The organism is Aeromonas sp. 25-248 (assembly GCF_053005425.1).
On sequence record NZ_JBRKTB010000016.1, the window covers coordinates 1 to 56,057 of the forward strand.

The window sequence follows — 56,057 nt, forward strand, 5'->3', positions numbered from 1 at the left end:
GGGTCGTTAGCTCAGTCGGTAGAGCAGTTGACTTTTAATCAATTGGTCGCTGGTTCGAATCCAGCACGACCCACCATCATTTCAGTCATATCCCAGGTCGTTTAGCTCAGCTGGGAGAGCACCTCCCTTACAAGGAGGGGGTCACTGGTTCGAGCCCAGTAACGACCACCATATTGAAAAGCCCGCAGCGATGCGGGCTTTTTCGTTTCCGTCTGCCATCAGGTTCGCAGTCGATCCAGCTCGCTTGCCAGGGTGGTGGCCGCCTGTTCCAGTGCCTCGCTCAGACGCTGGCTGGCATTGGCCTCTTGTCCCAGGGTGGTGGCGGCGTCACCGATGCGCATCAGGTTCTGGTTGATGGTGTCGCTCACGGCACTCTGCTGCTCGGCGGCGGTCGCCACCTGGCTGATGTGATCATGGATCTGCTGGATCTGGGTGACCACCTGATTGAGTGCCTCGAAGGCCTGCTCCGTACCTTCAACCGTGCTCACCGAGCGGGCGATCCCCGTGCTCATCAGCTGCTGGCTGCTGGTGACCTCGGTTTGCAGGCTGCCGATGAGCTGCCCTATCTCGTCGGTGGATGAGCGGGTCTTGTTGGCCAGCGCCCTCACCTCGTCCGCCACGACGGCAAAGCCCCTGCCCATGTCGCCGGCCCGCGCCGCCTCGATGGCTGCGTTGAGGGCCAGCAGGTTGGTCTGTTCGGCAATGGCCCGGATCACATCGAGAATGTGGCTGATATTGGTGCTGCGCTGGGCGACCTGGGCGACCGCCTTGTCGGCCTGATGCATGTCCTCGACCAGGGTATGGATCTCGCTGCGGGCCCTGCTCAATGTCTGCTGGGCCGTGCTGACATGGTGGGTCGCCGCTTCCGACTCCTGCGCCGCCTGTTCCGCATAGCCCGCCACGCTGACTGCCGTGGTGCTCATCTCGTGCATGGCGCTGACCACGCTCTCCAGCTCCAGGCTCTGATCGTCCAGGCTGCTGCGCATGGCATCGGCCGTCTGCTTCATGCCCCTGGCCTGCTGATGCACCTGTTGCCCAATCTGCTTGCTGCCCTGCACCATGGCCCTCAGCTTGCCGAGGAAGGCATTGAGATGCCTGCCCAGCTCGATGAGCTCCTGGTGGGTGTCGATGCGCATCTGCTGGGTCAGGTCGCCTTCATTGCTGGCGAGGTGGGAGACGTGGCGGCTGATGAGGGAGAGGGGCGCCGTGATGGTCTGGATGAACCAGACAAGCAGCCCCAGGGCCACCAGGGTGATGACAACGATGGCAACCAGCTGCTGCTGCTGGGTCGCCTGCAACAGGCTGCCGAGCTGCTGGCTGATGGTGTTGGCCTGGCTGAGGGCGAGGGCCTTGGGCACCTTGATCATCAGCCACCACTGGTTGTCGGCGGAATCGATCCGTATGGGCTGCTGCAGGATGAAATCGCTGTCGGTATCGGCGGGGCGTCCATTCGGGGCAACCAGTCCGGCCTCTGTCAGGGGGCGCCCCAGTTTGTCCGAATGGCGGTTGCTGCCGACGATGAAGCCCGTCTTGCTGACCAGGGTGACCTCGGCCTGGTTGTCATAGAGGCTCTTGCCAAGGTGCTCGGCCAGTTGCTGAAAGATGGGCAGGTTCATGTCGACCCCGGTGATCCCGGCAAACTTGCCATCCTTGAGGACGGGCACCGTCAGGCTGGTCATCAGCATCTTCTGGCCAGGGCTTATCTCGTAGAGGTAGGGTTCCATCAGGCAGGGGCGACGAGTCTCGCGACCGCAGAGATACCACTCGCTGTTGCGAATGCCGAATTCATTGCGCGAGGTGTCGAACTTGGCGTCACTGGTGGCGGCATCTATGGTCTGCTGCGCGATGTTTCCGTTCTGTTCCCGGGTGAAGTAGACCTCGAGACTGCCCTTACCGGCAACCGAATGGCTGGCGCCCGTCTGCCAGTCGGCGTCCTGTCCGTCGTAACCGTTGGGTTCGAACTGGGCGTAGATGGAACTGATCCCGTTTGCCTGGCGCAGGCGGCTGCCAAGCAGCAGCTCCACTTGTGGGCGACTCAGCCGCTGGTCCGGCTGGGCCATGCTTCCTTCAAGCTGCGCCGCCATGCCGAGCGGTATCTGATAGGCCTGCTGCAACTGGTCTTCGATCTGCACGGCATACCGCTCTGCCTGGAATTGCAGGGAACGGGAAACCTCCTGCTCCAGGGCGCCACGGGTCTGCGCCATGATGTCATCGCGCAGGCCGTTCAGCGAGGAGGACTGTATCCATGTCATGGCGACGCCACTGGCGAGAAAAAGTCCCAGCGTGAGCAACAACAACTTGGTCTTGAGCGAACGTTGTTTCATTCGACAACTCCTTTTGGCAAGAATGACAACGATATGGTCGGAGCGGGTCCTGACAGTTGTACTGTACTGGATTTGTTGATGGGTTTGTGCACGGCTTCTGGTTATAATTTTGGCCTTCCCGAGCGTTGATGGAACAGTCGCAATGAGCAATGCACTGAGCAGTATTCCGCCGGTAGTCGAGATGGACTACCCCTTCCCGGCCAAACCACAGCCCCTGACTCCCGAGCAGAAGGCGACCCTGATCGCCGAGATCAAGGTGCTGCTGCAGGCGCGCCAGGCCGTGCTGGTTGCCCATTACTACACGGATCCCGAGATCCAGGCCCTGGCAGAAGCCACCGGTGGCTTCGTGGGTGACTCCCTGGAGATGGCTCGCTTCGGTCGCGACCATGCGGCCCAGACCCTGATCGTGGCCGGTGTGCGCTTCATGGGAGAGACCTCCAAGATCCTGAGCCCCCACAAGCGGGTGCTGATGCCGACGCTGGAGGCCGAGTGCTCTCTTGATCTGGGTTGTCCCATCGACCAGTTCTCCGCCTTCTGCGATGCCCACCCCGATCACATCGTGGTGGTCTATGCCAATACCTCGGCAGCGGTGAAAGCACGGGCCGACTGGGTGGTCACCTCCAGCATTGCGCTGGAGATCGTCGAACATCTGGACAGTCAGGGTCACAAGATCATCTGGGGCCCGGACAGACACCTCGGCGCCTACATCGAGAAGAAGACCGGCGCCGAGATGCTGCGCTGGCAGGGGCACTGCATCGTGCACGACGAGTTCAAGGCCAAGGCGCTGCGCGAGCTCAAGGCCCAGAACCCGGATGCCGCCGTGCTGGTGCACCCGGAGTCTCCGGCCTCCGTCATCGAGCTTGCGGATGCGGTGGGGTCCACCAGCCAGCTCATCAAGGCCGCCAAAGAGCTGCCCCAGCAAAAACTGATCGTGGCGACCGATCGCGGCATCTTCTACAAGATGCAGCAGGCATGTCCGGAGAAAGAGATGGTGGAAGCGCCCACCGGCGGCGATGGTGCCACCTGCCGCAGCTGCGCCCACTGCCCCTGGATGGCGATGAACGGCCTGGTGGCCATCAAGGAAGCCCTGACCGACGGTGCCGAGCGTCACGAGATCCATGTGGATGAGGCACTGCGTCTCAAAGCGCTTGTCCCGCTCGATCGCATGCTGGATTTCGCCGCGGAGCTCAAGCTCAAGACCCAGGGCAACGCCTGACTGACTCTGATGGCAAGATGCAAAGAGGGCTCCCGCGGGAGCCCTCTTTAATTTATCCGTCAGCCGTATCGTCAGATGATGACGGTGGAGAAGCTGTGCTCCTCGTCGGGCGCGACGGTGATCCCGTCCTCGGCGGTGATGGCCGCCTCGACACAGAGCATGGTGCGATAACCGTCGTCACTCATGTCGGCCATGGCGCTGGCCCCTTCCTGCCAGGGGGTCCAGACCACCACGCTGTCGTGGTTGCCGCTGACCACCCGGGTGGTGCGCTCACCATCCTGCACGCTGACCATGGCATCGGGCTGGCGGTAGATGCGATCCATGGCTGCGGTGACGGTCAGCGCTCCCTGTTGCAGTTCGTTTCGGCCGGTCAGCTTGTCCAGATAGGGTTCGCCGAGGCCGGTCACGGTTACCGCTTCCGGCGCACTGATCTGCAGGTAGGTGTGCAGGGCGGCATTGTAGGTGAGCGCTGACTTGCCGGTGTTGCGGGTGGTCAGCACCAGGGAAAGCTCTTTGCCGACCAGTACGTCCAGCTCCAGCTCGAAGGCATGGGGCCAGAGTGTCCTGCTGGCATCGTTGTCACGCAGGGAGAGGTGGACGAGTGTGCCATCCCCGTGATCGGAGACCCCATCCAGCGTCCACAGGCAGTTGCGTGCGAAGCCATGAGCCGGCTTGCCGCTGCCAACGCGAGCGGGGGAGGGGCCGAACCAGGGCCAGCAGAGGGGAATGCCGCCGCGAATGGGCTTGCTGCCATCCAGTATCGCCTTGTCGCTGAGCCAGAGAGAGGCCGGCTCACCATGGCGTTGGTAACGCAGCACATGGGCGCCAAACAGGCTTATCTCGGCCCTGGCGTGCTCATTGTCTATGGTCAGCAGGGGCAGGCCATCCTGGCTCAGGGTGCAGTGGGCAGTCAGCGTACGTGTCGGTGTCATAAAGGCTCCAGTGCTCGGGGACATTCAGAAAGGGTCCGTGATTCAGAATACAAAAAGGCGGCCATTGGCCGCCTTTTTTCAAGCTACGCGATTGCGCATCCCAAATTACTTGGAGATGTGAGCGATCAGGTCCAGAACCTTGCTGGAGTAGCCCATTTCGTTGTCGTACCAGGAGACGACTTTCACGAAGGTCTTGTTCAGCTGGATACCAGCCTTAGCATCGAACACGGAAGTCTGACGCTCACCCAGGAAGTCGGTGGAAACCACTTCGTCTTCGGTGTAGCCCAGCACGCCCTTCATGGCGCCTTCGGAGGCAGCCTTCATGGCCTGGCAGATTTCAGCGTAGGACGCTTCTTTCTTCAGGTTGACGGTCAGGTCAACAACGGACACGTCCGGAGTCGGAACGCGGAAGGCCATGCCGGTCAGCTTGCCGTTCAGTTCCGGGATGACCACGCCAACAGCCTTGGCAGCACCGGTAGAGGACGGGATGATGTTCTGAGCCGCACCGCGGCCACCGCGCCAGTCTTTGGCAGACGGACCATCAACGGTCTTCTGGGTAGCAGTGGTAGCGTGAACGGTGGTCATCAGGCCGGATTCGATACCGAAGGTATCGTTCAGAACCTTGGCGATGGGGGCCAGGCAGTTGGTGGTGCAGGAAGCGTTGGAAACGATGTCCTGGCCAGCGTAGGAATCCTGGTTGACGCCCATGACGAACATCGGGGTAGCGTCTTTGGACGGACCGGTCAGTACGACTTTCTTGGCACCGGCAGCGATGTGCTTGCGAGCGGTTTCGTCGGTCAGGAACAGACCGGTTGCTTCGGCAACAACGTCAACACCGATTTCGCCCCATTTCAGGTTGGCCGGGTCACGTTCAGCGGTAACACGTACGGTTTTGCCGTTGACGATCAGGTTGCCGTCTTTGACTTCAACAGTGCCCTTGAAGCGACCGTGAGTGGAGTCGTACTTCAGCATGTAAGCCATGTAGTCAACGTCGATCAGGTCGTTGATACCAACCACTTCGATGTCAGCACGCTCAGCGGCCAGACGGAAAACGAAACGACCGATACGGCCAAAACCGTTAATACCTACTTTGATAGTCATAATTGGTTACCTAACTGTTCAGTAGTCAAAGAAAATTCCGTTTGTAAATTTACTAGAACTCCCTCGCGAGTCAACCAACAATCTGCGCGAAATTGCGCTATATCATGAAAAACTGTGAAATTTATTTTCGGTTTATGTAACTGGCTACCAACTTTTGTTGAATGCATCATCAGCAAAGTCGGTGGCAGAGAACAACAATAGTGCCTGCCCGGTCACACATCCAGCCGGGGAGATATGTAAAAATGTGCGCGGTTTAGCATGGCCAAAGAGCCACTGTTCAAGTACCAACCATAAAAATTAATCACAAAATAGCGTAGACAGAATCCACAGCGGGAATTCTCAAACTATGACCACCCTGATTGAACAGCTGGCTGCCGCCAAAGGCATTGCCAGTGAGTATGTTGATGCCTGGGGCCAGCCGGCCCTGGTATCGGAAGAGAGCAAGGCCGCCATGCTGGGCGCCATGGGCTACCGCGTCGATGACGAGGCCGCCCTGTCCGAACAGCTTGAGCAGGAGCACCGCCAGCACTGGCTGCGCGCGCTGGATCCCGTGATGGTGGTACGCAGCGGCGACGCCGTTACTCTTGAGGTTCGCCTCCCCATCGAATTCGTCAACGATGCCCTCACCTGGCAGCTCCAGCAGGAGCAGGGTGCAGTGCTGTCCGGTCAACTCACTCCCATCGAGGGTGAGCTGGTCGGGGTGGCCGAGTTCGAGGAGATGGAGTGTCAGGCCTATCGCGTCACCCTGGATGTGCAGCCTGCGCTGGGTTATCACCAGCTCATCCTGCTGGAAGAGGGCAATGACGAGCCGCTGGCCACCATGCGTCTCATCGTTGCCCCCAAGTCCTGCTACAAGCAGGCGCCCATCGCCAATGGTCGCAAGGTGTGGGGCCCGAGCGTCCAGCTCTACTGCCTGCGCAGCCGCCACAACTGGGGCATCGGCGATTTCAGCGATCTCGGCCAGCTGGTTGAGAATGCCGCCGCCTGGGGAGCCCACTTCGTCGGTCTCAACCCCATTCATGCCCTCTATCCGGCGAACCCGGAGAGTGCCAGCCCCTACAGCCCTTCTTCCCGTCGCTGGCTCAACGTCGCCTATATCGATGTGGAAGCGGTGCCCGAATTCCTGGGCAACGATCGCCTGAAAGCGGAGGTGGCGAGCCCGGCCTTCCAGCAGCACCTCACCTCCCTGCGGGTCAAGGATAACGTGGATTACACCGGCGTCATCCAGACCAAGATCGGGATGCTGCGCCAGGTGTTCGACCAGGCCAGCTTCAGCGCCGAGCGTCAGGCTGCGTTCGATGCCTTCGTGGCTGCCGGCGGTGACAGCCTGCAACAGCAGGCAGCGTTTGACGCCCTGCAGGCCCACTTCTATGCCAAGGGCGAGAATGCCTGGGGCTGGCCGGTCTGGCCCGAGGCGCTGCGCGATTACCACAACCCCGAAGTGGCGGCCTGGATGGCCGAGCACCAGCAGGATGTGGCCTTCTACCTCTATCTGCAGTTCCTGGCTGACGAGCAGCTGGCCCGGGCCGATGCTCGCGCCAAGGCCGCCGGCATGGTGATGGGGATCTACCGGGATCTGGCGGTCGGCGTCTCTGAAGGCTCCACCGAGATCTGGGCAAACCGGGATCTCTACTGCCCGAAAGCCTCGGTCGGTGCACCGCCCGACATCCTCGGCCCCCTCGGCCAGAACTGGGGCCTGCCCCCCATGAACCCGAACCAGCTGTTCGAGGCCGCCTACCAGCCCATGGTGGATCTGTTCCGCGCCAACATGCGCTCCTGCGGCGCCCTGCGCATCGACCACGTGATGGCCTTGCTGCGCCTGTGGTGGGTGCCGCCCGGAGAGTCGGCCGCCAAGGGCGCCTACATCTATTACCCGGTGAACGATCTGCTGGGGATCCTGGCCCTCGAGTCCCACCGCAACCAGTGTCTGCTGATCGGGGAGGATCTCGGTACCGTGCCGGAGGGGATCGACGTGACCCTGAAAGAGAACGGCGTCCACTCCTACAAGGTGTTCTTCTTCGAGCGTTCCAAGGACGATGGCGGCTTCATCTCCCCGGCGCACTACGCCGAGCAGGCGATGTCCGCCCTGACCACCCACGACATGCCGACCCTCAAAGGCTTCTGGCACTGCGACGATCTGGCGCTGGGACGCGAACTGGGCCTGTACCCGGATGAAGACGTACTCAAGACCCTGTATGCTGATCGCCACCAGGCCAAGCAGCGGATCCTTGACAGCCTGCATGCTCATGGGGTCATCTCTGGCAATATCAGTCACGACGTGAACTGGGTCGGCATGAATACCGAGCTCAACCACGGTCTGCAACTGCACATGTCCCGCGGCAGCTGTGCCCTGTTCAGCACCCAGCTCGAAGACTGGCTGGAGATGGACAAGCCGGTCAACGTGCCGGGTACCAGCTACGAGTACCCCAACTGGCGTCGCAAGCTCTCCCGGGATCTGGAGGATATCTTCGCCGACGAGGCGCTCAAGAATCTGGCGGGCAAGATGAGCCGGGCCCGTGACGAGGCCAGCCGTTGAGCCTTGAACGCCAACATGTGACTCACTTTCATCCGCTTCGGCTTCGGCCGAAGCGGATGTTCAGCCATCAAAGGAAATGTCGATGCCCGTTGAACGTTTGGTTGCCGCCCGCTGTGCCGATCCCTTCTCCCATCTAGGCCTGCTGGCCAATCCGGATGGGCCAGGCCTGAAACTCACCGCCTGGTTGCCCGATGCACTCGAGGTCCGGGTCAGGGATCTCAAGTCAGGCAAGATAGTTGCCACCCTGACCGCCGCTGACGAAGCGGGCCTCTTTGAAACTGTTTTCACCCGCCGCAAGAATCCCTTCCCCTACCAGCTCATCGCGACCTACGCCGACGTCAGTGCCGACATCATCGACCCCTATCAGTTCCAGGCCGCCGCCTGGGAGGGGCTGGCGGAACTCACCTGGCAACCGGAAAACCTCTACCACACCCTCGGCGCCCAGTTGCGCACCGTGACGCACCTCGGCCAGCAGGTGGAAGGGGTACGCTTTGCCGTCTACGCGCCGAGCGCCACGGCCGTGAGCCTCATCGGCGATTTCAACTTCTGGGATGGCCGCCGTCACCCCATGCAGCGCAGCCAGTGCGGCCACTGGGTGCTATTCGTGCCGGGGCTCAAGGCCGGGGATCGCTACAAGTTCGAACTGAAAGACCCGGCGGGCAATCGCCTGCCCCACAAGAGCGACCCGGTGGGCTTCTACTGCGAGCAGTACCCCTCGTTCGCCTCCGTGGTCTATGACCACGGCCAGTACCAGTGGCAGGACGCCGCCTGGCGCGAGAGTCAGCTCAATGACAAGCGCGAACAGCCCCTCTCCATCTACGAGCTGCACGTGGGCTCCTGGAAGCGTCACCCCAACGGCGACAGCCTGAGCTGGCGCGAGCTGGCGGTGGAACTGGTGGATTACATCAAGGAGATGGAGTACACCCACATCGAGCTGCTGCCGGTCTCCGAGCACCCCTTCAGCGGCTCCTGGGGCTACCAGCCGGTGGGCATGTTCTCCCCCACCAGCCGCTACGGCACGGCCGACGATTTCAAATACTTCGTGGATCAGTGCCACCAGGCGGGGATCGGCGTGATTCTGGATTGGGTGCCCGCCCACTTCCCGTCCGATGCCCACGGCCTGGCCCGCTTCGACGGCACGCCGCTCTACGAGTACGAAGATCCGCGCCGTGGCTGGCACCCGGACTGGAACTCCTACATCTATGACTTCGGTCGCGACACCGTGCGCCAGTTCCTGGTGGCCAGCGCCCTGTTCTGGCTCGACAAGTTCCACGTCGACGGCCTGCGGGTGGATGCGGTCGCCTCCATGCTCTATCTGGATTACTCCCGCAACGCCGGTGAGTGGGTGCCCAACGTCGATGGCGGCAACCACAACTACGAGGCGATCAGCCTCTTGAAGTGGACCAACGAGGAGGTGTACGGCAAGTACCCCCACGCCATGACCATTGCCGAGGAGTCCACCGCCTTTGCCGGGGTCTCCCGTCCCACCTTCCTTGGCGGCCTGGGGTTTGGCTTCAAGTGGAATATGGGCTGGATGCACGACACCCTCAGCTACATGCAAAAAGAGCCCATTCACCGTCGCTACCACCACAACGACATGACCTTCTCCATGGTGTACCACTATGACGAGAACTTCATTCTGTCCCTCTCCCACGACGAGGTGGTCCACGGCAAGCACTCCCTGCTCTACAAGATGCCGGGGGACGAGTGGCAGCAGGCCGCCAACCTGCGCGCCTACATGGGCTTCATGTATGCTCACCCCGGCAAGAAGCTCAACTTCATGGGCACCGAGATCGCCCAGAGCAACGAGTGGAATCACGATGCCCAGCTGCCCTGGCACCTGTTGCAGTACCCCAGGCACGGTGGCCAGCAGCGGCTGATCCGGGATCTCAACCACCTCTATCGTCATGAACCTGCCTTGTATCAGGCGGATTATGAACAGGCCGGTTTCCGCTGGCTGGATCATCAGGACGCGGACAACAGCATCTTCGCCTGGCTGCGGGCCGACAAGCTGGGGGCCCATCCGCTGGTGGTGGCCTGCAACTTCACCCCGGTGCCGCGCATCGGTTACCGTCTCGGGGTGCCGGCTGCCGGTCGCTATCGGGTGGTGCTCAACACCGACAGCGAGCATTACTGGGGCAGCAACTATGATGTGGGTCTGGTCTTCGTCGCCGAGGCGACCCCCTGGCAGGGGATGGCACACAGCCTGGTGCTGGACTTGCCGCCGCTCGCGACCTTGTTCATCAAACAGGAGTCCTGATGTTTGAAATGGAAAACGGGGTAGATCACCCGCTTGGCGCCCGTCTGGACGAGACGGGCTGCCACTTCTGTGTCTGGGCTCCCCAATCGGACAAGGTGGAGCTCTGCCTGTTCGACGACGAGGAGCAGGAGCTGGCGCGTCTCCCCTTGCCCGGTCGGCGCGGCCAGTACTGGTTCGGCCACGTGCGAGGGGTCAAGGCCGGTCAGCGCTATGGCTACCGGGTGCATGGCTCTCCCCAGGAGGGGTTGCTGTTCGACCCGGACAAGCTGCTGATCGACCCCTATGCCCGTGCGCTCAGCCGTGCCACCCACTGGGACGATGCCCTCTACGAGGGGGACAGCGCGGCCATGGTGGGCAAGTCGGTGGTGGTGGACGATGCCTTCGACTGGCAGGGGGTCGGCAAGCCCGGCATCCCGCCGGAGCGGGTCGTGCTCTACGAGACCCACGTCAAGGGGTTCACCCGCCAGCACCCCGGCATCCCCAAGGCGCTGCAGGGCACCTATCTGGGCATCAGCCACCCGCTGATGATCGAGCATCTGCAGGGGCTGGGGGTGACCTCGGTCCAGCTGATGCCGGTGGCGGCCTTCATGTCCGAGCCCAGGCTCGAGCAGCTGGGGCTGACCAACTACTGGGGCTACAACCCCATCGCCTTCTTCGCGCCCGAACCGCGCTACGGGGCGAAGGATGCGGTGACCGAGTTCAAGACCATGGTGCGCGAGCTGCACCGGGCGGGGCTCGAGGTGATCCTGGACGTGGTCTACAACCACACCGCAGAGTCGGGCTTCGACGGCCCCATGCTCTCCCTCAAGGGGTTTGACAACGCGGGCTACTACGCCTTCGAGTCGGGGGCCCACGGTCCGGATTACCATCGCCACGCCAACGTCACCGGCTGCGGCAACAGCGTCAATCTGGATCACCCCAATACCTTGCGACTGGTGCTCGATGCCCTGCGCTACTGGGTTACCGAGATGCAGGTGGACGGTTTCCGCTTCGATCTGGCGGTCACCCTGGCGCGGGAGGCGGGGGAGTTCGATCCCATGAGCGCCTTCTTCAAGGCCATGATGGCGGATCCCGTGCTGGCGCGGGTCAGGCTCATCGCCGAACCCTGGGACATAGGCCCCTTCGGCTATCGTCTCGGCCAGTTTCCGAGCCAATGGCTGGAGATCAACGATCGTTACCGCGACACGGTGCGCGCCTTCTGGCGCGGGGATGCGGGCAAGATGGGGGATTTTGCCACCCGTCTGGTAGGCTCGCGGGATCTCTTCCCGAAGAACTGGCGCTCCCCCCACACCAGCGTCAACTACCTCTGCTATCACGACGGCTTCACCCTCGAGGATCTGGTCTCCTACAACCAGCGCCACAACCAGGCCAACGGCGAGGACAACCGGGACGGTCACGGCAACAACCTCTCCAGCAACCACGGGGTGGAGGGGCCGACCCTGGACCCGCGCATCAACAACCTGCGCCAGCAGCAGAAGCGCAACCTGATCGCCACCCTGCTGCTGTCACAGGGGACGCCCCACTTCCTGGCCGGGGACGAGATGGGCCGCAGCCAGCTCGGCAACAACAACGCCTACTGTCAGGACAACCAGATAAGCTGGGTGAACTGGCAACTTCGCCCGGAGGACGAGCGGCTGCTCGCCTTCACCCGCCAGATGATGGCGCTGCGGGCGGAGTCCGGGGTCTTCTCCAACCTGCAACTGAGCGACGACGGCTGGAACGGCAAGGCGACCAGCTGCCACCAGGTGAACTGGTATCACCCGGACGGCCATCAGCTCACCGATCAGGACTGGCATGCCCCCATGGGGCAGGCGTTTGCCATGGACATCGGCATGATTGGCTGCACCGGGGAGCGCTGGTACGTGCTGTTCAACGCCAGCGACTATGACATCCAGTTCCGCCTGCCGCCGCCGGGGGAGGGCATGGAGTGGATCCAGACCATCGACACCGCCACCAACGACGGCCTGCCCTTCCTGCCGGACGACATCAAGCGGCAGGTGGCGGTGGGGCGTGCCCACTCCCTCAAGCTGCTGGAGCGGGTCGCCCTGCCGGCGGCGGTGCTGGCGAGTGAAGGGGTGGTGGCAGTGGATGTTGTCGCCGTGTTGCCAACGGGATCACAGTTCCCGCTGGCGGGGTAGAGCCAGGCGCCCTGACTGGGTATGCTGGGCACCGTTATCAGTGGTGAGGAGCCGGAATGAGCAGTAACAACCCTGAACAGTGGCGCGACAAGCTGAGTGCAGAGCAGTTCCACGTCTGCTGGGAGAAAGGGACCGAGCGTCCCTACAGCGGTGCCCTGCTGCACAACCGCAAGAGCGGCGATTACCACTGCGTCTGCTGCAAGCAGGTGCTGTTCCACTCAGCAGCCAAGTTCGACGCGGGCTGCGGCTGGCCCTCGTTCGACCGGGCCATCGAGGGGACGGTGACCTACACCGAGGACAACAGCCACGGCATGAAGCGGGTGGAGATCACCTGCAGCCAGTGCGGCTCCCACCTCGGCCACGTCTTCCCCGACGGGCCGACCGAGACCGGCCAGCGCTACTGCGTCAACAGCCTGAGCCTGGATTTCGAGCCCGACGCCTGATCCCCGACACGACCAGCGGCGCCTCCCTTCGGAGGCGCCGCTTTTTTATCTCCCCCTGTCAGGTGCCGGGCTATGCCAGCGGCAGGTAGATGTCGGTGACCAACTCATGGGTGGGCACCTCGTGTACAAAGTTGTGGTAGTGGAAGAAGAGCGGAAAATCCCGCAGCTCTTCGCCGCTGGCGGGCAGCCAGTCGCGGTAGAGCGCCCGGGCGCAGTCGGCCAGGAGGTCGTGGGAGCCGTGGTGGCGTACCACGGCGCAGCGCCCGGCCGGGATGAGGGCATTCTTCACGCCCCACTCATTGTCCTCGGCGACGGGGGACTCGACGCTGCCACAGAGGGTAAAGCGAAACGCCGCACCCTCCGTCGTGGCGGGGTCGTCCGGCGCCAGGCCATAGGTCCGGCTGGTGGCGACCGGGGAGCCGCCCGTGGCCTTGCGCCACTGGATGAAGCGCGCCGCGGTGTCGTTGATGCGCTCGGGCAGGCCCTGATGGGTCAGGGCGGCGACGGCGGTCTGCGGGAACTGGATGATGTCGACTCGCATGGGGTCAATCCTCTTTGTGGGGGGCCGTGGCAGGCAGCGATGCCAGCTGGCCCAGTCCGGGTGCTGCCTGAACTGGCTGGGCGTCAGGCCGAACGTCTGCTTGAAGGCGCGACTGAAAGATTCGCCATGCTGGAAGCCGGCATCGAGGGCGATATCAGTCACCTTGTCCAGAGGCGCGAATGCCAACCGGTAAGAGGCCTGCTTCAGCCGCAGCAGCTGGATGTAACGCCCCAGCGGCACGCCGCAGTAAGCGGCAAATTGCCGATGAAAGTGAAAGGGCGAAAAGTGCGCCACGGCGCTGAGCCGCTCCAGCGACAGGTCGTCGTCGAGATGGCGCTCGATGTGCTCTGTCACCGTTTGAAAGCGTCGGCGGTAGGCCTCTGTCTGGTTGTGATCCATGGTCTCTCCTCTGTGCTGCCCACTATCGGCCAACGGGCCCGAGCTGTCCTGACGGATCTTGCTCTCTTTGCCTCCTCTCGGGGAGAAGAGCCATGACCGACAGCCCGGCGGGCGCTGCCTGACTTGTCGCGGGTTCGTCAGGCCAGCAGCAGGGCAGCCCCCGTCAGCAGGGCGGCGAGGGGCAGAACGGGGAGCCGTGGCACCCGCAGCAGGTAGAAGCCGACGGCGGCCAGCGCCAGATCGGTGGGGGAGAGCACGGCGCTCTGCCACACCGGCTGATAGAGGGCCGCCAGCAGCAGCCCCACCACGGCGGCGTTGATGCCGGCCACGGCCCCCGCCAGACGGGGGCGGGCCAGCCAGTGCTGCCAGCAGGGGCCCAGCGCCCAGAGCAGCAAGAAACCCGGCAGGAAGAGCGCCAGGGTCGCCAGCAGCGCCCCGATGAGGGGAGTGGCGGGCAGCAGTACGGCGCCCAGGTAGGTGGCCAGGGTGAACATGGGGCCGGGTACCAGCTGGGCCAGGCCGTAGCCGGTCAGGAACTGCTGCTCGCTCAGGTGGTGACCCAGGCTCTCCTGCAACAGGGGCAGCACCACGTGACCACCGCCAAACACCAGGCTGCCTGCCCGGTAAAAGTCGGCCAGCAACTGGCTGACGGGGCCGCTCGCCACCAGGGGCAGGCCGACGAACAGCAGGGCGAACAGCAGCAGGGTCGGCCAGTGAGGCTGGCGAGCAGGAGTGGATGCGGGGGGCTGACTCCCCGGGCGGGGCTCGCGCAGGGCACAGAGCAGGGCCGCACCGAGCAGCATGGCGACCTGGGTCAGAAGCCCGGGGGCGCACCAGAGGGCGGCGGCGGTGGCCACCATGACCCCCTGTTGCAGCGCCGTCTTGCAGAACTGGCGGCTCATGGTGAGCACGGCATCCGCCACCACGACGAGCGCCAGCAGCTTGAGGCCGTGCAGGGCGGCGTCCAGCCAGAAGTTGCCCGCAAGCTGACCTAGACCGACGGCGGCCGCCAGCAACAGCAGGAAGGAGGGGAGGGTAAAGCCGACGAAGGCGGCCAGGGCGCCGCCGATGCCGGCGCGGTGGCGGCCGATGGCAAAGCCGAGCTGGCTGGAGGCCGGACCCGGCAGCAGTTGGCACAGGGCCAGCAACTGGGCGAACTCCCCCTGGTTCAGCCAGCCCAGCCGCTGGACAAAGGTGCGCTGAAAATAGCCGATATGGGCGGCCGGCCCGCCAACACTGATGCACCCCAGCCACAAGAACTGCATGAACACCTGTCCCATCTTCCCCTCCTCGTCATCATCCTGGCCCGGATAATATGACAAAAAAGTGACGGTTTGGTGACGGTACGCCCTCCCGCGCTGCCTGCCATCAACAGGGGCTGGCGGGGTGGCGGGTCGCCTCCGCCAACAGACGAGAGGTGCCGGGGTGACGCGCGGCAGCCTGCCGGTGAGGGTCAGGGGGCAGGTTGTGCCTGGGGCAGGTAGCATTGTCCCGCCAGCCAGCAGGCGATGGACTGGCGACTGGCATCGAAGTGAGGCTCGGGCAGAGTGTGCGGGTCGCACCAGATCCAGCCCTCGCATTTTTCCGGCTCCAGCAGTTGCGGCTCCCCGTCCACCTCTGCCAGCAGGGTGACCGAGATGTAGTGCAGGCCGCTCTCGCGCCAGGTCTCCAGGTTGTTGGTGACGGCGATGACGCGAGGCTGGCGGATGACGAAGCCTGTCTCCTCTGCCACCTCCCGGATGGCTGCCGACTCGAAGGTCTCCCCCAATTCCAGATGACCGCCGGCGATGGACCAGTAGGGGGCATGGCTGCCCTTGCGCTTGCCAAGCAGTACCTGGCCCTGGCCATTGGTGAGAATGACGCCGACACCGACGCGAGGATAGGGGGTAGACATAGGGAAGGCTCCTTGCTGAGACGGCGGGGTGCGCCAGGGAAAACGGGCCCACCTTAGGGGGGATGGGCCCGTTGTGCAAGCCGCCTGTTCAAGGGCGATCGGATGCCGATTTTCCATCGCTTAAATGGATGGGTCTGGCGACATTCTATCTGTTAAACAGATGGAAAACGCCCCCGGATCAGGGCAGTCTGACCAGCATCTTGCCGGTATTGCGGCCCTGGAACAGTCCGATAAAGGCTTGCGGCATGCTGGCCAGCCCCTCGCTGATGGTCTCCTCGGCCTGGAGGGTGCCCGCTTCGAAGGCCGGCATGGCCTCGGCCAGGAACTCCCCGTAGTGTTGCCAGTGATCGGAGACCAGCAGCCCCTGCATCAGGATGCGCTTGCGGATCACCTGGGAGAGGTTGCGCGGGCCGCTAGCCTGGCCGTTGCTGTTGTACTGCTCGATGAGGCCGCACAGCACGATGCGCCCGTGCACCACCAGGTGGTTGAGGGCGGCATCCAGCATGGCGCCCCCCACGTTCTCGAAGTAGACGTGGATGCCTTCGGGGGCGAGGCGGGCCAGCTCGGCGTCGAGATCCGGGGTCTCCCGGTAGTTGATCACCGCATCAGCACCCAGGGTCTTGAGGTAGGCGACCTTGTCGGCCGAGCCGGTGGAGCCGATGACCCTGGCTCCCGCCTGCTTGGCGAGCTGGACCGCCATGGTGCCGACCGCCCCGGAGGCCGCCGAGACCAGCAGGGTTTCACCGGCCTTCAGGTGTGCCACCTTGTGCAGGCCCGCCCAGGCGGTCATGCCCGGCATGCCGAGGGCGCCGAGGAAGCGCTGGGGCGGCAGGGTGGTGTCGGGCAGGCGGGTGAGCTGGGCGGCGTTTGCCACGAAGGCATCCCGCCAGCCCAGCATGCTGCTCACCTTGTCCCCCACCTTGAAATCGGGATGGCGCGATGCCTGTACCGTGCCGATGGCGCCGCCGTCGAGGGGACCGTTGAGGGGGAAGGGAGGAACGTAGCTTTTTGCCTCGCTCATGCGGCCGCGCATGTAGGGGTCCACCGACAGCCACTGGTTGGCGACCTGTACCTCTCCCTCCTGCAGGGCGGGCAGGGGCACGTCCCGGAGGGCGAAGTCCTCCAGGGTGGGGAGACCGGTGGGGCGACGCAGCAGTTGGATTTGATGGCTGATGGCATTCATGGGCATTCTCCGGCAGTGGGGCCGCGCGTCGGGCGGCGGCCTGGTATTTTTGTTTGTGTGCAAACTAAAATCAGGGTAGTCCTGAACGCGGGGGCTGGCAACTGTTTTGTGTGCAAACTATTCAGCCCCGAAGTTGATGGGGTATACTGCCCCCTTGTCGTCAGCGAGGTCCTCCATGAGCGAATTGAAAAAGCAGGTCTGTTTTGCCCTCTACAGCGCCTCCAATGCGGTGATGCGTGCCTATCGGCCGCTGCTGGACAAGCTGGATCTCACCTATACCCAGTACCTGGTGATGCTCTCGCTCTGGGCCCGGGACGAGGTCAGCCTCAAGGAGATAGGGCAGGAGACCGGACTGGATGCGGGCACCCTGACCCCCATCGTCAAGCGGCTGGAGAGCAAGGGGTGGCTGACCCGCACCGTCTCCCACGAGGATGAGCGGCAAAAGTGCATCAGCCTGACCGAGGCGGGACGCCAGTTGCAGCAGGAGGTCAGGGAGTGCTGTCTGGCGGACAGCTTGCGCAATCAGGTGGATCTGGCCGATGCTGAGTTGGCCCAGCTCAAGCTGCTTTGCGATCGCGTGGCGGCGCAGCTGGGGCGCTGATCCCTTTTCCCGTCAGGAGTGACCCGATGAAACCCATGCAATCCCTGCTTCCTTTGTTCGCCATCCTGCTGTGCGCCTGCGCCGATACCTCCTATCCCCGTTCCGAGCTGCAGATCGACGATGCCGATGCCTGGCAGGCCATCTGCAAGGACGGGGTCCGGGTGAGGGCGGTCACCGACGAGGGGATCTGTGCGGATCACCGCGGGGTGGCCATGTGGACAAATAAACCAAGGGCTGCACGGATGGCAGAAGAAGCGGCCAAGTAGTGTGACCTGTACGACATAAAATGACATGACCGGCCATGGGGCCGGTTTTTTTCGCGATCTTGCCAGCACTTTGGCACCTTGTTCATGGTGCACTCATTTTTCTCTTCCCATACTGGCCCTCAAGGTAGCAAACCAACAGGAGAGAGAGATGCAATCATCCATCGTCGGGCTCTCCATTCTGTGGGGGCTGGCCAGCTTTGGTGTTCAGGGGGATTTCATCGAGAGCCGTGATACCGCCTCCCCCTCCTGGCAGGCCGAGTCCAGAGTGGAGATGGAAGGGTACTTGATGGAGTCGTTGGGCGCCGATCGCTGGGTGTTCGACAACGGCAGCGAGAGCCTGGAAATCTCTCTGCCCAAAGGGCAGTGGGTGTCGACCGGTGAGCGGCTGCGGCTGCGCGGCGAACCCCTGCAGGAGCAGAACGGCTGGTTGCTGCAGGTGCAGGACGTCAGCCAGGTCGAGGCATGACGAGGCGTTCGCCACCTGGCGGCGCGATGGCGCCCGGGGGCTGTGTTGACCGCGAATGCCCTTGATAGCAGAGACAAGAAGAGGAGGCCCTGGCCTCCTCTTGCTTTTGGTGCTCCCCGGATGCGGGGTGGGTTGTCAGCCCAGGTGGTTGAGGGGCAGGGCGGTCTTGTGTTTGATGCGGCGCAGCACGAAGCTCGAACGCACCCCGGTCACGCCGGAGATGTGGGTCAGCTTGTCCAGCAGGAAGTGCTGGTAGTGCTCCATGTCCCGCACCACCACCTTGAGCTGGTAATCCGCATCGTTGCCGGTGATGAGGTCGCACTCCAGCACCTCGGGCAGATCCTTGACGGCGCGATCGAAGTTCTCGAACCGCTCCGGAGTGTGCCTGTCCATGGAGATGTGAATGTAGGCGGTGAGGGTCAGCCCCAGCTGGCGGGCATTGAGCAGGGTGACATGGGTATCGATGAGACCGGCATCCTCCAGCGCCTTGACCCGGCGCGAGCAGGGGGAGGGAGAGAGCCCGACCAGCTCGGCCAGCTCCAGGTTGCTGATGCGGCCATTTTCCTGCATCAGCTCCAGAATATGCCTGTCTATACGATCAAGTTTCAGCATTCTCCGTACCTCTTCGCAATTACTAATCCACTTTTCCTAGATTAAGGGTGAACTATTGCAAAAACAACTGAAAATACCTGCTACTTCACAACCACTCACCGCATCGCGGGGAGTACCATGGTTACATCTTCCGGTGGCAAGACAGGCGCCCGACCAGGCACCTGTGGTGAAGGACCTTACCGGGTCAAGAGCCCCATCAGCCGTTCGACCTTATCGGGAAACAACGGGCTGGAACGAGAGCACCCCCTCCCCGAAGGCAACAAAGCAGGCATCCCGGCGCCTGCTTTGTTGTTTTTGCGTTCCGCCCGCTCAGGGGCGGGGCGGCCGGATGCGATAGAGACAGCGGCTGTCCCCCTCCAGCAGATACTGCTCCCGCTCCACCTCGGCCGGCGCCAGCAACCGGCGAAACAGTGCCAGCTCGCTGCGGCAAAAGCCCCGACAGGCTCTGGCCGCACTGCAGATGGGGCAGTGACTCTCCCACCACAGCCAGCTGCCGTCCTCCTCCTGCGACATGTCCGCCATATACCCCTCCTGGGTGCGCAGCGCCTTGAGCGTCATCAGCCTGTCTGCCAGCGCCGGCTGGGTCAGCCTGGATTCATAGCGTGCCTGCATCTGCTGCTCCCGCCGCGTGATGAGCTGCTCCATGCCCGCGTCGCCAAACACCTGCCGGATGTCGTCGATCAGCTGCAGGGTCAGATCGCCATGGGTGTCGGGGAAGCGTTGCCAGGCCTGGTCGGTGAGGTGCCACAGACGCACCGGGCGACCGCGGCCGCGGGCCTCGTCGCTAAACCCTACCCAGCCCTCGGACTCCAGGGCCATCAGGTGCTGGCGCGCGCCCATGGACGTCATCTGCAACTGGTCGCCGAGTTCGGCGGCGCTCTGGGGGCCGCGGGTTTTCAGCAGATAGAGGATCTTGTCGGTACTGGCGTTCATGGGGGCTCCGGTGGTGGGTATCGGTGCGGTGACCGCCTGGATGAGGTCATTATGGGTAGCAGGGAGATTTAAATCAACAATCTGCTTTACTTAATGGACGACCCCTCACAATATAAATAAACCGATGACTTTATTTAATGAGGCGAAGATGGAAGGGATCAAGGGACAGGCGACCCTCTGGGTATTGGTGATGACGGTGACGCTGGCGGTGGCGGGGTTCAGCCTGCCTTCCCCCGTCCTGGCGCCGCTGCTGCTGGATCCGGTCCAGGGCATGCTGACGCCACAGGCGTCGGACTGGAGCCGCAAGGTGTGGCTTGGCGTCATCATGGGGCTCTATCCGTTGTTTCAACTGCTGGGGGCCCCCTTGCTTGGCCGCCTCTCCGATCGCCATGGGCGCAAGCCGGTGCTGACACTCTGTCTGGTGGGGGTGCTGGGGGGGTATGTGCTGATGGCCCTCGGCATCGCCTGGCGTTCCCTGCCGCTCTTGCTGCTGAGCCGGGTGGTGGAGGGCTTCTTCAACGGCGACATCGCCATCGTGCAGGCGATGGCGGCGGACATGAGCACGGCCAGGACCAAGGCCCGCAACTTCGCCCGCATCAACATCGGCATGAACCTGGGCTGGGTGGTGGGTCCCATGATCGGAGGCTATGCGGCCGTGGTCTCGGGAGATTACAGTCTGGCAGCCTGGCTGGCGGTGGGGATGACGGTGATCAACCTGCTGCTGGTGCTCTGGCTGCTGCCCAATCGTCCCCCGGTGCCGGCGACCCGGGATGAAGCTCCCCTCTCGACCCGCCAACTGCTGCTGCAACCTCGTCTCCTGCCCTACTTTGCCCTGACCCTGGCAAGCTACGGGGCGGTGCAGCTCTACTTCACCTACTTCAATGTCTGGCTGGTGGAGCGGCTGGCATGGGATCCGGTGCAACTGGCCCAGGCCGCCGTGCTGGTGAGCGTGCCCATGATGCTGGGCTCCTGGATCGGTGAGCAGCTGGCACGGCACTGGCGCGGCAGCTCCCTTGGCATCGTCGGCCACCTGGTGATGGCGGCGGGCATGCTGATGTTCATCCTGCCGACCCAGTGGTGGGGGCTCGCGCTCACCTTCATCCCGGCCGGCATCGGCATGAGTCTGGGGGAGCTGGCCACCTCGGTGGCGGTCTCCAACCGCAGCCATGCCAGCCAGCAGGGGCAGGCGATGGGGCTCTACCGCGGTCTGGCGGTGGGCAGCGAGATCCTGGCGGTGGTGCTGGGCAGCCTGGTGCTGCTGGCGGGGACCGAGTGGCCCTTCTACCTGGCCGGCCTCTGCGGCGTGATCTGTGCCCTCGGTTTCTACGGATTGCGCAGACGGGCGGACAGGCGAAACGCCGTGGCCGGGTGCGCCGAGGCGGGCTGACGAAGGGCGCGGGGATCACAGTTCGGCGACGGGATGGCGGGCCGGACTTGCATCGCGGCGCCGAGTCTGGGACGGTATGGCTCTTTGCTCCGCTGTTCCCGCCCCCCGGCGAGCGCGTCTCCCATCATGGGCCTTGCGATGCCCAGTCCGCATTCCCGGCGGTGAGATGTGTCGTCATGACATTGGCAACGGGAGGGGATGGCGCCGCACCCGTCTCGACATTCCTGGAGGTGATATGAGTCGTTATCAGGCCATTGCATTGGACATGGACGGTACCCTGCTGAACCGGGATCACAAGATCTCGTCCGCTACCCGGGCGGCCCTGGCCCAGGCCCGGGCCCACGACATCAAGGTGCTGCTGGTGACGGGTCGCCACTTCATGACGGCCCGTCCCTTCCACCACGAGCTGGCCCTCGACACCCCCATCATCTGCAGCAACGGCGCCTACCTCTATGATCCGGTACAGGAGAGGATCCTCGCCGGGGATCCCCTGGCCGTGGCGCCCCTCACCGCCCTGCTGGAGGAGGTGCAAGCCCAGCAGATGGGGGCGCTGTTCCACCTGGGGGACGGCATCGGCTACCTGGGCTGCGAGGAGCACGTGGGCCGGATGCGGCGCTGGTCGGCAACCCAGCCGGATCACCTCAAGGTTTCCCTGCTGCCCGCCGAGGATATCGAGTCCTGGTTGCAGTCCCCCATCTGGAAGCTGGAGTTGTTCAACCAGGATCCCGGCCGGTTGCACCGTTTCGTCGGGGAGGTGGTGGAGAGACTGCCCTTCACCCGTGACTGGGCGGCCCCCTATGCGGTGGAGCTGGTGCAGCCAGGTTGCAGCAAGGGCAACCGGCTGGCCCAGTGGGCGGCGAGCGAGGGGATCGCCATGGAGAACCTGGTGGCCTTTGGCGACAACAACAACGACATCAGCATGTTCGAGCAGGTGGGGCTGGCGGTGGCCATGGGCAATGCGGCGCCCCAGATCCAGGCCCATGCAGACCGGGTCACCGCGGATCACAACGAGGATGGCATCGCCCTGGCGTTGCAGCGCTGGGTCCTGCCCGCCTGAGGGGAAAAACAGTCTGCGGCATAAACAGAAAGGGGCCATGTCGGCCCCCTTTTGTCAGCTCCCGAAGGAGAACTGGATCACCCGATCCGGGAAGCGCAGCCGGTTATAGTCCCGGTATACCCCTTCGTAGTGACGGATGGCGCGCTCGCGCTGGGCACGGTAGTAGTCGCGCTGGCGGCTGTCGCTCTCGCCCCGGATCTGCTGATCCAACTGGTGGATGCTCCGCTCGGTGCGCTCCAGCTCCTGCTGCAATTCGCCGAGGCGCTGCTCCAGCAGGTACTCCTTGCGGCCGCGCTCGAACTGGGTGAGGAAGCTGGTGTCGTTGGGGCAGACCCCCAGGTATTCGCTCCCCTCCCGTCCCTTGCTGTAGGCAAGCTCGGGGATGCAATAGAGCTCCAGCCCCTTGGCGTAGCCGCGCTGCCACTCCGCCTCATCCACCTTGAGGCCGTACTCCCCGCAGGTCTTCTGATAGTCGCGGGTGGCGCTCCGGGTTTTGCCCTGCTCCCCGTCCTGATAGCCCTGGTTGTACCAGCTCATGGCACGGCACTCCTCCTCCGAGAGGGAACTGCACCCGGCGAGCAGGAAGGGAAGGGTCAACAACAGGATCTTGGGGGACATGAGGGGGCTCCGACAGCAAAGGGGGTGGGGCATTCTAGAAGAGGAGGCCCGTCCGGGACAAGCACCGGGCGAGGGGGCCGTATCATGATGTTTTTATCAGTATTTTCAAGCCGTTGTAGACGGGCTTCCGGCAGCCTTTTCTTGCCGGGGGAGGCAGGGTAAACTGCGCCTACTTTTAACTGGCATGTAACATAAAAACAATGAAAGTCCTGACCGTCGATTATCGCTCCCCCGATGCGGCCGAGCGCTTCACCGAATCCCTGCGCACCACCGGCTTCGGGGTGCTGACTCACCACCCCATCCCGAAGGAGCTGGTGCAGTCCATCTATGACAACTGGTATCGCTTCTTCATGAGCGAACAGAAACAGGATTTCCTGTTCAATCGCGAGACCCAGGACGGCTATTTCCCGCCCTCGGTGTCCGAGGTGGCCAAGGGCCACAGCCAGAAGGACATCAAGGAGTACTTCCACATCTATCCCTGGGGCCAGATGCCGGCAGAGCTGAAAGAACAGGCGATGGAGTACTACCGCCTCGCCAACGATCTGGCCGCCGAGCTGCTGGGCTGGGTGGAGCAACACACCCCGGGCGACATCGCCGCCCACTACAGCTGCCCGCTCTCCTCCATGATCGAAGAGAGCCACAAGACCCTGCTGCGGGTGCTGCACTACCCGCCCTTCGACGGCACCGAGGAGCCGGGCGCCATCCGCGCCGCCGCCCATGAAGACATCAACCTGCTGACCATTCTGCCCGCCTCCAACGAGCCGGGCCTGCAGGTGAAAGGTTCAGACGGAGAGTGGATGGACGTGCCCTGCGATTTCGGCACCCTCATCATCAACATCGGTGACATGCTGCAGGAGGCCTCCCGCGGCTACTACCCCTCCACCACCCACAGGGTCATCAACCCGACCGGGGGCAGTGCCGCCAAGTCCCGCATCTCCTTGCCGCTCTTCCTGCACCCCCGTCCGGACGTGGTGCTCTCGGAGCGTCACACCGCCCACAGCTATCTGATGGAGCGGTTGCGGGAGCTGGGGGTCATCTAATCCCGCCAGACTCGGGCAGACAACAAACCGGAGCATCCCCGCTCCGGTTTTTATTTTGTGGCACGATTGGTTGGTTATCCGAATTTTATTGGTTAATGATGCTAAAAACTGAGTTTTATATCGGATATACGCCGAGTGATTGCGCGCCCGCGGGCGTACTCTGAGCGCCATTTCGGGCCTCGCTGGCAGGCCCTTCCCGTGGAGTTCTTATGAAGCAGTCCCAATGGTCATCCCGGCTCGGTTACATCCTGGCCGCCGCAGGTTCCGCGGTCGGTCTCGGCGCCATCTGGAAGTTCCCCTATGTCACCGCCGCCAACGGTGGCGGCGCCTTCCTGCTGGTCTTTCTGCTGTTCAGCTTCACCCTGGGGGTGGCGGTGCTGATGGGGGAGACCCTGATCGGCAGCCTGACCCGGCGCGGGGTGGTGGGAGCCTTTGGTGAACTGATGGGCAGGCGCTGGCGCTGGGTCGGTGCCATGGGCTTGCTGTGCAGCCTGCTCATCTTCTGTTTCTACAGCGTGGTGGGCGGCTGGACCCTGGGGTACACGGGCATGGCCCTGGCGGGGGAGCTGCAACAGGGGGACGGCGCGGCACTGACCGCCCGTTTCAACGACTACGTCGGTGATCCGCTCTGGCCGGTGCTGACCCACCTGCTGTTTGCCGGCTTGACCTGGTGGTTCGTGCGGGGCGGCGTGCAACAAGGGGTGGAGCGCACCCTGCGCTGGATGATGCCGGCCCTCTTCATCATGATCCTGCTGCTGGTGGCCTTCGGCCTCACCCTGCCGGGCGCCATGGGCGGGGTGCGCCACTTCCTGATGCCCGATTTCAGCAAGCTCGGCATGTCGGGTGTGCTGGACGCCATGGGGCTGGCCTTTTTCTCCCTCTCCATCGGCCTTGGCATCCACACCACCTATGGCGCCTACCTGCCTTCCAGCGAAGGGGTCGGTCGCTCCAGCCTCTGGGTAGTGCTGCTGGCGAGCGTCATCGCCGTGCTGGCGGGCCTGATGATCTTCCCGGTACTGGCGGCGACCGGTATTGACCCGGCCTCGGGCCCGGGCCTCACCTTCATGACCATGCCGGCGGTGTTCCAGCAACTGCCCTTCGGCCAGGGGCTGGCGGTGGTGTTCTTCTCCCTGCTGGTGGTGGCGGCGCTCTCCTCCTCCATCTCCCTGCTGGAGCATTTGCAGTGTTTCCTGTGCGAGAGCCTGGGCTGGTCCCGCCGCGCGGCGTGCAACCTGGTCATTGCCCTGGTGATGGCGGGTGGCATCCCGGTGAGCCTGTCGTTTGGTCCCTGGGCCACCCTGACCCTGTTTGGCAAGAATATCTTCGAGTTGCTGGACTTCATCACCTCCAACCTGATGATGCCCCTGTTCGGGCTGGCCCTGACGCTGCTGCTGGGCTGGCGGCTCGGTCGCCAGGCGCTGCCCGAAGGGCTGGCTCCCCACTGGCGGGCCCTGCTGATGGGCTGCTGGCGCTGGCTGGCTCCCCTGCTCATTGGCGGCATTCTGGTGCGCGGCCTGGTGTAGGGAGGGTTGGTCATCTGTGCCACTCCCCAACCGGGCTGGCTGGGGAGTGGGGTGGCAGGATTGACTCTTTATAAAAGTCCGTTAATTAAAAATAAACGGGATAATGGCCTGGCATTTCGATATTTTATTTTGATTAAATCTGTTTTTGGTTCTGTTTTAGACTATTTTCTGTCAACTTCTCTTGCCATGGTTTAGGCTGTGGCTCCTTTTTACCGTGCAGGCGTCGCCCTCCCATGTCACCCCTTATCGCTCTCTGTGGCCGATTTAGCCCCTTTCTGGAGAGGTGACCTTGCAGGTGTCGTTTGTCTGACTGTTCATTGCAAAGGTCGCCCTCAGGCGGCCTTTTTTGTTGCGGCGCACACCGCGTCTAGCCATGGAGTATCGAACTGATGTTGTCTTGCCCGGAGGTTGTATGAGCCAGGTTCAGTGGTCTTCCCGTATTGGTCATGTGCTGGCGGCCGCCGGCTCGGCGATCGGCCTTGGCGCCATCTGGAAGTTTCCCTATGTAACAGCCACCAACGGGGGCGGTGCCTTCCTGCTGGTGTTCCTGCTCTTCAGCTTCACCCTGGGGGTCGCGGTGCTGGTGGGGGAGACCCTGCTCGGCAGCCGCAGCCAGCGCGGCGTGCTCGGCGCCTTCCACAAGCTGGTGGGGCCGAACTGGCGCTGGATGGGTTACATGGGGATCCTGTGTGGCTTCTTCATCTACAGCTTCTACAGCGTGGTGGGGGGCTGGACCGTGGGCTATGCGGCCCTGGCCGTGGGCGGCGAGCTCAACCTGAGTGAGGCGAGCACCCTCACCGCACTCTTCACCGGTTATGTGAGCGATCCCCTCTGGCCGGCCCTCACCCATCTCGTCTTCGCCGGGCTCACCTGGTGGTTCGTGCAGGGAGGGCTGCAACAGGGGGTGGAGCGGGCGCTGCGCTGGATGATGCCGGCCCTGTTCGTGATGATGCTGCTCCTGGTGGTGACCGGGCTCTCCATGCCGGGGGCCATGGCCGGGGTACGCCAGTTCCTGATGCCCGACTTCTCCCACCTGACGGGGCAGGGGGTGCTCGACGCCCTGGGGCTGGCGTTCTTCTCCCTCTCCATTGGTCTCGGGGTACACACCACCTATGGCGCCTACCTGCCGAGCAGTGACGGGGCGCTGCGCTCCGGGGTCTGGGTGGTCACCCTGGCGAGCTGCATCTCGGTGCTGGCGGGGCTGATGATCTTCCCGGTGCTGGCCTCCACCGGCATCGATCCTGCCGCCGGTCCCGGCCTCACCTTCATGACCATGCCGGCGGTGTTCAACCACCTGCCGTTCGGTCAGGGGCTGGCGGTGATCTTCTTCATGCTGCTGCTGGTGGCGGCGCTCTCCTCCTCCATCTCCATGCTGGAGCACCTGGTGCGCTTCACCACCGAGGAGTGGGGCTGGTCGCGCCGCAATGCCTGCCGGGTACTGACCCTGCTCATCATGGCCTGCGGCATTCCGGTCAGTCTGTCGTTCGGCCCCTGGGCGGACTACACCCTGTTTGGCAAAACCCTGTTCGATCTGCTGGATTACCTCACCTCCAACCTGATGATGCCCCTGTTCGGTCTGGTGCTGACCCTGCTGCTTGGCTGGAAGCTGGGGGACAGTATTGTGCCTGCGGATCTCTCGCCGCTGATGCGTGGCGCGCTGCTCTGGTGCTGGCGGCTGGTCGCCCCTCTGCTGATCGCGGGGATCCTGGTGCGAGGCTTGTTGTAACGCACCTGCCAGGGTGGCATGCACCGCCCTGGATGGCTATAGGCCCTGGTGGGGACCGAGGGGTGGCAGTTTGGGGGCCAGGTGGGATCTCACCTGTTGCAGGGTCTCCCGATAGGCGTTCCCATGGTGTTCCAGGAAGGCGGCACTGTGGTTGAGACGCTGCTCCAGCCTGTCCACCAGGCGGGCCACCGCCGGGGCCGCCATGCCGGCGGGCCAGCACTGGGTCAGCAATACCAGCAGTTGCCAGGCATCCCCCGCCTGGGCCGGGAATCGCTCCTGCAGGGTCAGTGCGCTCTGCACGGCGAGCTGGAGCTGACCCGTGGTCATGGCCCGTTGCCGCTCCTCGCGCAACTGGGTCAGCTGCTGCTCCCGTTGCGCCAGTTGCCGTGCCAGATCGTCGACCACCTGCAAAATGAGCCCCTGCAACAGCGGGGTCTGTGCCACCGGCCCCTGATACTGGCCGAGCTGGGCCAGATAACGCTGGGCATGGTGGGGAAGCCCGCAGAACTGGCTGACGGCCACCCCGAGCAACTGGTTGAGGTGATTGTCCCGCGCCGCCTCCGGCGGGTGCTTGGCCAGCAGCATCAAGGCGTCATCGAATCGATAATCCAGACCCAGCATCAGGGCGCGCAGCAGCCCCTCCTCGTGGGCACGCAGGGTCACGGCCTGCTGACCGAGCTCCTCCAGGGCCTGCTGCAGCCCATGAACTCTGGCCTCTCCCGGTGGATGCCAGAGCACCGCCAGGGTCGCATCCAGCAGGCAGCGTTCGACGGAGTGGCGAAACGTCTGTTTGGGGAAGTAGCGCAGGATGAAATCGGTGGCCTGCGCCAGCACCTGACCTTCATCCCTTCGCAGCAAGGCCAGCAAAATGGCCACCTGGCGCCACTGCGGCTGCCAGGGGCAGCGTTGCAGCAAGCCTGACAAAGTTTCCCAGGCAGGATCCCACTGCGCCTCGTGCAGTTGGCAGGCGAGAACCAGCGCCTGATGGATGACGGGGGGCAGTCGCTCCCGGTTGCGGGCCAGATCCTTGTGGGCGCTCTCCACCCGGTTCAGCCCGAGCAGGGCCTGGTTCAGCCCCTGGCGTGGCCACCAGGCATCGTACTCCGTGGTGCAGATGGCGTAGTGCTGGGCGGCCTGCACCCGTTCCCCGGCTTGCAGCAGCATGTAGCCCTTTACCCTGTCCATCTGTGCTTCCAGCCCCTTGTGGCTGGCGTGCCGGTAAAGCAGATCCTCGCACTGGGCGCAGGCGCTGCGCCACTCCCTGAGCGCCATGGGGGTGGCCAGGGGGCGGGTCACCGTGGTCAGTGCCAGCAGCGCTTGCAGGCTGTGCGCCAGCTGCTCCGTGGTGAAGGGCACAGCCAGACGCAGGGCGAAATAGAGGTCGGAGGGGGGGAACTGGCCGGTGTCCTCGTCCTGCTCCAGCAGCAGGAGCACGCAGCCGGGCGCGAGCAGGCCCAGGTGGTGTGCTTCATGCAGCAGCCTGACGCCCTCGTGGGCCTGGTGGTGATACTGGCGGCAAAGAATGGCATCGAAGGCGTGCTGGCGCAGCAGGGCGGGCAGGCTTGCTATCTCTTTGCAGTGGAACAGTTCGGTGGGGGGCAGCCCCAGATCACTCAGTCCCTGGGTGAGGGTCGAGCCCATCATGGCATCGTCTTCGATGAGGAGGATCTGCATCTTTGACGCTCCTTCGCCGGTCGGGGGTGGCGAGGTTGGATTCAAAGTTAGCCTCCACTCTCCCGCGAGAGCCAGAGGGGGTCAATACCCCACCTGGGTCAGGGATGGCTCAGTGCCGGCCTTGGGCAGGGCAAAGAAAGCATCACTGAAGGCCGGGCCCCCTGGCCGAGAAGGGGCAGTCCCGCTGCGGGACACGCAGCTCCCCGGCGCCCGTCTCTCCCTGCCAGGCGAGCTCGAGTTGGCCCAGGCGCCCGAGGCGGCGCAGCTCGAACTCGTAGCGCAGGCAGGGGTTGTCGGTGGGCAGCTGTGTCATTCCGGCGGGCAGCCGGTAGTCGTAGCGCAGCAGAGGGCCATCTTGCAGCCGGCTCTGCACGGGCACCAGCCCCTCCTCCGTCGGTGCGGGGGCCTTGAGATAGCGGCGCAGCGCCACCGGGGCGTCGATGGCTTTTTGATAGTGAAGGCCGTTCATGGCCGCCAGCTCCTCCTCCAGCCGCGTCAGCTCCCCCTCCAGTCCGCTCAGGGCGGCGCCAAGCTGTTGATGGGCCGGGGAGGCGCAGCCTCCCAGCAGCAGGGTTGCGATGAGCAGGGCGGGACGGACGGCAGACATGAAGGCTCCTCGGGTGCCAGGGTCAATGACTATAGCAGGGGATTGGTGGGCGGCGTGCCCCTCAGCAGCCCGGCGAGGCGCTCCAGCCCTTCGGCGACGCGGGCGTCGGTGGCGGGCTGGCTCAGGCTGAGGCGTACTCCCTGCGGGGCGGCAAACTGGCCGGCGGCGAAGTGTTCTCCGCTGGCGACCCCCACGTCAAGGGCGTTGGCGGCCTCCGCAAACTCCTGGCTGCGCCAGGGCTCGGGCAGTGGCAGCCAGGCGTGCATGGACCCCGGCTGCCAGCGCGCTCCCGGCAGCAGGTGGCGCAGGAGCTCACCCCGGCGCGCCAGGATTTTTCGCTGGTGTTCGATGAGCGGCATGATCTGGCGCTGGCTCACCAGCTTGCAGGCCAGCTCGATGAGCAGCGGACTCACCATCCAGCTCGACAGCCGCATCGCCTGGGCGAAGCCGTTGCGAAGGGCGGGAGGCGACAACACGAAGCCGACCCGCAGGCCGCCGCAGGCTATCTTGGCGAGACTGCCGAGGTAGATGACCCGCTCCGGTGCCAGGTTGACCAGGGGAGGGAGCGCACTTTCGGGCAGCAGGCCGTTGACGTCATCCTCGACGATCAGCAGATCGTGGCGACGGGCGATGGCGACGATGGCGTCGCGCCGCGCCAGGCTCATGGTGGCCGTGGTGGGGTTTTGCAGGGTGGGGGTGAGGTAGAGCAGCTTGGCCCGGCGGGTACGGCACGCGGCATCCAGCGCCTCTGGCAGGAGTCCCTCCTCATCCATCGCCAGTCCCACCACCTGATTCTTGAGCTGGCGTGCATTGCCCAGCATGCCGGGGTAGCTCAGTCCCTCGCAAAACAGGGTCTCTCCCACGCAGCCGGTGGCAAGCAGGGCCAGCATGATGCCGTGCTGGGCCCCATGGCTGAACAGCAGGCGATCTTCGCTCGCCGTGATGCCCTGCTCGGCGAGCCAGTCGACGAACAGCTGGCGTTGTGCGGGGCGTCCCGCCTCCTTGTCATAACCGAGCAGGCCGTTGAGATCCCCCTGCGCCAGCTCGGTGAGCAGGGGCCTGATGATGGCGCCCCTGTCCAGCTGGACCGGGAGGTTCTGCCACAGCTCGATGCGCTGGCTGTCTTCATTGCGGATCACCCATTCGTTGGCGGGATCCGCCGCTCCCCTGACCCAGGTGCCGTGCCCGACCCGGGCCGCCAGCAGGCCCCGTCGCTCCGCCTCGGTGTAGGCGCGGGTGACGGTGCCCACTGTGACACCCAGCTTGTCTGCCAGGGCCCTGTGGGTCGGCAGCCGGGTCTCGGGTGAGAGGATACCGGTGGAGATGGCCTGCTCGATGGCCTTGACCAGTTTGAGGTAGAGGGGCCCCTCGAAAGGGGTGAGGTCGGGCGTCCAGATTGTCATGGTGACAATAAATCCATTGATCCAAGATTGTCCGCAATATAGCGTGATTATCAGCATGTACACAACCAACAAGCACACATTGTATCGGTACAATGTGGCGAGAAAGGAGTCTCCCCATGACCATCGAATGGTATGCCACCCTGTTTGGCTTCGCCCTGCTCACCTGCGGCACGCCCGGGCCGAACAACCTGATGTTGACGGCGTCCGGCGCCAACTTCGGCGTGCGTCGCACCCTGCCCCATCTCATCGGGGTGGCGGTGGGCCAGCCTGTGCTGCAACTGGTGCTGGCGCTCGGCTTCTATCCGCTGTTCGAGCGCTGGCCCCTGCTCAAGCTGAGCCTGCAGGTGCTGGGCAGCCTCTACCTGCTGTGGCTGGCGTGGCGCATCGCGGTGGCAGGCGCCCCCGGAGATCCCGCCAGCCGTGCCCGCCCCTTGACCCTGCTTGAAGGGCTGGGCTTCCAGTTCCTCAATCCCAAGGCGTGGATGATGGGGATCTCGGCCATCAGTCTGTTCAGCCTGCCGGGGAGCGACTACTGGCCGAGCATGTGGGGCATCATGAGTGTCTTCCCCATGGCGGGGTTCCCGGTCTGCTTCGCCTGGGTGATGTTTGGCCATCAGCTCAGCCGCTGGATCAACTCGGACAAGGGGTGGCGTCGTCTCAACGGCAGCCTGGGTGCCTTGACCGCCCTGTGCGTGGTGATGCTCTGGTATTAACAGCGTCTTGATTATTCATGCAAAGAAAATGCATTGCTGACCTTGTCGTCAGGGCGTCGGCTCTGCATATTAGGAGGCTTGCCGTATCTGAACGAGGTTGAGATGGATCTGAACTGGTTGCTCCCCCTGGCGGGCTTTGCCCTTATCACCTGTGGCACGCCGGGCCCCAACAACATGCTGCTCACCAGTGCCGGGGCTGCCCAGGGGTTTCGCCGCTCCGTGCCTCTGCTGGTGGGGGTGGTGGGGGGCATCAACCTGATGATCCTGGCCACGGCCCTGGGGCTTGGGGTGGTGTTCGAGCGTCTGCCCCTGCTGCACGATGGCCTCAAGCTGGTGGGGTCTGCCTACCTGCTCTGGCTGGCCTGGAAGGTGGCCAACGCCAGTGGCCCGGCGGAGGGGAACCGGCCGCTCATCCCGGCCCATCAGGGGGCCATGCTGCAACTGCTCAACCCCAAAGCCTGGATGATGGCGCTCTCCGCCATCAGCGGCTTCACCCTGGCGGGGGAGGCTTACTGGCCGTCCGCAGGCTGGGTGCTCGGCATTTTCTTCGTGACCGGCCTCTATACCGGCGCCTTCTGGGTGCTGTTCGGTGCCCAGGTGCGCCGCCTCATCCGCACCGCCACCGGCTGGCGTCGTTTCAATCTGGGCATGGGGCTCGCCACGGCGGCCTGCGTGCTGATGATCTGGGTTTAGGCCTCGGCCTGAGCCTTTACCGGCTGTCTTGTTGGCCCTTCGGGGCCTTTTTTATTGCCGGGGCGGTGCGATCAAACGCGCCCCCTGAGGGATTGCAGCATTGGTTTGCACCATCGGGTTACATAAGGAGATCCCATGAAATGTATCGGTCTGCTGGGTGGCATGAGCTGGGAGTCCACCGTCAGCTATTACCAGGCCCTCAACCGGGGGGTACGCGAGCGGCTCGGCGGTCTGCACTCGGCGCGGGTGCTGCTGAGCAGCGTGGATTTTGCCGGGATAGAGCGGTTGCAGCACGCCGGTGACTGGCCCGCCACCGCCCGTCTGCTGGCGGCCGAGGCCAGGGCCATTCAGGCCGGTGGCGCCGATTTTCTGCTGATCGGGACCAACACCATGCACAAGGTGGCGCCGGAGATCGAGGCCGCCATCGACATTCCCCTGCTCCACATCGCCGATGCCACGGCCCATCGCCTCCAGGCCGACGGGGTGACCCGGGTAGGTTTGCTCGGCACCCGCTTCACCATGGAGCAGGATTTCTACAAGGGGCGGCTCCAGGAGCGCTTCGGGCTGGAGGTGCTGGTGCCTGATGACGCTGCACGGGAGCGGGTGCACCGCATCATCTATGACGAACTCTGCCTCGGCGACATTCGCGAGTCGTCTCAGGCCGAGTATCTGGCCATCATCGCCGATCTGGCACAGGCCGGTGCCCAGGCGGTGATCCTGGGTTGCACCGAAATCGCCCTGCTGGTGGGGGCGTGCCAGGCCGCCGTGCCTCTCTATGACACCACCGCCATCCACGCCGAAGCCGCGGTGACGCTGGCCCTTGCCTGATGTGATGCGGGCGGGGTGACCCTCTCGGCGCCCCGCCTGTTTTTTCCTCCTTTCATAACTGTGAGTCAGCCTTCATTTCAGCAGGGCTGAAGCCGTTTTTATTGTCAATCGGCTCACATTTCCTCCGTTTGTCTCTTGAGTCCGGGGCGTCAGACGCCTAGTTTTCGATCACTGAAACGATTCAGCTTTCACAAAAACAAGAGACACGAGGATAAATCCATGTTGAAGAAACTCTCCATTGCCGTGCTGCTCGCCCTGGGCGCCACCGCGGGTCACGCCGCCGAATTTCTGCTGACCGACTCCCAGCAAGGGCTGGATGTGGGGGACTGGAAGATCACCAGCGAGAAGCTCGGCATCAAGAGTCCGGTTCCCTTCACCATCGAGAAGAAACGCCTGCACGGCGGCCGCCAGGAAGGGGTGGATCTGCTCATCGTCGACAACGGCGTCATGAAGATCACCCTGGTGCCGACCCGCGGCATGGGGATCAAGGAGGTCAAGGCGGCGGATCTGCGCCTAGGCTGGGATTCACCGGTCAAGGAGGTGGTCAATCCCGCCTTCATCGATCTCGAGAGCCGTGGCGGCCTCGGCTGGCTCGACGGCTTCAACGAGATGCTGGTGCGCTGCGGCTACGAGTGGACGGGTCATCCCGGAGTGGATGACGACGGCCGCCTCAAGAGCCTCCATGGCCGGGTGCAGAACATTCCCGCCTCCGTGGTCAGCGTGACCGTGGACGAAGAGCCGCCCTATGCCATCCACGTGCTGGGCCGGGTGGACGAGCGCACCTTCAAGATGAGCGAACTGGTCACCTGGACCCAGCTGAGCGTGGTGCCCGGTCAGGCGGAGTTTGCCCTGCAGGACAAGCTGACCAACCACGCGGACTACGAGAACGAGTACCAGATCATCTATCACGGCAACTTCGGGGCCCCCATTCTGGAGGAGGGATCCAGGGTGAGCACGCCGGTGAAGCAGATCTCCCCGTTCAATGACTACGCCAAGGCCGGACTCAAGGGTTGGCAAACCTATCTGGGGCCCACCAAGGGCTTCGACGAGATGGTGTTCAACCTGGTGCCCTACAGCGACGCCGACGGCAATACCCTGGCAGTGCTGAACAACCGGGCCGGCAACGCCGGAGTGGCGGTAGGCTACAACACCCGACAGCTGCCGGTGCTGACCCTGTGGAAGAACACCGACACCCGGGCCCAGGGCTATGTGACCGGCATCGAACCCGGTACCAGCTATGCCTACAGCACCAAGTACCAGCGCCCGCTCGGGCTGGTCCCCAAGATCCAGCCGGGGGAGACCAAGACCTTCGATCTGACCTATCGCCTGCTGCAAAATGCCGACGAGGTGAAGCAGGCCCTGGCCCAGGTGGAGAAGATCCAGGGCGGTCGGGCCACCGAGCTGCGCGAGCAACCCCTGGTCAAGCTGCCATAAGGGAGAGACGCCCAGCAAAAAGCCGCTCCATGAGCGGCTTTTCTATTCCCAGCGACATATCCTTATTATCGGATAGCTCCTTTATTTTATAGTTCTAAAGTTAATTGTAATAAATAAATTGGGTACAGTTACTTGCTGGCTACTATATTTCCATAGCTTACTGTGTTACGGGCTTGTAAATGGGGTTGGCGTGTTAAAGTATAATCATATATAAATAATACTCTCGACGGCGGACTGAGATAACTGTGACTAGAACGCACCAGCAGAGCAGGTCAGTGGATTCTTTTGAGCTGGTGTTGTTATGAAAGTCCCTGAGAGGTCTGATTAAACTGTATGTAATGGTGGACGAGTAGATTGATATCAGCAATATTTATATTTAGAACTATACATTGAAAGGCACGATAGATACTTTATGTGACGAAATGAGCTACAAGGAGTTATCTGAAAATATTTAAGGTATGATATTGACGGATTATTACTGAAATCATTAGTAATAAAATCCAGTTTTTTGTAATTCAAGAATAGTTTTTCCTAAGTTCTGAAAATGCTTTACCTGTCAAAATCAAGTATCCATATGGGCCTTTTTTTTGTGCGTTGATAATATATACTTCCCATTTCACAATGAAATGGAAGATATGTTGTATGAAATTGTTCATGTTAGCTTTGTTAGTTCCGATAGGGGTTTCCGCTATTGAACAAAATTACCGAATGACAAAAGATGCTTGGGTTGATGGAAATATAGACAAGGAGACTGCATCATCAACAACGGTAATTGTGAATGTAAATGGTGACATCATCACTCCCGGAAGTAGTGGCGATAATATAACTGGTAGTTTCGTTGAGAATAGAAAAATAATACAACTGAAGCAAGACATAAATCAAAACAAAACTTATTATCTTGGCAAGGTAATATCAGACCGGCAGTATCAAGGTACTTGGTATGATATTAATGGTAATGGTGGTGACTTCCGCATCGAGTGGGGTGATGAAGAAAGACCTGATTGCCGTTTGGCAACAGAAACCGGCTGGTATCACGGTTTATACTGTAATGTAGATATTGATGGTGGGGGCTGGAGATTAGTTGCAGTTAGGTATAATAAAGAGACTCATGTTCCTGTTGAACAATTGACTGAGTTAAATAGCAACCAGTATCTGAATCCAGGTGCATGGGGGGAATTGAAGGATGAATCAACGGAGATACTATTTTTACAACCCGACACAGAGATATGGGGGGTTATGAATATATCACAAGCGAGTAATCCAAAATTATGCTCACCATTGAATGAGAATTTAAGTAAAAAGGTTTTAGTCCATGCTGAAAAAGAAGGGTGCTCACTCGAAAACTTAGACTATACCGTAGTCGGCCATCCTGGTAGTTTGGATTATCAAGGTAACTTCTATCGGTATAAAAAAGGTGTTTGGACTGCTAATTATCCAGACTTATGGATTAGAACAAATTGGCCACAGCAGCAAGATGTCTCATATGGTAGTAGCCAACTAATGGTCTTTGTAAGATAAATAAAGGCCACCTCAGGGTGGCCATTATTTATCTGGTGCATGTCAAGCAATACAATTTCTTAAACATGGCTGTACATGGCTTCTATCTCGCGCTGGTACTTGGCCTCGATGATCTTGCGGCGCAGCTTCATGGTGGGGGTGATCTCCCCGAGCTCCATGGAGAAGGCGCTCGGCAGCAGGGTGAACTTCTTCACCTGCTCGAACTTGGCCAGCTCTTTTTGCAGATCGGCGATGCGGGCTTCGAAGAACTCCATTACCCGGGAGTGGCGCAGCAGCTCGGTCTTGCACTGGTACTGCAGGTTGATGGAGCGGGCGTACTCCTCCAGGGACTCGAAGCAGGGCACGATGAGCGCCGACACGAAGTGGCGGGCATCGGCGACGATGGCAATCTGCTCGATGAAGCGATCCTTGCCGAGGGTCCCCTCCACCAGTTGCGGCGCCACGTACTTGCCGTTGGAGGTCTTCATCAGCTCCTTCAAGCGCTCGGTGAAGTAGATGTTGCCCTCGTCATCCAGCTCGCCTGCATCGCCGGTGCGCAGGAAGCCATCCTCGGTCATCACCTCGGCGGTGGCCTCCGGCTTGTTGTAGTAGCCACGCATCACGGTGGGGGCGCGCACCAGCAGTTCGTTGTTCTCGCCGAGTTTCACCTCGATGCCGTTTAGCGCCGTGCCGATGGAGCCCAGCCTGAACTGGGTGTCTTCATAGCAGCAGACGGTGGCGGTGGTCTCGGTCATGCCGTAGCCGTACTTGAGGTTGAGCCCCATGGCCTGGAAGAAGAGATTCACCTCGTCCGCGAGACGGGCGCCCGCCACCGGCAGGAAGCGGGTGCGACCGCCGAAACGGGCGCGCAGCTTGCGAAACACCAGGCGTTCGGCAAGCCAGAGCTGGCCATAGAGCAGGGGAGAGGCGGACTTGCCCGCCTGACGGGTGGCGACCATCTGTTTGCCCACCCGGGTGGCCCAGCCGAACAGGGCGCGGCGCAGGCGCGGCGCCTGGGCAACCTTGGCCTGGATCATGGCGTAGGCCTTCTCGTAGAGGCGAGGCACGGCGCACATCACGGTGGGCTTCACCTCGCCGATGACATCCATCACCTTCTGCGGGTCGCGAATGTAGACGTTCTCGGCGCCGCAATAGAGCACGTAGTAGCTCCAGGCTCGCTCGAACACATGGCTCAGCGGCAGCATGCAGAGGGAGACATCCTGCTCGCTGAGGTCGAGGCGAGCGTCATGCATCTCGAAGCAGGCGGCCATGTTGGCGAAATCGAGCATGACCCCCTTGGGTTCGCCCGTGGTGCCCGAGGTGTAGATGAGGGTCAGCAGGTCGTCCATGCGGTAGTGGCGCTCGCGCTCGCGCAGCACCTGCTCGCTGGGTTGGTGGTTGCCGGAGACGAGGAAGGCCTGGAAGTGGCTGGCCGAGGCGCAGCCGCGCAGATCGACGGTGCCGTCCAGGGCGACGATGTGGCTTATCTCGCCGCTGTCGATGAGGTGCAGCGCCTGATCGAACTGGGGCTGCTCCCCCACGAACAGCATCCTGATGCCGGCATCCTTGACGATGTAGCGCAGCTGATCGAGGGTGCTGGTGGGGTAGATGGGCACGCTGACGCCACGGGCGGCCAGGATGCCGAGGTCGGCCTGGGTCCACTCGGGCATGTTGCGGGCATAGATGCCGACCATCTCGCCGGACTGGTGGCCCGCCCGGATCAGGCCTTGGGCGCAATAATCCATGGCCTGACCCAGGGTTCGCCAGCCGATGGCGCGCCATTGGCCATCCTGCTGGACGCGCAGGGCGGCCTTGTTGCCAAGGCGGGCAATACGCTCACGCATCACTCTAACCAGATGAAACTGCGACATCTCACGCATCCTCAAGTAACAGTTGTGCGCCCGCAGGGGGCACCAAAATCGGGGCTGGAGTTTAAACTCTAACATTACAGCTTACAAGTGTGCGCCATTTGTCCTGGATCACAAAGTCGTCAACCAGATGAGAGTGAGGCATGATAGGGGGCAGGGATCGGATTCATTCAGGGAGTTGCACCATGAATATCGGGATCAAGAGCCTGTTCACCGGCGTGTTGCTGCTGTTGGCGGGGGCAGGCGCCCTCTGGTATCTGCTGGGGGGCGCGGGGGAGCAGGAGAATCCCTGGCTGAGCGGCGCCGAGGGCTATGAGCAGGCGCAGCAGCTGGCGCTGAGGGAAGGATACCCCTTGCTCTACGTGATCGAGCGCGCCAAGTGCCGACGCTGCAAGGCGCTGAATACCAGGCTGTGGCGTGCCCCCGAGATGCAATCCGCCTTGGCGGGGCTGGTGAAGGTGCGACTCAACCCGGATGCGGGGGATGGCAGCGAGCACATTCTGCGCCGCTTCCCCCAGGTTGCGACGGCCCCTGGCATCTATGTCCAGCGACCGGGTGAGCCGCTTCGCCCCATCAAGATCGCGGTGGATATCGAACAGATCTGGATGCCCGGCGTCACCTATGGTCGCGGCTTCTTCATGCCCCTCTCGGGAGCCGCCTTCGAGGCCGTGCTGAGGGTGACCCTGAGCCTGGAAGACCCCTCCATCGACAACGCGCCCCTGCCCTGAGGGGGGAAGCGAAGCGGGGGAGTCAGGGAGGCCAGAGAGGGTGTTGCCCGCTGACGGCGGTCTGCAGCGGGTTGTCAGCCGAAGTCGAACAGACGGGACATCAGCACGGCATCCTCCCTCTCCTGCCCGGTGCCATAGTAGTCGGCGCGGCGGCAATACTCGGCAAACCCCTCGCTCTCGTAGAGGTTGATGGCGGTGCGGTTGCCGGCCCTGACCTCCAGGAACCAGGCCTCGGCCTTGCTGGCCTTGCTGCGGGCCAGGTACTCCCTGAGCAGCGCCCGCCCCAGCCCCTTGCCCTGAAAGTCGGGGTGTACGCAGAGATTCATCAGGGAGCTGTCTCCTGCCACCAGATCCGAGATGTAGAAACCGGCCGGTCGTCCGTCCACCAGCATCAGGCCGTTGAGATAGCGCGGCCCGAAGCAGGAGAGCAGGTTGGCCTGGCTCCAGGGCTCCTGGTGGGCGGCCTGCTCGATGGGGTAGATGGCTTCGAAGTCCGATTCGAGCAGGGGGCGAAAATGGGGCAAGAGGTCAGACATGGTCACTCCGGACGGGATTCAGGCTTGCGATGGACACCATGGCCGTGCCATGGTCGTGAGCATCAAGGGGTGTGGCGCTGCCGGCACTGCTGCCAGAGGGCGCGCTTGTGCGCCCCATCGGGCTTGAGCGGGCAGACCAGGGCATCGGGCCAGCGAGAGTCCGGCGCCGTCAGCCAGAGCAGGGGCGAAGTGGCCCCCGCGGGTAGGGAAGGCATCTCGGACAACAGGGAGACCTCGTCCGTGCCAAGGCCGAGCCAGCGGCAGATGTCCCCGAGCAGGGAGGGCGCGGGCAGCGTCTCTGCCAGCAGCCAGAGCTTACCGGTCGGCAGAGGGGCAGTCTCCTGCGGGGCCAGCACCTCGTCGGCGGGCGTGTTTGCCGGCTGTGCGGCGCCGTCGGGGCTGGTGCCTCCCGCCAGGAGTCGGCCTCTCTGTTGCCAGAGGGGGATGCCCATGCGGGCCAGGATGCGCTGGCGCAGCGGGTCCAGCAGGGGATCTTGCATGGCGAAGGCTCACTCTTGATCTGCGTTGGGGTAAATAATGATGCGCAGAGTACACTCTCGCGGGATTTGCTGCACCCCGGACGTGCGCTTTTCGCCCTGTGGCGATGGCAAACGAGCGCCTCCCCGGGGGCAGAGATGACAGACAATGAGAGTGGGGCGGGGCCAGAGGCCGGACCCCGTCACCACGGATGACCTATCAGCTTCGGAACTGTGCCTATGCCGCCTTTAGCCCAGAATACTGTTCGTGCCACCCCCATTCATGAGCGCCTGCCACGGCTCCTTTCCGCCCTTGGCGAGGGACTGTATGAGCGCCAGGATGCCCTGCGGCTCGGCCTGCTGGCGGCCCTGAGTGGCGAGAGCGTCTTTCTGCTGGGCCCCCCGGGCATCGCCAAGAGCCTGATCGCGCGGCGCCTCAAACTGGCGTTTCAGGATGCCCGCCATTTCGAATACCTGATGACCCGTTTCAGTACGCCGGAGGAGGTGTTCGGCCCCCTCTCCATCCAGGCGCTCAAGGAGGATGGCAAGTACCTGCGGCTGACCAGCGGCTACCTGCCGGAGGCCGAGGTGGTCTTCCTCGACGAGATCTGGAAGGCGGGCCCCGCCATCCTCAACACCCTGCTCACCGCCATCAACGAGCGGCAGTTTCGCAACGGCGACAGCCAGCACCCCATTCCCATGCGGCTGCTGGTCACCGCCTCGAACGAGCTGCCGGCCCCGGACAGCGGGCTGGAGGCGCTCTACGACCGCATGCTGGTGCGGGTCTGGATGGACAGGGTGCAGGAGAAATCCAACTTCCAGGCCATGCTGGCGAGCGATGGCCAGTCCCATCAGAACCTGACCCCCTCGGTGCAGATTCGGGGGGAGGAGTACGACGCCTGGCAGGATGCCATCGAGCAGGTGCGCCTGCCGGACGCCTGTTTCGAACTCATCTACCAGCTGCGCCAGCAGCTCGACAGCCAGCTCGGGCACGGCTGCTATGTCTCGGATCGGCGCTGGAAGAAGGCGGTGCGGCTCATCAAGGCGAGCGCCTTCTTCAATGGCCGAGACGAGGTGGCTCCCCTGGATCTGCTGCTGTTCAAGGATTGCCTCTGGCACGACGAGGCTTCCCGCACCGCGCTGCTGGAGATGATCGGCGAGTTTTCCCGCCTCTACGGCTACCAGCAACTGGCGCTGACCCGGGAGCTGCTCTCCTTGCGCGAGCAGTTCAAGCAGTTGCAGGGGGCGGTCGCCTTGCGCATCGGCTGCAAGGCGGTCAAGCGCAAGCAGTGGTTCGGCCGCCGCGCCCGCGGCACCGAACTGCCGCTGGCCAACGCCAGGCCGTTCGGCAAGCTGGTGCACTTCCAGCTGCTCACCCCGGCGCCCCTGGATGGCAGCGATCCCGAGCGCCTCACCGCCACCCTCACCTTCGATCGCACCCTGCTCTCTCACTGGCACCCCACCGGGGAGGCGCTGGTGGGTTGGCCCCTCGGCAACCCCAAGGAGGGGCACTACGAGCTGGTGCTGGACGAGCAGTTGCGGCTGCACGTGCTGGATATCCAGCGCCAGCCCGTGCCCCTGATGCTGGTGGAGCGCACCCCCATCCCCGAGGTGGTGATGGCCCCCTGGCTGTCGGCCCTGGACGACCTGACGGGCCAGGTGAACCGGGTGCTGCAAAACCTCAAGGGCCAGCGCAACCTGTTCGACCGTCACCAGCCCCATCTGTTCGTGGGGGACCACTGGCTGCGTCAGGTGGAGGACAGCTTCTTCGTGCTGAGCCGGGACCTGGAGCGGCTGGGGACCGAGCTGCAGCAGTGGCGGGATCGTCTGCCTCTTCTCGATGCACAGGGGTGACGTCGCGTCTGACGTGGGGTTGGTGAAATAAACAGGATGAAAAACATGTTTAGTAAGCATGATATTCCATCACATCTCAACGCCCGGGGTGGCCCATGCTAGAGATCGGCATGATGGACCTGGGGCTGCTCATGGGGGAGGGGGAGCTGGCGGGGGAGATGGCGCTGCTGCTTGCCTCCACCCCCAAGATCTCCGAGTTCCTCAAGCGCTCGCCCCTGCAGGGCAAGCTGCTCAGAAAGCGCATCCAGACCTGGAGCGAACAGCTTGGGGAGGAGATGCGTCACAAGCCGGTGCCGGTGGCCCTCGAGCGGGAATACCTGCTCTATCAGGCCCACCGGCAACTGCCCCTGCCGGAGCTGGTGGGGCGCCTGCCCGCCCTGCTGGAAGCCCTTGAGCAGCACAGCCCCTTCGCGGGGGATGCCCGCAGCCTGGTGCGCCAGATAGTGGCCCAGCCCACCGAGGGGCTGCGCCAGCTCTTCATCGAGAAGTGGCGCGCCAGCCTGGTGGGCAGCCTGTTGCAGTTGCAGCAGCAGATAGCGGAGGCGGAGCGGGAGAAGCAGCGCCAAGAGATAGAGGATCAACTGCTGGCCAACCGGACCCTGGCCGATGCCCTGGATCCGCACCAGATCTCCGCCGGGGGGCTCTGGGATCTGGCCCAGGGGAGCTGGCACAAGCGCAGCCTGGCGCTGGTGAAGCAGTACGCCCGCATGTTGCAGCAGGAGCCTCTGCTCGCGGAGATCGCCGCCCTGCTTGGACGCAGCGAGCGGGAGCGGCGCAGCGAGGACAGGACGCTGCCGCCGGTGCCTGTGCACGAACTGGAGGAGGTGCAAAGTGACGATGTGCCCGACGATCTGGTGGGGGTGCACCCGGCCAGCGATCTGATGCGCCTCCTGCCGAGCGAGGCGGTGATGCTGGCGCTGCCGGAGCTGGAGCTGGAGTTCTATCGCCGTTATCTGGAGCGGCGCCTGCTGAGCTACCAGTCGCGGGGCACCTTGCCGCGCCAGCGTCTGATGCTGCGCTCCCCCGAGCAGGGAGGGCAGGAGGTGCAGCCGCGGGGCCCCTTCATCGTCTGCGTCGATACGTCAGGTTCCATGGGGGGCTATCCGGAGGAGTGTGCCAAGGCGCTGTTTCTCGCCCTGCTCAAGGGGGCGATGGAGGAGAAGCGGGGCTGCTATCTGATGCTCTTCTCCACCGAGGTGGCGACCCTGGAGATCACCGCCGACACCGGGCTTGAGAAGGCGGAGCGCTTTCTCTCCATGAGTTTTCACGGAGGGACCGATCTGGTGCCCTGCCTGGAGCAGGCCCTGACCCAGCTCGAACAACCCGCCTTTGCCAAGGCCGACGTGCTGGTCATCTCCGACTTCATCGCCCAGAACCTGCCCCACCCCCTGCTCGAGCGGATGAACCGGCGACGGGCGCAGCAGACACGCTTCCATGCGGTCGCCATGTCCCGTCACGCCAAGGCGGCCATTTTGCGGGTGTTCGATAACAGCTGGCTGCTCGATTGCGGCCTGCGTGGACGCCTGCTGCGGCGCTGGCAGCGCCATTGAGGGCACTCAGGCTCAGAGAGTGGGCCTGTGGTAGAGGCCCCGTTCGTTGACCTGCTCCTGATCCAGCAGCGGCTGACCGCTTGGCTGGGCAATATAAAAACCCCGCTTGCCGCTGCGCTTGACCCTGTACATGGCCTGATCCGCCCGGGCCAGCGCCGCGCCGAAATCGTCCTGGGGCCGGATGGCCGCAATCCCCATGCTCAGTCCCACCGAGGCGTCCCCGTTGGGCAGCTCGAAGGGGGTGGCGATGGCATCGATGCACTGGCGGGCGAGGTGGCTGGTGCGGGGATCGTCGCACGCCCAGGGCAGCAGCAGCACGAACTCGTCCCCGCCGATGCGCCCCAGCCGTACCTCCTCGCCGCAGCAGTGGCGAAGGCGCTGGGCAAGGGAGACCAGCAGTTCGTCACCTGCCCGGTGGCCCAGGTTGTCGTTCACCAGCTTGAAGTCATCGAGATCGATGAAACAGATGGCCTGGTACTCCCCGGGAAAGTGGCGGTGCAGCGCGGTGCGGTTGAACAGGCCGGTGAGGGGATCCCGGTGGGCAAGCTGGGCGAGCTGCTGCTCGTACTCCTTCTCGTGGGTGATGTCGATGTGGGTGCCCATCACCCGGACGGGGTTGCCCTGATCATCCCGCTCCACCACCCGGCCCCGGTCCAGCACCCAGGTGGTCTTGCCATCCTTGCCGATCATGCGGTGCATCGCCTGATAAAACGGGCTCTTGCCCTCCAGATGGTCGAAGAAGGCCTGCAGCACCTGCTCCCTGTCCTCCGGGTGAAGGTGGGCGCGCCAGACGTCGAAGTGGGCCGACAGCTCCTTGGGCTGGTAACCGAGCATGGAGCCCCAGCGTCGGTTGAAGATGATGAGTTTGCCGGTGGGCACATGGTTCTGCCAGATGCACAGGCCGGTGCCGTCCATGGCGGCGTCCAGCTTTTCCCGCGCGTCATCCGCGATGCGTTTGAGACGCTCGTTCTCCAGCAACAACCTGTCGTAAGCCTCCCTCAGCTCCTCGTAGGTCATTCCTCATCCCTTCCCCTGTTCGAAAGCATATATAGTCGATGCACTCTCTCCTTCTGTAAAGAAGGGGATAGGGGAGGCTCTCGTCCGATATGAGGCGTTTTCCCACCCTCTGACGGCTGTGCGCCCAGAGTCTGTGGGGATATGATGACAGCGATGAGCGCGGCGTCCGGCCGGTGAAGAGGAGAAAAAGTCCGCATGAAGATCCTGATGGGATGTGGCCTGTTGCTGTGGCTGGGGGTTGCCCTGGCCCAGGCGGCGCCACTGGCCGGGCACGAGTTGCAGCTGGCATTGCAGCAGCTGGAAGAGTCGGCGATGCCGGTGCAGGTGTTTCGCGAGCGCGTCGCCGCCCTGGTTGCCGGACAGGCACACTATCCGCCCGAGGTGCAGGGGCGTCTTGCTCGGCTGCAGTGCTGGGCCCTGCCGGGTGAACGGGACGAGGAGTTTCGCCGCGCGGTGGCGTTTGCCGAGCAGGGGCTGGCACAGGCCCGTGCCCGCAAGGACAGGGTCACCGAGGTGGGGTTGCTCGCCTGCCGCGGGTATCACCGGCAACTGCTCGGCAGCATGGCCGGGGCCGGGGAGGATTACGACGCCGCCCTGACCCTGGCCCGTCGGCTCGGGGATGAGCGCCAGCGTGCCGACATCCTGAGCCTGCGGGGGGAGATGTACTCCTACCAGGGGGAGCTGGCGGAGGGGCTGATGGATCTCATCGATGCCCACCAGCGCTACGAGGCGCTCGGGCTGGAGGCCAAGGGGCGCGAGGTGCTCGCCAATATTGCCAATGCCTATCGCAGGATGGGGCTCTATGAGCGGGCCGAGAGCTACTTCAACGAGCTGGAACACGACTACCGGCAGCTCGGGGACGAGGAGCACCTGGTGGACATTCACAGCCAGCAGGGGCTCCTCTACATCGACACCGAAGAGTACGACAAGGCGCTGCCCCTGATGGCGGAAGCGGAGATCTATTATCTGGGGTTAAACCAGGAAGGGATCCTGGCCTGGAGCCGGATCGAGATAGCCACCATCCTGCTTAAACAGGGCAAGCCGGACCAGGCCATGACCAAACTCGATCAGGCGGCAGCCTCCCTCCATCAGGGGGAGGGGGCGGACAGCGTCACCCTGGGCCACTGGCACCTCGTCATGGCCGACGTCCTCGAGGCCCTGAACCGACCCGGCGAGGCGCTGCGGCACCTGGACGAGGCCGAGCCCATCTTTACCCGGGAGCAGAACCTGCGCTTCCTCGCCCGGGTGCATGAGACACGGGCCCGGGTGCTGGAGCGTCAGGGGCATATCCAGTCGGCCCTCACCAGCCTCAAGACCTATGTCGAGACCCGCCAGGCCCTCGAGCTGAGATTGCGGGAACAGCGCTCCTTGCAGATGCGTTTCGAGTTCGATCTCGCCCGCAAGGAGCTGGAAAACCAGACCCTCAGGTCCCAGCAGCAGTTGCAGGCGGAGAAACTCAAGCAGTTGCAGGAGCGGCGCTACTGGCAATACCTGGTGGTGGCCCTGCTGCTGGTGGTGATGGGTACCCTGGTGGTGCACCAGCGCGGGCGCACCCGCAAGATGCAGCGCCTCGCCATGACGGACGAACTGACCGGCATCCACAACCGGCGCCAGATCCAGGCCAAGGGGCGCAAATGGTTCACCCAGGCGCGGGAGGAGGGCAATCCCCTGTGCGTGCTGCTGCTGGATGTGGATCACTTCAAGAAGGTGAATGACCAGCTGGGCCACCACGTGGGTGACAGTGTGCTCACCGCCGTGGCCCAGTGCATCGAGGAGCAGCTGCGCAGCCTCGACAGGGTGGGGCGCAACGGCGGCGAGGAGTTTCTGGTGCTGCTGCCGGATACCCTCCTGAACGAGGCCGTCGAGGTGGCGGAGCGGATCCGCCAAGCCGTCGCCCGTCTCGAGATTGAGGGGGTGCCTGCGGATCACCCCATCCGCATCAGCATCGGCTGCGCCCAGTACAAACCCGAGGATGACAACCTGGGCGAGCTGGTACGCCGGGCCGACGAGGCCATGTACCAGGCCAAGCTGGCGGGGCGCAACCGGGTGATGACGGCCCGGTGAGGCCGACCCCGGGCCCCCGTGATAGCGGGCTGGGTATTTTTCACTCGCGCGGGTATAATGCCGCGCAATTTTGCTTTGATCCGGGGCCAGACCCATGTAATGCAACGCGCTTCTCCTGTCTCCACCGGCGGTCACTGACCCGCCCGCGTGGTGTCGTTGTCTGCATGGGCGCCCTGATTCCAAGGTGCTGTCCCGCATTTTTCCCACGGTGGCTCCAGGCCGCCGCTCAATAGAAGAACGTCGAATTATGTCAGCTGAATTTCTGAGTGAAGTCTCCAAGAGACGCACTTTTGCGATCATCTCGCACCCGGATGCGGGTAAAACCACCATCACCGAAAAGGTCCTGCTGTTCGGACAGGCCATTCAGCGCGCCGGTACCGTCAAGGGCCGTGGCTCGGGCCAGCACGCCAAATCCGACTGGATGGAGATGGAGAAGCAGCGCGGTATCTCCATCACCACTTCCGTGATGCAGTTCCCCTACGCCGACTGCCTGGTCAACCTGCTCGATACCCCGGGTCACGAGGACTTCTCCGAAGATACCTATCGTACCCTCACGGCGGTCGACTGCTGCCTGATGGTCATCGACGCCGCCAAGGGTGTTGAAGACCGGACCCGCAAGCTGATGGAAGTGACCCGGCTGCGCGATACCCCCATCCTCACTTTCATGAACAAGCTGGACCGCGAAGTGCGCGATCCGATGGAGGTCATGGACGAGGTGGAGCGCGAGCTCAACATCATGTGCGCCCCCATCACCTGGCCCATCGGCTGTGGCAAATCTTTCAAGGGTGTCTATCACCTCTACAAGGACGAGACCTACCTGTATCAGAGCGGTCAGGGCCACACCATCCAGGAGAAGCGGGTGGTCAAGGGGTTGAACAACCCCGAGCTGGATGCCGCCATCGGCGACGATCTGGCGGCCCAGCTGCGTGGCGAGCTGGAGCTGGTGCAGGGCGCCTCTCCCGAGTTCGATCACGATGCCTTCATCGCCGGCGAGATGACCCCGGTCTTCTTCGGGACCGCCCTTGGCAACTTCGGTGTCGACCACATGCTGGACGGCCTGACCGACTGGGCGCCAGCCCCCATGCCGCGCAAGGCCGAGAGCCGCGAAGTGGTAGCCACCGAGGAGAAGTTCTCCGGTTTCGTGTTCAAGATCCAGGCGAACATGGACCCGAAACACCGCGACCGTATCGCCTTTATGCGTATCGTGTCAGGTACTTACAGCAAGGGCATGAAGATGCGCCACGTGCGCATCGGCAAGGACGTGAACATCTCCGACGCCGTCACCTTCATGGCCGGTGACCGTGAACAGGCGGTCGAGGCCTGTGCCGGCGACATCATCGGTCTGCACAACCACGGCACCATCCAGATCGGCGACACCTTCACCCAGGGGGAGGATCTCAAGTTCACCGGCATCCCGAACTTCGCACCTGAACTGTTCCGCCGCATCCGCCTGCGTGACCCCCTCAAGCAGAAGCAACTGCTCAAGGGGTTGGTGCAGCTCTCCGAAGAGGGGGCGGTGCAGGTGTTCCGTCCGCTCATCAGCAACGATCTCATCGTCGGTGCGGTCGGTGTGCTGCAGTTCGACGTGGTGGTCTCGCGCCTCAAGAGCGAATACAACGTCGAGGCCATCTACGAGGCGGTCAACGTCGCCACCGCCCGCTGGGTGGAAGGGACTGACGTCAAGAAGTTCGAAGAGTTCAAGCGCAAGAACGAGGTCAACCTGGCCCTCGATGGCGGTGACAACCTCACCTACATCGCGCCGACCATGGTCAACCTGCGCCTGGCACAGGAGCGTCACCCGGACGTTCACTTCCGCCAGACCCGCGAACACTGATCACCCCGCCCGCACCCAGCGGGTGGCTGATGACCAGAGAGACCCCGCTTCGGCGGGGTTTTTGTTATGGGGCGTTTCATTGGAAGGGGCGTAGATCCCCATCCGGGGCTTGATGAGTGAATAAAAACCAAAGATAAGTGATTTAAATTTCACTCATGGAGAGAGACATGTCCATCACCCAACCCGTAGAGGCGCAGTTTGCCGCCTACAATGCTCACGACCTCGACGCCTTCGTGGCCTGCTTTGCCCCGGATTTCAAAGGCTATCGCATGCCGACCGAGACGCCGAGCACAGTCGGCAAGGGGGCGCTGCGGGCCTTCTATGCGGAGCACAGATTCAACAACCCGCTGCTCAAGGCCGAGCTGCTGTCACGCACCGTCTTGGGCAACAAGGTGTTCGATCACGAGAAGATCCACGGCCTCTCCCCCGAGCCCATCGAGAGCGTGGCGGTGTTCGAGGTGAAGGAGGGTCTTATCCAGACCGCCTGGTTCTATTTCCCCTCTTAAACCCGACACTGTATTTGCCATACGGCCCCATCCTATTGCACCGCTGTGCAGGGAAGGGTGACAAGGAGATGCCATGCAGATATTCCAGGCCACGTTGGCCCACATTGAAGAAACCAGCCGTCTGTTTGATGCCTATCGGCAGTTTTATGGGCAAGCGCCGGACAGAGATGAGGCAACCCGATTCATCGGAGAACGCCTTCAGGGGGCGGATTCAGTTATCTTTCTGGCACGCAACGAGGCGGGAGAGTGGGCAGGCTTTGTCCAGTTGTATCCGGCATTCTCTTCCGTCGCGATGAAGAGGATGTGGTACCTCAATGATCTTTATGTCGTCGAGTCAGCTCGCCAGCAGGGGGTGGCAAGAGCGCTGCTGAAACGGGTGGCCAGCTTTGCCAGGGAGACAGATGCCCTGACCGTCAAACTGGCGACGGCTGTCTCCAATCAACCTGCAAAATTACTTTATGAATCAGAGGGGTATCAAAAGGTAATCGCCTTTGATCACTATACCCAGCGGGTTGGAGCCTGACAGGCGTTATGTGTCACTGTCCATGAGATGGATGGCAATCGCTCTTCTGGGGAGGCGCGGTGTCAGCTTGGGGCCGTGATACGGGGTAAACGGGCTCGCGGGGTATCGACAGATTGCCTGCCCGGCCCCCTTCTACCCTTGCGGGAGAAGGGGGGGGAGGGGGTAATTGGCGCTTCTGGCTAGAAAGTACGCAGCAATCTGGCGGGGTTACCGGCATAGGTGCCAGGTACAGTGATGTCCCGGGTCACCACTGCGCCGGCACCGATGACGGCTCCCTGGCATATCCGTACCGGCAAAATGGTGGCGTTTGAACCGATGGATACCCCATCCCCAATGTGGGTTCGGCCCCAACTGGCGGGATCCGGGTCGGGGGCGCCGCTTTGAAAGAGGTCATTGGCAAACATGACGCCGTGACCGATAAAACAGCGCTCACCTATGGTCACATGCTCACAGATAAAGCTGTGGGACTGGATGCGGGTTGCGCGCCCTATGGAGACGTTCGACTGTATCTCCACGAAGGGGCCGACAAAGACATCGTCAGCCAGGGTACAGCCGTAGAGATTGACAGGCTCAACCAGCTTCACCCTTTCACCGAAGCTGACATCTCGTATGCCGACAGAGAGTCGTTTTGGTTCACTCATCTCCCCTCCTTCCCGTCGAGCGCCAGCACCATGCAGATCTCGCAGGCGTCGTGGCCCGTGCAGCCAAGGGGCCCCGGCAGGTGTTCGAAGCCCAGGGATTCATAGAGGGCGGTGGCTTCCCGCAGCACGGCGGTGGTCTCCAGATAGCAGCGCTGGTAACCCAGGGCGCGAGCCTCGGCCAGCGCCTGCAACACCAGCCGCCGTCCCAGCCCCAGCCCTCGCAGGGCGGGCAGGAAGTACATCTTCTGCAGCTCGCACACATCCGCTGCTCCCGCCAGCGGCGCTATGCCACCCCCGCCGAGAATGGCGCCGTCCGGTCCCTCAATCACCCAGTAGCGGCTGCGCTCCCCCTGATAGGTCTCGTGGAGAAAATCGAGGTTGGGATCCGCCACCCCGTACCCCTTGTCGGCGGTGAGGCCGTATTCGGCGGAGACGGCGCGCACCACGGCGGCGATCCGGGGATTGTCGGCCGGGGTGATGGGGCGGATGACGAACCCCTGCTGGCGGCGGGCGCGGGAGAGGGCGCTGCGATAGAGCCGCATGCCCTCCCAGATCTGCTCGCACTCGGCGGGGGAGAGCTGGGCCAGGGCCCCCGCCATGGTCTCGTCCATCTGCCGGTGCAGCTCCTCAAGCTGTGCCTTGCCCGGCTCGGTGAGGCTCGCCTCCTTGCTGCGCCCGTCCGAGGGGTGGGGTTGCCAGGCGATAAGCTCCCGCTCGGCGAGGCGGGCCAGGGGGCGGCTGGCGTTGGATTTGTCGATGCGAAGGCGCTCGGCAAGCTGCTGGTTGGTGGCGGGACCGTTCTCCAGCTCGATGAGCAGGTGGGCCTCCAGGGGGCTCAGGGCCAGCGAGCCGCACTGCTGGGAGAGCATGCCGAGTTCGCGTACCAGTTCCCTCGACAGGGCGCGCAGGGGGCGGGGATCCATGGGGTTGTCTCCTTGTGGTGGCATTTGGTTGTTATGCGCAACCAATACCATCTTTTGGTTGTTAGTGACAACCATTTGCGTGAAAAAGGGCGAAAGGCAGGCAGAAAAAAGGGCCCGGGAGGGGGCCCAAACATTGGAAACCCGCGCGGGGGCGCGGATCCCATCCTTGGTCAGTAGGTACAGCCCGCGACTTTGGCACTGTCGACAGGGGTCGGCAGCGGCGCTGTCAGGGGAGGATGACACCCGTGCCAGTGGCAAAGGGTCGACCCGCGTGCGGCGCCTGGGCGCGGTTTATACCAGCTCGGCCAGCATGGTGTCGGCATAGGGGGTCAGCGCCTCTCCCTGCTTCACCTTGGCGAGGTAGTCCGGGTTGGCGATGAGGGGGCGACCGATGGCGACGAGGTCGAAGCGGTCCGCCTCGATGGCCTCGAGCGCGGTCTCTGCGCTGTAGTTGCCCACTCCCACCAGGTGGCCGTCGTAGCGGGCACGCAGGTAGTCGGAGGCGCGGCCGTCCAGGTAGTCGAAGGTGAGGCTGTCATCGAAGATGCCCAGGTGCAGATAGGCCAGATTGCGCTGGTTCAGCTCGGCCAGCAGGTGGTCGAACACGGCGCGATCCCGGGCATCCCCTTCCAGATGCACATAGGCGCCGGGGGAGAGACGAAGGCCGGTGCGATCCCCGCCGATGCGGGCGGCGATGGCATCCACTACCTCCAGCGCGAAGCGGCTCATGTTCTCGGGGCTGCCGCCGTAGTTGTCGGTGCGCAGGTTGCTGGCGTGGTGCAGGAACTGATCGATGAGGTAGCCGTTGGCACCGTGGATCTCCACCCCGTCAAAGCCCGCCTCGATGGCGTTGGCGGCGGCCTGGGCGTAATCCTCGACCAGCTGGGCGATTTCGCTCCCGGTCAGGGCGCGCGGCACCTGATAGACCAGCTCGCGCATGCGCGGCACCGTGCCCTCATGGGCGATGGCAGAGGGGGCCAGCACTTCGGCGTGGTGGAAGAAGGGGTGGGAGAGACGGCCCACGTGCCACAGCTGGGCGAAGATCTTGCCGCCGTTGGCATGCACGGCGCTGGTCACTTTCTTCCAGCCGGCGATCTGTTCGGCGCTGTAGAGCCCAGGGGTATTGGGGTAGCCCTGCCCGTCCGGACGGATGATGGTGGCTTCGGAGATGATGAGGCCGATGTCGGCGCGGCGGCCGTAGTAGGCGGCCATCTGTTCGGTGGGCACCAGACCCGGGCCCGCCATGCAGCGGGTGAGGGGGGCCATCATGAAACGGTTCGCGAGGGTGAGGGTGTCGTTGAGGCGATAGGGCTGAAACAGGGTATTCATGATCGTCTGTCCTGAGGGAGTGATTCTTGAACGGGCATTCAAGACGTTTTTTGGTTTGTGTGCAAGTATTTTTTGAACAAGCATTCAACATGGATTGACGGGGGAGGCTGGGGTAAACTTGCCGCCCTGTTTTTTCCGTCCCGCGGGACCTTGCCACCGGAGACCCCATGCGCAGCGCCGAATACGATCGGGATGCCGTCTTGCGAAACGCCATGGAAGCCTTTCGCGCCAAAGGCTATGCCAAGACCACCATGCAGGAGCTGGTGGCCGCAACCGGCCTGCACCCGGGCAGCCTCTATGCCGCCTTTGGCAACAAACGCGGCCTGCTGCTGGCGGCGGTCGATCACTATGTGGCAGAGAAGGGAGCCCTGCGCCGCCGCTGCCTGGCACAGCCCAGCCCGCTGGCGGGGCTGCACGCCTTCCTCGAGCAGGTGGTGGACGATGCCCTGCAGGGCTCCTGCCTGCTGACCCGCACCCTGATGGAGCTGGCGGAGCAGGACGAGGAGCTGCACCTTCGCTTCAAGGCCATCTATGGCGAGCTGGAACAGGATCTGGCCGGGCAGCTGGCCCTGGCAAAGGCGCAGGGAGAGCTGGCAAAAGAGGGGGACATCCCCACCCTGACCGCCTTCTTGCAGGTCCATATCCAGGGACTGGTCACCTTCGCCCAGTGTCACCCCGACCGCCCTCTGTTGGCCGGTGTCGTCGCCCGGATGATGAGCGCCCTGCGGGCGTGATGGCGAGGATGGAAACAACAAAGGCTCCCGCGGGAGCCTTTGTTGTTGCTGGGAATGCCCCTCGCAGCAGGGGGTTTGCCCCCTTATCTCGCTCATTTACAAAAGAATGGGAGAAGGGTTGGGGATGAGGGGGCTGCCAGCCGCAGCCGCTTAGCCCGGATTCACCAGATCCTTCATCAACGCCTTCAACCAGATCAACGCCGGTTGCTGGGCGTGGACCGGATGCCAGACGCAGTTGAGGTGATAGTCCGGCACGTCGTCGGGCAGGGGCAGGCTTTTCAGCGGCCAGTGGCTGGCGAGCAGCTCGGCCACCATGCTGGGCAGTACCAAGAGGTGATCGCTCTGGCTGACGATGGCGGCGGCGGACATATAGCTCTGGCTGTTGACCGAGATGGTGCGGCTATGGCCCAGGCTCTGCAAATAGCGGTCGAGGCTCGCCTCCGAGGTGCCGAGCGGCGAGTGGAACACATGGGGCATCTCGATTAGCTGCTCGAGGGTGATGCGCTCCTCTTCCAGCTCCAGGGTGGCGCGCACCAGCCCGGCCAGGGGTTCGGTGAGCCAGGTCTCCTTGCCCAGATACCCCGGCACCTGCATGTACTCGTCAAACCCCAGCACGAGATCTATCTCGCCGCTCGCCAGCTCGGCTTCCGGCAGGGTATCGCGCAGGATGCGGATTTCGATGGTGACGCCCGGCGCCAGCTTCCTGAGGCGCTGGATAAGGGGCGGGATCAGCACGCACTCCACGTAATCCGTGGTGCAGAGCACGAAGCGGCGCTTCGACTGGCGCGGCGCGAACTCGTCCTCCTCCCAGAGTTGCTGCTCCAGCAGCCGCAGCGCCTGCTGCACCCCCAGATGCAGGCGCTGGGCCCTGGGAGTCGGCAACATCCCCTGGGGCGTGCGCACCAGCAGCGGGTCGCCGAGAAAGGCCCGCAACCGGCCGAGGGAGTGGCTCATGGCGGGCTGGCTGATAAAGAGCGATTCGGCGGCGCGGGTCACGCTCCCTTGCGTCATCAGAGCGTCAAAGGCGAGCAGCAGATTGAGGTCGAGCTGGTGCAGTTTCATGGGGGGGATTATTCGCCGTGTTTATGGGACAATTAATCCTATTCATTTGATGGATGGGCGCGCAACTTCTTACACTGCGACCCACTCTTATTTTTTCAGGGTTCCCAGGCAAATCGGGGGCCTCAATCCATGCAAGGAGCCTTGCGATGAGCATCAAGACCATGAATTCCACGCCGGCCGCCGACGGCTTCACCATGCCCGCCGAGTGGGCTCACCAGCAGGCCGTCTGGATGATCTGGCCGTTCCGCCCGGACAACTGGCGGGAAGCCGGTCGCTTCGCCCAGGCCACCTTCGCCAAGGTGGCCGATGCCATCGGTGGCGCGACGCCGGTCTTTATGGGGGTGCCGGCCCAGTTTATGGAGCAGGCCCGTGGCATCATGCCCGCCCACGTTACCCTGGTGGAGATGGCCAGCGATGACTGCTGGGCCCGCGACACTGGCCCCACCATCGTCACCAACGCCGCAGGCGAGTGCCGTGGGGTGGACTGGGGCTTCAACGCCTGGGGCGGTCACAAGGGGGGTCTCTACTACCCGTGGAACCAGGATGAAGAGGTCGCTGCCCGGATGCTGGAACAGCACGGCATGGATCGTTACGACGCGCCGCTTATTCTGGAAGGGGGCTCCATCCACGTCGACGGCGAAGGCACCTGCCTGACCACCGCCGAGTGCCTGCTCAACGAAAACCGCAACCCGCACCTGAGCAAAGAGCAGATCGAAGCTCACCTGCGCGACTATCTGGGTGTGAAGAGCGTTATCTGGCTGGACGAAGGGGTCTACATGGACGAGACCGACGGCCACATCGACAACATGTGCTGCTTCGTGCGTCCGGGTGAAGTGGCCCTACACTGGACTGACGATGAGACAGATCCCCAGTACGCCCGCTCCCTGGCTGCCCTCAAGGTGCTGGAAGCGGCGGTGGACGCCAAGGGGCGCAAGCTGAAAGTGTGGAAGCTGCCCCAGCCGGGCCCGCTCTACTGCACCCAGGAAGAGTCCGCCGGCGTCGAGAGCGGCAGCGGTGTGCCGCGCGAGGCAGAAGGCCGTCTGGCCGGTTCCTACGTGAACTTCCTCATCACCAACGATCGCATCGTCTACCCGCTGCTGGATGCCGCCACCGACGGCGAAGCCCAGCGCATTCTGGAAGAGATCTTCCCGGAGCATAAGGTCGTCGGCGTGCCGGCCCGGGAGATCCTGCTGGGGGGTGGAAATATTCACTGCATTACCCAGCAGATCCCCTCCGGCAAATAAGAACCGGATGACGATCCTGCTGCGAGACCGTGATCAAGGCTCATGTGCTGCTCGCTTATGTGAAACCGAGGGCTCACGTATGTTTATACGCTCCGGTTCCTGCGCTGCTCTTCACCTTGCTGACGGCCTCTCGCGACGGGTCGTAAACCGGTTCTAGTTAGTATTCAAAACCCCACTCAGTGGGGTTTTATCCCTTGATGACGTGATGGTCGCAGGCGCCGATGCGGCGATCATCATGACAAACAGTCACCCTTTTACAGGAGATCCCCATGATCGAAGTGACCGAGGTTTCCATTGCCGAGCTGCGTGCCGCGCTCGAATCAGGCCGCACCACCGCGGTCGAACTGGTCGAGGCCTATCAGGCCCGGATCGCCGCCTATGACGGCCCCGAGACATCAACCCGCCTCAACGCCGTCGTGGTGCCCAACCCCGATGCCCTGAAAGAGGCGCAAGCGTCTGATGCCCGCCGCGCCCGTGGCGAAACCCTGGGCCCGCTCGACGGCATTCCCTACACCGCCAAAGACAGCTATCTGGTCAAGGGGCTGACCGCCGCCTCCGGCAGCCCGGCCTTCAAGGATCTGGTGGCCCAGCGCGATGCCTTTACCGTCGAGCGCCTGCGCGCCGCCGGCGCCATCTGCCTTGGCAAGACCAATATGCCGCCGATGGCCAATGGCGGCATGCAGCGCGGCGTCTATGGCCGTGCCGAGAGCCCCTACAACGCCGACTACCTGACCGCGCCCTTTGCCTCCGGCTCCTCCAACGGGGCCGGTACTGCCACCGCCGCGAGCTTCGCCGCCTTTGGTCTCGCCGAAGAGACCTGGTCGAGCGGCCGGGGCCCTGCGTCCAACAACGGCCTGTGTGCCTATACCCCGTCCCGGGGCGTGATTTCGGTGCGCGGCAACTGGCCGCTGACTCCGACCATGGATGTGGTGGTGCCCTATGCCCGCACCATGAACGATCTCTTGGAAGTGCTCGATGTGGTGGTCGCCGACGATGCCGAGACTCGCGGTGATCTCTGGCGTATGCAGCCCTGGGTGCAGTTGCCCAAGGCCTCCGAAGTGCGTCCGGCGTCCTATCTGGAACTGGCAGCCAAGGCCGATGCCCTCAAGGGCAAGCGCCTCGG

At 63.2% G+C, this 56,057-nt stretch carries 49 protein-coding genes and 2 tRNA genes (1 of these 51 running past the window's edge); 30 read left to right on the forward strand and 21 right to left on the reverse strand.

Annotated features, from left to right (window positions below; translation table 11 throughout):
* Together ACVDHI_RS17960 and ACVDHI_RS17965 are read left to right on the forward strand one after the other, a co-directional pair.
* Positions 1-76 (forward strand) — tRNA-Lys (locus tag ACVDHI_RS17960).
* A 19-nt stretch (positions 77-95) separates the two neighbouring features.
* Positions 96-171, forward strand: a tRNA-Val gene (locus tag ACVDHI_RS17965).
* Between the two features lie 47 nt (positions 172-218).
* Here the strand turns inward: ACVDHI_RS17965 and ACVDHI_RS17970 are convergent.
* On the reverse strand, positions 219-2,324 hold the full coding sequence (locus tag ACVDHI_RS17970) for a methyl-accepting chemotaxis protein (RefSeq protein ID WP_447212361.1): 2,106 nt from the start codon (positions 2,322-2,324) through the stop codon (positions 219-221).
* A gap of 142 nt (positions 2,325-2,466) precedes the next feature.
* Between ACVDHI_RS17970 and nadA the strand changes: the two genes are divergently transcribed.
* Positions 2,467-3,540: a quinolinate synthase NadA gene (gene nadA / locus ACVDHI_RS17975; RefSeq protein WP_010672880.1), complete on the forward strand. Its 1,074-nt coding sequence runs from the start codon at positions 2,467-2,469 to the stop codon at positions 3,538-3,540.
* 71 nt (positions 3,541-3,611) lie between these two features.
* Here the strand turns inward: nadA and ACVDHI_RS17980 are convergent, their stop codons facing one another.
* Positions 3,612-4,472 (reverse strand): D-hexose-6-phosphate mutarotase, encoded by an 861-nt coding sequence (locus ACVDHI_RS17980; protein ID WP_042015770.1) that lies wholly within the window; start codon positions 4,470-4,472, stop codon positions 3,612-3,614.
* A 105-nt stretch (positions 4,473-4,577) separates the two neighbouring features.
* A complete protein-coding gene (gap, locus tag ACVDHI_RS17985) occupies positions 4,578-5,573 on the reverse strand; it encodes a type I glyceraldehyde-3-phosphate dehydrogenase (RefSeq protein WP_010672882.1) in 996 nt (331 codons plus the stop codon).
* Positions 5,574-5,919: 346 nt separating this feature from the next.
* Between gap and malQ the strand changes: the two genes are divergently transcribed.
* The 4 genes from malQ (at position 5,920) to msrB (ending at position 12,950) form a co-directional block, all read left to right on the forward strand.
* Positions 5,920-8,109, forward strand: a complete 2,190-nt coding sequence (gene malQ, locus ACVDHI_RS17990; protein ID WP_010672883.1) for a 4-alpha-glucanotransferase — start codon at positions 5,920-5,922, stop codon at positions 8,107-8,109.
* An 82-nt stretch (positions 8,110-8,191) separates the two neighbouring features.
* A complete protein-coding gene (gene glgB / locus ACVDHI_RS17995; protein ID WP_447212362.1) occupies positions 8,192-10,369 on the forward strand; it encodes a 1,4-alpha-glucan branching protein GlgB in 2,178 nt (725 codons plus the stop codon).
* The gene (gene glgX / locus ACVDHI_RS18000) at positions 10,369-12,507 is read left to right on the forward strand and encodes a glycogen debranching protein GlgX (protein ID WP_069652456.1); all 2,139 of its coding nucleotides are present in this window, start codon (positions 10,369-10,371) and stop codon (positions 12,505-12,507) included. Before glgB ends, glgX begins: the two co-directional genes overlap by 1 nt.
* 56 nt (positions 12,508-12,563) lie before the next feature.
* The gene (msrB, locus tag ACVDHI_RS18005) at positions 12,564-12,950 is read left to right on the forward strand and encodes a peptide-methionine (R)-S-oxide reductase MsrB (RefSeq protein WP_041211021.1); all 387 of its coding nucleotides are present in this window, start codon (positions 12,564-12,566) and stop codon (positions 12,948-12,950) included.
* A 70-nt stretch (positions 12,951-13,020) separates the two neighbouring features.
* On the opposite strand, the gene ACVDHI_RS18010 is transcribed toward msrB, so the two are convergent.
* The 4 genes from ACVDHI_RS18010 to ACVDHI_RS18025 all read right to left on the reverse strand — a co-directional run bounded on the left by ACVDHI_RS18010 (position 13,021) and on the right by ACVDHI_RS18025 (position 16,967).
* Positions 13,021-13,890, reverse strand: a complete 870-nt coding sequence (locus tag ACVDHI_RS18010; RefSeq protein WP_202040221.1) for an AraC family transcriptional regulator — start codon at positions 13,888-13,890, stop codon at positions 13,021-13,023.
* Positions 13,891-14,027: 137 nt separating this feature from the next.
* Positions 14,028-15,170 carry a chromate efflux transporter gene (gene chrA, locus ACVDHI_RS18015; RefSeq protein WP_447212363.1) on the reverse strand — a complete coding sequence of 381 codons (1,143 nt, stop codon included), beginning with the start codon at positions 15,168-15,170 and terminating at the stop codon, positions 14,028-14,030.
* Positions 15,171-15,343: 173 nt separating this feature from the next.
* Positions 15,344-15,784 carry a nucleotide triphosphate diphosphatase NUDT15 gene (locus ACVDHI_RS18020; RefSeq protein ID WP_039039391.1) on the reverse strand — a complete coding sequence of 147 codons (441 nt, stop codon included), beginning with the start codon at positions 15,782-15,784 and terminating at the stop codon, positions 15,344-15,346.
* A 178-nt stretch (positions 15,785-15,962) separates the two neighbouring features.
* Positions 15,963-16,967: an NADP-dependent oxidoreductase gene (locus ACVDHI_RS18025; protein ID WP_447212364.1), complete on the reverse strand. Its 1,005-nt coding sequence runs from the start codon at positions 16,965-16,967 to the stop codon at positions 15,963-15,965.
* Positions 16,968-17,142: 175 nt separating this feature from the next.
* On the opposite strand from ACVDHI_RS18025, the gene ACVDHI_RS18030 reads away from it, so the two are divergent.
* The 3 genes from ACVDHI_RS18030 to ACVDHI_RS18040 all read left to right on the forward strand — a co-directional run bounded on the left by ACVDHI_RS18030 (position 17,143) and on the right by ACVDHI_RS18040 (position 18,300).
* Positions 17,143-17,568 carry a MarR family winged helix-turn-helix transcriptional regulator gene (locus tag ACVDHI_RS18030; RefSeq protein WP_167826217.1) on the forward strand — a complete coding sequence of 142 codons (426 nt, stop codon included), beginning with the start codon at positions 17,143-17,145 and terminating at the stop codon, positions 17,566-17,568.
* Between the two features lie 35 nt (positions 17,569-17,603).
* A complete protein-coding gene (locus ACVDHI_RS18035; protein ID WP_029313696.1) occupies positions 17,604-17,834 on the forward strand; it encodes a hypothetical protein in 231 nt (76 codons plus the stop codon).
* A 148-nt stretch (positions 17,835-17,982) separates the two neighbouring features.
* On the forward strand, positions 17,983-18,300 hold the full coding sequence (locus ACVDHI_RS18040) for a hypothetical protein (protein ID WP_010672893.1): 318 nt from the start codon (positions 17,983-17,985) through the stop codon (positions 18,298-18,300).
* 135 nt (positions 18,301-18,435) lie between these two features.
* On the opposite strand, the gene ACVDHI_RS18045 is transcribed toward ACVDHI_RS18040, so the two are convergent.
* Both ACVDHI_RS18045 and ACVDHI_RS18050 read right to left on the reverse strand, forming a co-directional pair.
* A complete protein-coding gene (locus ACVDHI_RS18045) occupies positions 18,436-18,912 on the reverse strand; it encodes an Lrp/AsnC family transcriptional regulator (protein ID WP_010672894.1) in 477 nt (158 codons plus the stop codon).
* 309 nt (positions 18,913-19,221) lie between these two features.
* Positions 19,222-19,845 (reverse strand): helix-turn-helix transcriptional regulator, encoded by a 624-nt coding sequence (locus tag ACVDHI_RS18050; RefSeq protein WP_041214535.1) that lies wholly within the window; start codon positions 19,843-19,845, stop codon positions 19,222-19,224.
* A 148-nt stretch (positions 19,846-19,993) separates the two neighbouring features.
* On the opposite strand from ACVDHI_RS18050, the gene ACVDHI_RS18055 reads away from it, so the two are divergent.
* Positions 19,994-21,232: an MFS transporter gene (locus ACVDHI_RS18055; protein ID WP_447212365.1), complete on the forward strand. Its 1,239-nt coding sequence runs from the start codon at positions 19,994-19,996 to the stop codon at positions 21,230-21,232.
* Between the two features lie 235 nt (positions 21,233-21,467).
* Entirely contained in the window at positions 21,468-22,289 is an 822-nt protein-coding gene (locus tag ACVDHI_RS18060; RefSeq protein ID WP_010672897.1) for a Cof-type HAD-IIB family hydrolase, read from the forward strand.
* A gap of 54 nt (positions 22,290-22,343) precedes the next feature.
* Here the strand turns inward: ACVDHI_RS18060 and ACVDHI_RS18065 are convergent, their stop codons facing one another.
* Entirely contained in the window at positions 22,344-22,907 is a 564-nt protein-coding gene (locus ACVDHI_RS18065) for a DUF2799 domain-containing protein (RefSeq protein ID WP_010672898.1), read from the reverse strand.
* 200 nt (positions 22,908-23,107) lie between these two features.
* Here ACVDHI_RS18065 and ACVDHI_RS18070 point away from each other — a divergent pair, with 200 nt between their 5' ends.
* From ACVDHI_RS18070 to ACVDHI_RS18080, 3 genes are all read left to right on the forward strand, one after another.
* Entirely contained in the window at positions 23,108-23,947 is an 840-nt protein-coding gene (locus tag ACVDHI_RS18070) for an isopenicillin N synthase family dioxygenase (protein ID WP_010672899.1), read from the forward strand.
* A gap of 209 nt (positions 23,948-24,156) precedes the next feature.
* Positions 24,157-25,470, forward strand: coding sequence for a sodium-dependent transporter (locus ACVDHI_RS18075; protein ID WP_010672900.1), 1,314 nt, complete (start codon positions 24,157-24,159; stop codon positions 25,468-25,470).
* A gap of 412 nt (positions 25,471-25,882) precedes the next feature.
* Positions 25,883-27,196 carry a sodium-dependent transporter gene (locus tag ACVDHI_RS18080; RefSeq protein ID WP_201902262.1) on the forward strand — a complete coding sequence of 438 codons (1,314 nt, stop codon included), beginning with the start codon at positions 25,883-25,885 and terminating at the stop codon, positions 27,194-27,196.
* A 36-nt stretch (positions 27,197-27,232) separates the two neighbouring features.
* Here ACVDHI_RS18080 and ACVDHI_RS18085 read toward each other — a convergent pair whose 3' ends face one another.
* From ACVDHI_RS18085 to ACVDHI_RS18095, 3 genes are all read right to left on the reverse strand, one after another.
* Complete coding sequence (locus ACVDHI_RS18085) at positions 27,233-28,870, reverse strand: hypothetical protein (RefSeq protein WP_223919664.1); 1,638 nt, start codon at positions 28,868-28,870, stop codon at positions 27,233-27,235.
* A gap of 142 nt (positions 28,871-29,012) precedes the next feature.
* On the reverse strand, positions 29,013-29,477 hold the full coding sequence (locus ACVDHI_RS18090; RefSeq protein ID WP_274798825.1) for a hypothetical protein: 465 nt from the start codon (positions 29,475-29,477) through the stop codon (positions 29,013-29,015).
* 29 nt (positions 29,478-29,506) lie between these two features.
* Positions 29,507-30,880, reverse strand: coding sequence for an aminotransferase-like domain-containing protein (locus ACVDHI_RS18095; RefSeq protein ID WP_048206924.1), 1,374 nt, complete (start codon positions 30,878-30,880; stop codon positions 29,507-29,509).
* Positions 30,881-30,996: 116 nt separating this feature from the next.
* On the opposite strand from ACVDHI_RS18095, the gene ACVDHI_RS18100 reads away from it, so the two are divergent.
* From ACVDHI_RS18100 to ACVDHI_RS18120, 5 genes are all read left to right on the forward strand, one after another.
* A complete protein-coding gene (locus ACVDHI_RS18100; protein WP_039039402.1) occupies positions 30,997-31,593 on the forward strand; it encodes a LysE family translocator in 597 nt (198 codons plus the stop codon).
* 102 nt (positions 31,594-31,695) lie between these two features.
* Positions 31,696-32,286, forward strand: a complete 591-nt coding sequence (locus tag ACVDHI_RS18105) for a LysE family translocator (protein WP_010672906.1) — start codon at positions 31,696-31,698, stop codon at positions 32,284-32,286.
* A gap of 135 nt (positions 32,287-32,421) precedes the next feature.
* Entirely contained in the window at positions 32,422-33,114 is a 693-nt protein-coding gene (locus ACVDHI_RS18110) for an aspartate/glutamate racemase family protein (RefSeq protein WP_041214542.1), read from the forward strand.
* Positions 33,115-33,333: 219 nt separating this feature from the next.
* Positions 33,334-34,548, forward strand: coding sequence for an aldose 1-epimerase family protein (locus ACVDHI_RS18115; RefSeq protein WP_447212366.1), 1,215 nt, complete (start codon positions 33,334-33,336; stop codon positions 34,546-34,548).
* A gap of 642 nt (positions 34,549-35,190) precedes the next feature.
* Entirely contained in the window at positions 35,191-36,066 is an 876-nt protein-coding gene (locus tag ACVDHI_RS18120) for a hypothetical protein (protein ID WP_447212367.1), read from the forward strand.
* 59 nt (positions 36,067-36,125) lie between these two features.
* Here the strand turns inward: ACVDHI_RS18120 and ACVDHI_RS18125 are convergent, their stop codons facing one another.
* The gene (locus tag ACVDHI_RS18125) at positions 36,126-37,916 is read right to left on the reverse strand and encodes an AMP-dependent synthetase/ligase (protein WP_182935810.1); all 1,791 of its coding nucleotides are present in this window, start codon (positions 37,914-37,916) and stop codon (positions 36,126-36,128) included.
* 182 nt (positions 37,917-38,098) lie between these two features.
* Here ACVDHI_RS18125 and ACVDHI_RS18130 point away from each other — a divergent pair, with 182 nt between their 5' ends.
* Positions 38,099-38,641 carry a hypothetical protein gene (locus tag ACVDHI_RS18130; protein WP_048206928.1) on the forward strand — a complete coding sequence of 181 codons (543 nt, stop codon included), beginning with the start codon at positions 38,099-38,101 and terminating at the stop codon, positions 38,639-38,641.
* Between the two features lie 74 nt (positions 38,642-38,715).
* Here the strand turns inward: ACVDHI_RS18130 and rimI are convergent, their stop codons facing one another.
* Positions 38,716-39,165: a ribosomal protein S18-alanine N-acetyltransferase gene (rimI, locus tag ACVDHI_RS18135; protein WP_201936221.1), complete on the reverse strand. Its 450-nt coding sequence runs from the start codon at positions 39,163-39,165 to the stop codon at positions 38,716-38,718.
* Between the two features lie 74 nt (positions 39,166-39,239).
* Positions 39,240-39,677 carry a DNA polymerase III subunit psi gene (locus tag ACVDHI_RS18140; protein ID WP_103260799.1) on the reverse strand — a complete coding sequence of 146 codons (438 nt, stop codon included), beginning with the start codon at positions 39,675-39,677 and terminating at the stop codon, positions 39,240-39,242.
* Positions 39,678-39,893: 216 nt separating this feature from the next.
* Between ACVDHI_RS18140 and ACVDHI_RS18145 the strand changes: the two genes are divergently transcribed.
* On the forward strand, positions 39,894-41,507 hold the full coding sequence (locus tag ACVDHI_RS18145; RefSeq protein WP_408808617.1) for an ATPase RavA domain-containing protein: 1,614 nt from the start codon (positions 39,894-39,896) through the stop codon (positions 41,505-41,507).
* A gap of 95 nt (positions 41,508-41,602) precedes the next feature.
* Entirely contained in the window at positions 41,603-43,057 is a 1,455-nt protein-coding gene (gene viaA / locus ACVDHI_RS18150; RefSeq protein WP_029313704.1) for an ATPase RavA stimulator ViaA, read from the forward strand.
* 12 nt (positions 43,058-43,069) lie between these two features.
* Here the strand turns inward: viaA and ACVDHI_RS18155 are convergent, their stop codons facing one another.
* Positions 43,070-44,074 carry a sensor domain-containing diguanylate cyclase gene (locus ACVDHI_RS18155; protein ID WP_010672915.1) on the reverse strand — a complete coding sequence of 335 codons (1,005 nt, stop codon included), beginning with the start codon at positions 44,072-44,074 and terminating at the stop codon, positions 43,070-43,072.
* Between the two features lie 195 nt (positions 44,075-44,269).
* Between ACVDHI_RS18155 and ACVDHI_RS18160 the strand changes: the two genes are divergently transcribed.
* The 4 genes from ACVDHI_RS18160 (at position 44,270) to ACVDHI_RS18175 (ending at position 49,001) form a co-directional block, all read left to right on the forward strand.
* Positions 44,270-46,138: a diguanylate cyclase gene (locus ACVDHI_RS18160; protein WP_447212368.1), complete on the forward strand. Its 1,869-nt coding sequence runs from the start codon at positions 44,270-44,272 to the stop codon at positions 46,136-46,138.
* A gap of 244 nt (positions 46,139-46,382) precedes the next feature.
* Complete coding sequence (prfC, locus tag ACVDHI_RS18165; protein ID WP_089503670.1) at positions 46,383-47,972, forward strand: peptide chain release factor 3; 1,590 nt, start codon at positions 46,383-46,385, stop codon at positions 47,970-47,972.
* Between the two features lie 167 nt (positions 47,973-48,139).
* Entirely contained in the window at positions 48,140-48,478 is a 339-nt protein-coding gene (locus ACVDHI_RS18170) for a nuclear transport factor 2 family protein (protein ID WP_323910182.1), read from the forward strand.
* Positions 48,479-48,551: 73 nt separating this feature from the next.
* Positions 48,552-49,001 (forward strand): GNAT family N-acetyltransferase, encoded by a 450-nt coding sequence (locus tag ACVDHI_RS18175; RefSeq protein ID WP_010672919.1) that lies wholly within the window; start codon positions 48,552-48,554, stop codon positions 48,999-49,001.
* A gap of 179 nt (positions 49,002-49,180) precedes the next feature.
* On the opposite strand, the gene ACVDHI_RS18180 is transcribed toward ACVDHI_RS18175, so the two are convergent.
* From ACVDHI_RS18180 to ACVDHI_RS18190, 3 genes are all read right to left on the reverse strand, one after another.
* Positions 49,181-49,642, reverse strand: coding sequence for an acyltransferase (locus tag ACVDHI_RS18180; RefSeq protein ID WP_010672920.1), 462 nt, complete (start codon positions 49,640-49,642; stop codon positions 49,181-49,183).
* The gene (locus ACVDHI_RS18185) at positions 49,639-50,565 is read right to left on the reverse strand and encodes a MarR family transcriptional regulator (RefSeq protein WP_043155371.1); all 927 of its coding nucleotides are present in this window, start codon (positions 50,563-50,565) and stop codon (positions 49,639-49,641) included. Before ACVDHI_RS18185 ends, ACVDHI_RS18180 begins: the two co-directional genes overlap by 4 nt.
* Before the next feature lie 291 nt (positions 50,566-50,856).
* Positions 50,857-51,894: an alkene reductase gene (locus ACVDHI_RS18190; RefSeq protein ID WP_447212369.1), complete on the reverse strand. Its 1,038-nt coding sequence runs from the start codon at positions 51,892-51,894 to the stop codon at positions 50,857-50,859.
* A 167-nt stretch (positions 51,895-52,061) separates the two neighbouring features.
* Between ACVDHI_RS18190 and ACVDHI_RS18195 the strand changes: the two genes are divergently transcribed.
* A complete protein-coding gene (locus ACVDHI_RS18195) occupies positions 52,062-52,628 on the forward strand; it encodes a TetR/AcrR family transcriptional regulator (protein ID WP_010672924.1) in 567 nt (188 codons plus the stop codon).
* A 150-nt stretch (positions 52,629-52,778) separates the two neighbouring features.
* Here ACVDHI_RS18195 and ACVDHI_RS18200 read toward each other — a convergent pair whose 3' ends face one another.
* Positions 52,779-53,690, reverse strand: a complete 912-nt coding sequence (locus ACVDHI_RS18200) for a LysR family transcriptional regulator (protein ID WP_039041291.1) — start codon at positions 53,688-53,690, stop codon at positions 52,779-52,781.
* Positions 53,691-53,836: 146 nt separating this feature from the next.
* On the opposite strand from ACVDHI_RS18200, the gene aguA reads away from it, so the two are divergent.
* Together aguA and ACVDHI_RS18210 are read left to right on the forward strand one after the other, a co-directional pair.
* Entirely contained in the window at positions 53,837-54,934 is a 1,098-nt protein-coding gene (aguA, locus tag ACVDHI_RS18205; RefSeq protein ID WP_447212370.1) for an agmatine deiminase, read from the forward strand.
* A 269-nt stretch (positions 54,935-55,203) separates the two neighbouring features.
* Positions 55,204-56,057, forward strand: the 5' portion of a protein-coding gene (locus ACVDHI_RS18210; RefSeq protein WP_447212371.1) for an amidase. Its footprint extends 847 nt past the window's final position; 854 of the gene's 1,701 nt are visible here — the first part of the coding sequence; the start codon lies at positions 55,204-55,206; the stop codon falls past the right edge of the window.

What these genes read in the sequence shown, in the direction of transcription:
- ACVDHI_RS18185 (WP_043155371.1), bottom strand. Translation starts at nt 50,565, where the DNA reads ATGGATCCCCGCCCCCTGCGCGCCCTGTCGAGGGAACTGGTACGCGAA.
- ACVDHI_RS18140 (WP_103260799.1), bottom strand. Translation starts at nt 39,677, where the DNA reads ATGCAAGATCCCCTGCTGGACCCGCTGCGCCAGCGCATCCTGGCCCGC.
- ACVDHI_RS18175 (WP_010672919.1), top strand. Translation starts at nt 48,552, where the DNA reads ATGCAGATATTCCAGGCCACGTTGGCCCACATTGAAGAAACCAGCCGT.
- aguA (WP_447212370.1), top strand. Translation starts at nt 53,837, where the DNA reads ATGAGCATCAAGACCATGAATTCCACGCCGGCCGCCGACGGCTTCACC.
- ACVDHI_RS18125 (WP_182935810.1), bottom strand. Translation starts at nt 37,916, where the DNA reads ATGTCGCAGTTTCATCTGGTTAGAGTGATGCGTGAGCGTATTGCCCGC.
- ACVDHI_RS18060 (WP_010672897.1), top strand. Translation starts at nt 21,468, where the DNA reads ATGAGTCGTTATCAGGCCATTGCATTGGACATGGACGGTACCCTGCTG.
- viaA (WP_029313704.1), top strand. Translation starts at nt 41,603, where the DNA reads ATGCTAGAGATCGGCATGATGGACCTGGGGCTGCTCATGGGGGAGGGG.
- ACVDHI_RS18195 (WP_010672924.1), top strand. Translation starts at nt 52,062, where the DNA reads ATGCGCAGCGCCGAATACGATCGGGATGCCGTCTTGCGAAACGCCATG.
- ACVDHI_RS18095 (WP_048206924.1), bottom strand. Translation starts at nt 30,880, where the DNA reads ATGACAATCTGGACGCCCGACCTCACCCCTTTCGAGGGGCCCCTCTAC.
- ACVDHI_RS18190 (WP_447212369.1), bottom strand. Translation starts at nt 51,894, where the DNA reads ATGAATACCCTGTTTCAGCCCTATCGCCTCAACGACACCCTCACCCTC.
- ACVDHI_RS18120 (WP_447212367.1), top strand. Translation starts at nt 35,191, where the DNA reads ATGAAATTGTTCATGTTAGCTTTGTTAGTTCCGATAGGGGTTTCCGCT.
- ACVDHI_RS18110 (WP_041214542.1), top strand. Translation starts at nt 32,422, where the DNA reads ATGAAATGTATCGGTCTGCTGGGTGGCATGAGCTGGGAGTCCACCGTC.
- malQ (WP_010672883.1), top strand. Translation starts at nt 5,920, where the DNA reads ATGACCACCCTGATTGAACAGCTGGCTGCCGCCAAAGGCATTGCCAGT.
- glgX (WP_069652456.1), top strand. Translation starts at nt 10,369, where the DNA reads ATGTTTGAAATGGAAAACGGGGTAGATCACCCGCTTGGCGCCCGTCTG.
- ACVDHI_RS18055 (WP_447212365.1), top strand. Translation starts at nt 19,994, where the DNA reads ATGGAAGGGATCAAGGGACAGGCGACCCTCTGGGTATTGGTGATGACG.
- ACVDHI_RS18080 (WP_201902262.1), top strand. Translation starts at nt 25,883, where the DNA reads ATGAGCCAGGTTCAGTGGTCTTCCCGTATTGGTCATGTGCTGGCGGCC.
- ACVDHI_RS18115 (WP_447212366.1), top strand. Translation starts at nt 33,334, where the DNA reads ATGTTGAAGAAACTCTCCATTGCCGTGCTGCTCGCCCTGGGCGCCACC.
- ACVDHI_RS18085 (WP_223919664.1), bottom strand. Translation starts at nt 28,870, where the DNA reads ATGCAGATCCTCCTCATCGAAGACGATGCCATGATGGGCTCGACCCTC.
- ACVDHI_RS17980 (WP_042015770.1), bottom strand. Translation starts at nt 4,472, where the DNA reads ATGACACCGACACGTACGCTGACTGCCCACTGCACCCTGAGCCAGGAT.
- ACVDHI_RS18100 (WP_039039402.1), top strand. Translation starts at nt 30,997, where the DNA reads ATGACCATCGAATGGTATGCCACCCTGTTTGGCTTCGCCCTGCTCACC.
- ACVDHI_RS18170 (WP_323910182.1), top strand. Translation starts at nt 48,140, where the DNA reads ATGTCCATCACCCAACCCGTAGAGGCGCAGTTTGCCGCCTACAATGCT.
- ACVDHI_RS18030 (WP_167826217.1), top strand. Translation starts at nt 17,143, where the DNA reads ATGAGCGAATTGAAAAAGCAGGTCTGTTTTGCCCTCTACAGCGCCTCC.
- ACVDHI_RS18025 (WP_447212364.1), bottom strand. Translation starts at nt 16,967, where the DNA reads ATGAATGCCATCAGCCATCAAATCCAACTGCTGCGTCGCCCCACCGGT.
- msrB (WP_041211021.1), top strand. Translation starts at nt 12,564, where the DNA reads ATGAGCAGTAACAACCCTGAACAGTGGCGCGACAAGCTGAGTGCAGAG.
- ACVDHI_RS18155 (WP_010672915.1), bottom strand. Translation starts at nt 44,074, where the DNA reads ATGACCTACGAGGAGCTGAGGGAGGCTTACGACAGGTTGTTGCTGGAG.
- ACVDHI_RS18130 (WP_048206928.1), top strand. Translation starts at nt 38,099, where the DNA reads ATGAATATCGGGATCAAGAGCCTGTTCACCGGCGTGTTGCTGCTGTTG.
- ACVDHI_RS17970 (WP_447212361.1), bottom strand. Translation starts at nt 2,324, where the DNA reads ATGAAACAACGTTCGCTCAAGACCAAGTTGTTGTTGCTCACGCTGGGA.
- chrA (WP_447212363.1), bottom strand. Translation starts at nt 15,170, where the DNA reads ATGGGACAGGTGTTCATGCAGTTCTTGTGGCTGGGGTGCATCAGTGTT.
- ACVDHI_RS18050 (WP_041214535.1), bottom strand. Translation starts at nt 19,845, where the DNA reads ATGAACGCCAGTACCGACAAGATCCTCTATCTGCTGAAAACCCGCGGC.
- ACVDHI_RS18090 (WP_274798825.1), bottom strand. Translation starts at nt 29,477, where the DNA reads ATGTCTGCCGTCCGTCCCGCCCTGCTCATCGCAACCCTGCTGCTGGGA.
- ACVDHI_RS18105 (WP_010672906.1), top strand. Translation starts at nt 31,696, where the DNA reads ATGGATCTGAACTGGTTGCTCCCCCTGGCGGGCTTTGCCCTTATCACC.
- ACVDHI_RS18070 (WP_010672899.1), top strand. Translation starts at nt 23,108, where the DNA reads ATGAAAGTCCTGACCGTCGATTATCGCTCCCCCGATGCGGCCGAGCGC.
- nadA (WP_010672880.1), top strand. Translation starts at nt 2,467, where the DNA reads ATGAGCAATGCACTGAGCAGTATTCCGCCGGTAGTCGAGATGGACTAC.
- ACVDHI_RS18160 (WP_447212368.1), top strand. Translation starts at nt 44,270, where the DNA reads ATGAAGATCCTGATGGGATGTGGCCTGTTGCTGTGGCTGGGGGTTGCC.
- glgB (WP_447212362.1), top strand. Translation starts at nt 8,192, where the DNA reads ATGCCCGTTGAACGTTTGGTTGCCGCCCGCTGTGCCGATCCCTTCTCC.
- ACVDHI_RS18065 (WP_010672898.1), bottom strand. Translation starts at nt 22,907, where the DNA reads ATGTCCCCCAAGATCCTGTTGTTGACCCTTCCCTTCCTGCTCGCCGGG.
- ACVDHI_RS18040 (WP_010672893.1), top strand. Translation starts at nt 17,983, where the DNA reads ATGCAATCATCCATCGTCGGGCTCTCCATTCTGTGGGGGCTGGCCAGC.
- gap (WP_010672882.1), bottom strand. Translation starts at nt 5,573, where the DNA reads ATGACTATCAAAGTAGGTATTAACGGTTTTGGCCGTATCGGTCGTTTC.
- ACVDHI_RS18075 (WP_010672900.1), top strand. Translation starts at nt 24,157, where the DNA reads ATGAAGCAGTCCCAATGGTCATCCCGGCTCGGTTACATCCTGGCCGCC.
- ACVDHI_RS18035 (WP_029313696.1), top strand. Translation starts at nt 17,604, where the DNA reads ATGCAATCCCTGCTTCCTTTGTTCGCCATCCTGCTGTGCGCCTGCGCC.
- ACVDHI_RS18145 (WP_408808617.1), top strand. Translation starts at nt 39,894, where the DNA reads ATGCCGCCTTTAGCCCAGAATACTGTTCGTGCCACCCCCATTCATGAG.
- ACVDHI_RS18200 (WP_039041291.1), bottom strand. Translation starts at nt 53,690, where the DNA reads ATGAAACTGCACCAGCTCGACCTCAATCTGCTGCTCGCCTTTGACGCT.
- ACVDHI_RS18020 (WP_039039391.1), bottom strand. Translation starts at nt 15,784, where the DNA reads ATGTCTACCCCCTATCCTCGCGTCGGTGTCGGCGTCATTCTCACCAAT.
- ACVDHI_RS18180 (WP_010672920.1), bottom strand. Translation starts at nt 49,642, where the DNA reads ATGAGTGAACCAAAACGACTCTCTGTCGGCATACGAGATGTCAGCTTC.
- ACVDHI_RS18010 (WP_202040221.1), bottom strand. Translation starts at nt 13,890, where the DNA reads ATGGATCACAACCAGACAGAGGCCTACCGCCGACGCTTTCAAACGGTG.
- ACVDHI_RS18045 (WP_010672894.1), bottom strand. Translation starts at nt 18,912, where the DNA reads ATGCTGAAACTTGATCGTATAGACAGGCATATTCTGGAGCTGATGCAG.